Origin of the sequence: Gemmobacter nectariphilus DSM 15620 (assembly GCF_000429765.1) — a bacterium.
Classification (GTDB): Bacteria; Pseudomonadota; Alphaproteobacteria; order Rhodobacterales; family Rhodobacteraceae; genus Wagnerdoeblera; species Wagnerdoeblera nectariphila.
On sequence record NZ_AUCM01000004.1, the window covers coordinates 1 to 55,344 of the forward strand.

Consider the following 55,344-nt stretch of genomic DNA (forward strand, 5'->3'; position numbering starts at 1 on the left):
AACGGCTGGCCGAAGCCGAAATCGACCTTTCAGCAGGCACCGTCGGTGACGCCTACGACAATGCGCTGGCCGAATGCGTGATTGGCCTGTTCAAGACCGAAGTCATCAACCAGATCGGCCCTTGGAAATCGATGCGCGAAGTCGAATGGGAAACCCTGAAGTGGGTCGATTGGTATAACAACCGTCGCCTGCTCGGACCCATCGGATACATCCCGCCCGCAGAAGCAGAGGAGGCGTTCTATGCAAACCTGAACACACTCGATATGGTCGCCTAGTCATTGAACAAACCACCCTCCGGTAAACCCGGGGCGGTTCAAGATCCAGTGAAAAGGACTTCTCGGAGCGAATGGCTCTGTTGCACAAATCGGCTGGTGGTCGGAACTTCCCCATCCCCGGACAGACTTATCCTGTGACTTCCGTGATGGGCGTGCCGAGGGCGGTGAAGCCGTTCAGCACGGCGACGCGGACCTGGAACTCGGCGACCTGACGATCGAACTCGCGTGCGGACAGGCGCTGGCCCAGCAACTTAACGCAGTGCATCTTGGTCTCGGCCCGGCTTCGGCGGTGATAGCCGCTCCATCGTCGCCAGATTGTCCGCCCGACACGCTTCGATGTGCGCAGGATTTCGTTGCGTGCGACAGCCCCGGCGGTGTCGGGTTTCCAGGGCTTGGCATTCTTGCGGGGCGGAATGATGGCGACGGCCCCACGGGCGGCGATGGCATCATGGCACTTGCGGGTATCGAAGGCGCCGTCGGCGGTGACGCTGGCGATCTCCTGGTCGCGCGGGATCTGGTCGAGCAGCTCGGGCAGCATGGGCGCGTCGCCCACGTCGCTGGTCGTGAACTCGGCGGCTCGGATTTCCAGTGATTTCTCGTCGATCCCGATGTGGATCTTGCGCCAGACCCGGCGTTTGGAGTCGCCGTGCTTGCGGGCGTTCCACTCCCCTTCGCCCTCAACCTTGATGCCGGTGCTGTCGACCAGCAGGTGCAGCGGTCCATCCGATCCCCGGTAGGGGATGTTGACCTTCAGGGTCTTCTGGCGCCGTGACAGCGTGCTGAAGTCAGGCACAGCCCAGTCCAGACCGATCAGCCGCAACAGGCTTTCGACGAAGCCGGCCGTCTGTCTGAGCGCCATCCCGAACAGCACCTTCATCGTCAGGCACGTCTGGATCGCCGCATCGCTGTAGGCGGGCTGGCCGCCGCGCTTTCCGGTCGGCGTGGCTTCCCAGGTCATGGCAGGATCGAACCAGATCGTCAGCGCGCCACGGCGCTTGAGCGCCTTGTTATACTCAGGCCAGTTTCTGGTCTTGTAGGCGGGGGGTGTGGGTCTGCTCATGCTCCGCAGCTACCACCTTGGATTCACGAGATGAATCCCTCACCAGATTTGTGCAACAGAGCCAGTATCCTGTCCCGAATCCACTTTTCGGAGAACGCGGGTCGCTTTCCTTTTTCACCCTCATCAAGGCGCAGGCCTCCAAGGGGCAGGGTGAGCCCAAGGCGCTTTTCTTCGTTGACCAGCTTCAGAACTTTGCCGAAGTGGTCCATGTTTTTGTTTGCGGTGCTGGGCGAAAGATCGTCAGCTTCGATTTTCTCGATCCACCAATCCCGAAACGCACGCACATCATCGCGGGTAAGATCTTCGAGTACCTTGTCCCCGACAACTTCAACGAAGTCGCGGTTTGCTTGTCGGATCGGTGCTTCCCACTTCCGCATCTGGGCATCCGACTTGCCTAGTCGCTTGTCGCGGGCAATCTCGAAATACAACTCAAGTGCTCGGGACACCGAGATTTTCGGTTCCGGAACCTTTCCGAGCAACGCAGCGGTCTCGACCTGGTCGGGCTGGCCCGCGACTTCCGGAATCGCTTCGATGCGCGCAAGAAGATCATCAGTCGGCAGGGCCAACACCTGGTCTTGCGGCAGATATGCGAGCCCATGGCGTTGTGCGATCCGCTTTGCTGCAGTGAATCTGCGTTCTGCATCGTCGCTCATGCCGTCCTGGCGAGCTTGCCAGGCATCGATCTGTGCTTGCCACGCGGCTGCGGCCTTCTTTTCTGCAAGCGTCAGCGAGTCCGTGTGCAGCGAAATCCAGATGGACTCCCGCTTCTCCACGTCCCCGAACTGCTTCGGGACACGGCGTTTAAGCCAGTAAACGCGGTTGCGAAGCAGGGGTTTCGTAGCCTTGGACATGTGCCGAATCTGCCGGGTTTTGGTCTATCCGGCAAGGCCCTGTGGGTAGCAAAATGGATCGCAAATTTCAGGCGCCCAGAACGCAAGAAGGCCGAGCTTTTCAGCCCGACCTTCATAACCACCAGATATTCTTGAAGAATTTCGTGGTGGGCGACCCTGGAATCGAACCAGGCATGGGTCTCCCCGGCGGAGTTACAGTCCGCTGCCGCACCTTGCAGCACGTCGCCCGACGCTGGCGGGGGAATACCCAAGGTGTCGGGGGGCGTCAAGGGCGGAAAATGCGCTCCTTCGCATAAGTTGGTGCCCCTTGCGCCCGCCCCTCTGGCGGCGCATGATTCCGCCGATCAGGAGAAGTCACATGAAGAAACCCGCCTGGGTCATCGACAAGGAACGCGCCAAGGCCGCCGCCGCGCAGGAAACGGTGTGGCTTTTCGGCCTGCACGCGGTGCGCGATGCGCTGATGAACCCGGCGCGCGACAAGCTGCGGCTGCTGGTGACCAAGAATGCCGCCGACAAGCTGGCCGAGGCGATCGCGGCCAGCGGCCTTGAGCCCGAGATGCAGGATGCCCGCAAGTTCCAGGCGCCCATCGACCCCGACTCGGTTCATCAGGGCGCCGCGCTGGAAGTGCGCCCGCTGGACTGGGGCCGGCTTGAGGATGTGGCGGCAGGCGGCGAAGGCAAGCCGCTGGTCGTGCTGCTGGACCGGGTGACCGATCCGCACAATGTGGGCGCGATCCTGCGCTCGGCCGAGGTCTTCGGCGCGCGCGCGGTCATCGCGCCGCGCCATCATTCGGCGCCGGAAACCGGCGCGCTGGCCAAGACCGCCTCGGGCGCGCTAGAACGTCAGCCCTATCTGCGGGTGACGAACCTCTCCGAGGCGATGGTTGCGCTGCGCGACATGGGCTATGTGCTGCTGGGCCTGGACGGGCAGGCGGACCGCACGCTGGCCAAAGGGGTGGCCGAGGCAAATGGCCGCCCGATCGGGCTGGTGCTGGGCGCCGAAGGGCCGGGCCTGCGCGAGAAGACCCGCGAGACCTGCGATGCCCTGGTGCGCATTCCCTATGGTGGCGGCTTTGGCTCGCTCAATGTCTCGAACGCTGCGGCCGTTTCGCTTTACGAGGCGACGCGCGGGGGCTGATCACACATGCGCGACATCCCTTACATCGCCGCCTGCGATGATTATCTTTGTGAGAGGACGCGGAACCGGAACTCCGTGACCTTTCTCACTGTCCCTCGTTCCGACACTGGCGCCCGGATAACCTCCCCGGGCGCCTTTTTCTTTTGGTGAGCCCCGTGATCGACACAACCGACGACGCAACCCTGCGCCGCATCTTCTCGACCACCCGCGTGATCGCGGTCGAGGGGATCGTGCCGGATCCAGCAAAACCCAGCAACTATGTGGCCCGCTTTCTGGCCGAACGCGGCTATCAGGTCATTCCGGTGAATGCCGCCCATGCCGGCAAGGAGGTGCTGGGCCAGAAGATCCTTGCCAGCTTTGCCGAGATCCCGGCCGAGGTGAAGGTCGACATGGTCGACATCTTCCGCCGGTCGGAACATGTGCCCCCGGTGGTCGAGGCGGCGCTGGCCCATCTGCCGCATCTGCGCACCGTCTGGATGCAGGTCGGCATCACCAACGCGGCGGCTGCGGCGCTTGCGCGGGCGCGCGGCATGACGGTGGTGCAGGACCGCTGCCCCAAGATGGATATCCCCCGGCTGTTCGGCGCGCAGGGCCTTGGCGAATTCGCCGCAGAGCCACAGTTGTGAAACCTCTGGGCGCGGCGGTTGCCCCGGCGCGCCGATTGTGGCAAGAGACGAACGTAATCAACCTTTTCTGAAGGCCCCCAATGTCGGATTTCGCCGCCCGCCGCGTGATGATGGTCGACAACCAGATCCGCCCCTCGGATGTGACCAAGTATCCGGTGATCGCCGCCATGCTCGCCGTCCCGCGCGAGGCCTATGTGCCCGCTGACCGGCGCGAGGCGGCCTATGTGGGCGAAAACCTTGCCATTGGCGGCGCACGCACCATGGTCGAGCCGCGGACGCTGGCCAAGCTGCTGGACGGTCTGAACATCCAGCGCGACGAGCTGGTGCTGAATATCGGCACCGGGCTTGGCTATTCGGCCGCCGTGATCGCGCGCATGGCCGAAGCCGTCGTCGCGGTCGAGGAAGAGGGGCTGGCCGCCGAGGCGCAGGCGGCCCTTGGCGATCAGCGCGTGGACAATGTTGCGGTCATCGCGGGGGAGCTGGCTGCAGGCGCGGCCAAGCACGCGCCTTATGACGTGATTTTCATCGAGGGTGGCATCGAGGTGTTGCCCGATGCGCTGGCCGCTCAGTTGAAACAGGGGGGCCGCATCGGCTGCCTGTTCATGGAAGGCGCTCTGGGCACCGCCCGGATCGGCACGAAACTTGGTGACGGAATTGTCTGGCGCGACGCGTTCAACGCGGCGGCGCCGGTGTTGCCGGGCTTTGAACGAAAAGGCGAGTTCGCACTCTAGACGACCTCGGGCAGGGGCAAGAAGAAGGGAACGGGCAGAATGTTGGGCAGGGCAAGGCAAATGATGCTGGGGGCGGCCGTGGCCATTGTCGCTGCGATCCCGGCGCAGGCGGAGACCTTGGGCGATGCGCTTGTTGCCGCCTACAAGAACTCCAGCTTGCTGGAACAGAACCGCGCGTTGCTGCGCGCGGCAGACGAGGATGTAGCGCAGGCAGTCGCCGCGCTTCGGCCGGTTGTGGATTTCATCATTCGCGGCACCCACGTCAACAGCGAGGTGCGTCCTGCCAGCAACGGTGAAAGCCTGACGGCGGCGCTGTCGGCCTCGCTGACACTGTATGATGGCGGCGCAAGGAAGCTGGGCATTGCGGCCTCGAAAGAGACGGTTCTCGCCACGCGGCAGGGGCTGATCGGCGTCGAACACAATGTGCTTTATCGCGCTGTTCAGGCCTACATGCTGCTGCGCATGTACGAAGACGTCGTGGCTCTGCGTCAGGGCAACGTTCGGGTTCTGGTGCGCGAGCTGGAAGCCGCGCGCGACCGGTTCGAACTGGGCGAGATCACCCGCACGGACGTTGCGCTGGCCGAGGCCCGGCTGGCGGGGGCGCGGGCCGAACTGGCCGCCGCCGAAGGCGATGTGCTGGTCGGGCGCGAAACCTATGAACTTGCCGTCGGCCAGAAGCCTGGCCGGCTCAGCAATCCGCCGCGGCTGCCGGTGACGGCAAAGTCGGTCGAAGAAGCCAAGGCCATTGCCCGTGGCCAGCACTATGCCATCAAACAGCTGCAACATCAGCTGGCCGCCGCAGAGATCACCTTGCAGGCGACCAAGGCACGCATGGGGCCGTCCCTGGGGCTGAGCGCCGATGTCAGCCATACCGACACCGGCAAGATGGACCGGACGGTCACCCTGTCGCTGTCCCAGCGTCTGTATCAGGGCGGCGGGCTGTCGGCGGGGTATCGCCGGGCCTTGGCGCAGCGCGATTCCGTGCGCGCAGCGCTGCAATACAAGGTTGCCGAGGTCGAGCAGGCCGTGGGCGAGGCCTGGGCACAGCGCAGCGTCGCCCGTGCCTCGATCGAGGCGACGGATCGTCAGATCGTTGCCGCTCAGGCCGCCTATGACGGTGTGCGCGAGGAAACCAAGCTGGGGGCCCGCACCACGCTGGATCTGCTGAACGCCGAACAGGAACTTCTGGATGCGCGCGCCGGCCGGCTGACGGTCGTGACCAACGAATACATCGCCACCTATGGCTTGCTGGCCGCGATGGGCTATCTGACGGTCGAGCATCTGAAGCTGGGCATTCCGACCTATGACGTGACCGCCTATTACAACGCGGTGAAGAATGCGCCTGCGGCCTCGGCCCAGGGCAAGCGGCTGGATCGCATTTTGCAGACCTATCAGCGCAACTGAGCTGGCAGAAATCCGAACAAAGCGCCCGGTCGGTTGTGCCCGGGCGCTTTCGCGTCTAGACTCTTCGGAAAATCGGCTAGGGCAGGGCTGGCATGAGCGATCGCATGAGCAATGTCGAGATCGAGGACGTGTTATCCTCGATCCGCCGTCTGGTATCAGAGGATCTTCGCGGCGCACCTGCGGCCGACCCCGTGCGCCCAGCTGTGCCGCGGCTGGTTCTGACCCCGGCGCTGCGCGTGGATGCGCCTGTTGCCCCCGAGCCGCAGGCCGAGCCAGAGACGCTCGGCCCCGTCGGGCGCGAGGCGCTGGTGGCCCGCCTGGCAGAGCTGGAGGCCATCCTCGACGCGCAGGACCAGTCCTTCGAGGAGGACGCAGGCGAGGCGCTGGACCTGCCGGTTGCCGTGGCGCGTCTGGCCGAGGCCGCCGAGGCGCCGTTCGCCGAGGCGCCGTTCATCGACAGCTCGGACGATGAGGCACAGCCCGCCGTCGCGCCCGAGCCCGAGGAAAGCTTTGCCTGGACCGAACCCGTCGAGGCCACTGGCGAAGACGAAGTCTTGCCCGCCGCCAGCGAAGAGGCCTTTGCCACGCTGGATGCCGCGACCTTGCGTGAACTGATCCGCGACGTGCTGCGCGAAGAGCTGCAAGGCGAGATCGGCGAGCGTGTGACCCGCAATCTGCGCAAGATGATCCGCACCGAGGTCAGCCGCGCGCTGACTGCCCGAGGGGTGGTCTAGGCGCGGCAGTCGGCCACGCAAAACGCGGCCACGCAAAACGAAAACCGCGCCGTTCGCAGGCGCGGTTTTCGTTTCAGCAGGCGTCAAGCGTCAGGCGGCTTCCGCGTGATCGGCTTCCATGGCAGCGCGGCGCTCGGATTCCTCGCGCGACAGCGCAACCGAGGTGCGGATGCCCTTGGCCACGAATTCCATCAGGCCCTTGACCACACGCTCGTTGGGGTCGATCCCCGCGCAGGACAGCACCTCGCGCCCATCGCGCGAGCGGGCCCAGCGGGCGATCTGTTCGGGGCCATTCCCGTATTTCTTGTCGTCAGCGATTGCATCGTCGAGTGCGGCGAGCACAACGGCGGCAAAAAGCTTGCGTGCGCGTTGACCCTGCTCGAAGTTGAAGGCGCTTCCATCAACGAAATCAGCCATTTCGTCGTCCTTGTTCTTCCGTCGTTATGATTATGCGTATTGCGTCCGCAGACGTGAGGCCGAATATGACGTTTAAGTGGCGATTCGGTATTTCCGTTTCGGAATGCCAGTCATGCACTGGGAGCATGGCAGGCATAAACCCCTTACAGCATCTTGTCGGCGGACCCACGGTCAGCCGCCGATATATGGGATCTCGGGTAGAAATTTCAACCTTTTGTTCAAGTTTTTACCACACGCGCGCGTGACCGCCGATGCGCCGCCTTTGCGCTGGAAAATGCGGCGACTTCACGGTAGCCTTGTGGCCAAGACCCGGACACCGGGCAGAGCAGTTGGGGCGCCCCGCATGTTGCGGGGCCAGCAAGGACAGGCGGTCGGCAATGACGGAGATGGTGCACGGCACCTTGCCCCTGCGGGCAGGCGAGCCGGTTCTTCCGCGCTGGTGGCGCACGATCGACAAATGGTCGATGGCGGCGGTGCTGGCATTGTTTTCCATCGGGCTGCTGCTGGGCCTTGCGGCCAGCGTCCCCCTGGCCGAGCGCAACAACCTCGACTCGTTCCACTATGTCCAGCGCCAGCTTGCCTTTGGGCTTGCGGCCGTCGTCACCATGGTAGGTGTGTCGATGATGGATCCGCGCCAGATCCGGCGCATGGGGGTCGTGCTGTTTCTGGTCGCCTTCATCGGGCTGATGTTGCTGCCGTTCTTTGGCACCAACTACGGCAAGGGCGCGGTGCGCTGGTTCTCGCTGGGGTTCGGATCGGTTCAGCCGTCGGAATTCCTCAAGCCCGGCTTCATCATCGTCTCGGCCTGGCTGATCGCCGCGGCGCAGGACATCAACGGGCCGCCTGGCCGGGCCTGGTCGTTCGGGCTGCTGATCCTGGTCGTCTCGCTTCTGGTGCTGCAACCCGACTTCGGGCAGGCCTCGCTGGTGCTGTTCGGCTGGGGCGTGGTCTATTTCGTGTCGGGCGCGCCAATGCGCATCCTGCTGGTCGTCGCCTCGCTGGTGGTGGTCGGCGGGGCGGTGGCCTATAACAGTTCCGATCACTTTGCCGGCCGGATCAACGGCTTCCTGTCGGCCGAGATCGACCCGCGCACCCAGATCGGCTATGCGACGACCGCCATTCAGAACGGCGGCTTCTTCGGCACGGGCGTGGGCGAGGGGCAGGTGAAATGGCAGCTGCCCGATGCGCATACCGATTTCATCATCGCCGTCGCGGCCGAGGAATACGGGCTGGTTCTGGTCAGCCTGATCATCCTGCTTTACGGCACGATCGTCGTGCGCTCGCTGATGCGGCTGACCAAGGAACGCGACCCCTTCATCCGGCTGGCCGGGGCAGGGCTTGCCTGCATCTTCTCGGTTCAGGCGATGATCAACATGGGGGTGGCCGTGCGGCTGTTGCCGACCAAGGGGATGACGCTTCCCTTCGTGTCCTATGGCGGCTCGTCGGTGGTGGCGGCCGGGCTGACGGTGGGGGCGCTGTTCGCGCTGACCCGCCACCGCCCGCAAGGCGAGATCAGCAACATCCTGCTGCGGCGGGGGCGCTGAGATGACGGCGCCGCTGCTGCTGATCGCCGCCGGGGGGACCGGCGGGCACATGTTCCCGGCCCAGGCGCTGGCCGAGGCGATGGTGGCGCGCGGCTGGCGGGTCAAGCTGTCGACCGATGCACGCGGGGCGCGCTATGCGGGTGGCTTTCCGCAGCAAGTGTCGATCGAGCAGGTCAATTCGGCCACCTTCGCCCGCGGCGGGGTGCTGGCCAAGGCGCTGGTTCCCCTGCGCATCGCGGCTGGCGCGCTGGGGGCGGTGGTGTCCATGCTGCGCGACCGTCCGGCGGTGGTGGTGGGCTTTGGCGGCTATCCGTCGATCCCGGCGCTGACGGCGGCCACGCTGCTGCGCCTGCCGCGGATGATCCATGAACAGAATGGCGTTCTGGGCAAGGTCAACCGCCTGTTCGCCCCGCGGGTCGATGCGGTGGCCTGCGGCACCTGGCCGACCGATCTGCCGCAAGGGGTCAGCGGCACCCATACCGGAAACCCGGTGCGGGCTGCCGTGCTGGAACGCGCCGGCGCGGCCTATATCCCGCCCGGTGACTACCCCATGAGCCTGCTGGTCATTGGTGGCAGCCAGGGCGCGCGCATCCTGTCGGATGTGGTCCCCGAGGCCATCGCCCGCCTGCCCGAGGCCGTGCAGCGCAACCTGCGCGTCGCCCATCAGGCCCGTGCCGAGGATCTGGACCGCGTGATCGCCGCCTATGACGCCGCAGGCATCCGCGCCGAGGTGCAGCCCTTCTTCACCGACATTCCCCGCCGCCTGTCCGAGGCGCAGCTGGTGATCTCCCGGTCCGGGGCCTCGTCGGTGGCCGATATTTCGGTGATCGGGCGGCCTGCGATCCTGATCCCCTTTGCAGCAGCCACCGGCGATCACCAGACGGCAAATGCCCGCGGCCTTGTCGAGGCGCAAGCGGCCATCCTGATGCCCGAGAGTGCGGCCAGCGCCGCGGCCCTTGCCGAACAGATCGCCGCCGTGCTGACCGACCCTCAGGCGGCGCTGCGCATGGCGAACAATGCCCTTGGTGCCAGCCGCCCCGATGCGACTGACGCCCTTGTCCATCTGGTCAGCGAGCTGGCCACGAAAACGAAAGCCTGACGATGAGCCCCGCAACCAAGCTGCCGCACGAACTTGGCCCTATCCATTTTGTCGGGATCGGCGGCATCGGCATGTCGGGGATTGCCGAGGTGCTGATCACGCTGGGCTATACCGTGCAAGGATCGGACTCCAAGGCCAGCAAGATCACCGATCGGCTGGTCAGGCTGGGCGCCACCTTCTTCGAAGGGCAGGCGGCCGAGAATATCGGCAATGCGGCGGTGGTGGTGATTTCCTCGGCCATCAAGAAGGGCAACCCCGAGCTGGAGGAGGCGCGGCGCCGCAAGCTGCCGGTGGTGCGCCGGGCCGAGATGCTCGCCGAACTGATGCGGCTGAAATCCAACATCGCGATTGCCGGCACCCATGGCAAGACGACGACCACGACGATGGTGGCGACGCTCTTGGACAAGGGCGGTCTTGATCCTACGGTCATCAACGGCGGGGTGATCCACGCCTATGGATCGAACGCCCGCGCGGGGGCCGGCGAATGGATGGTCGTCGAGGCGGACGAGTCGGACGGCAGCTTCAACCGCCTGCCCGCGACCATCGCCATCGTCACCAACATCGACCCCGAGCATATGGAGCACTGGGGCAGCTTTGACGCGCTGCGCAAGGGGTTCACCGATTTCGTGTCGAACATCCCGTTCTATGGCCTTGCGGTCTGCTGCACCGATCACCCCGAGGTGCAATCGCTGGTCGGGCGCGTGACCGACCGCCGCGTCGTCACCTTTGGCTTCAATGCGCAGGCCGATGTGCGGGCCGTGGGGCTGACCTATGAAAATGGTATAGCCAGCTTCGACATTTTGCTGCAATCTGAGGGCGAAGGTTCGAGAATTGAAGGTTGTACCTTGCCGATGCCGGGGGATCACAACGTCTCGAACGCGCTGGCGGCCGTTGCCGTCGCCCGTCACCTTGGCATGAGCCGCGATGACATCCGCGAAGCGCTGGCGAATTTCGCCGGGGTCAACCGCCGCTTTACCAAGGTGGGCGAGGTGAACGGCGTCACCATCATCGACGATTATGGCCACCATCCGGTGGAAATCGCCGCCGTGCTGCGCGCGGCCCGTCAGGCGACCAAGGGCCGGGTGATCGCGGTGCATCAGCCGCACCGCTACACCCGCCTGCACAGCCTGTTCGAGGATTTCTGCACCTGCTTCAACGAGGCCGATGTCGTCGCCATCGCCGAGGTCTATGCCGCAGGCGAGGATCCGATCCCGGGCACCAGCCGGGATGATCTGGTGGCGGGGCTGATCGCCCATGGTCACCGCCATGCCCGCGCCATTCTGGACGAATCCGATCTGGTCCGCCTGGTGCGCGAACAGGCGCGGCCGGGGGACATGGTGGTCTGCCTTGGGGCAGGGACGATTTCGGCATGGGCCAATGCCTTGCCGCAACGGTTGGGGGAAACACAATCGGCCGCGTGATCGCGCGGCCGCAAGACGAGGGCAAGCCATGCTGATGACCTTGTTCGCCATGATGCTCTGGCTGGCCGCCGCGCTGGCGTGCCGGCGGCTGCCAGCCGGCCTTGCGACTGCCGCCCGTGTCGGTCTGACCGTTGCGGGCATTCCCATGCTGGGGGCGGTCACGCTGGTGCATGGCCCGTTGCCGGGCCTGGCCGGGCTGGTGATGGGAACCGCGCTTTTGCTGCTGATGCCGCTGCCAGCGGGCCCACAGGGGCGCAGCGCCCTTTAGCCGTCAGTCCTGATACCCTCCGCGCGCCGCGCGCAGGGTTTCTGACGGAGGAATGCCGAACCGCGCCCGATAGCTTTCGGAAAACCGCCCGAAATGGGCAAAGCCCCAGGCAAGGGCAGTATCGGTCACGGTTGTCTTGCCCGCCATCAGATCGGCATGGGCGGCGTCAAGGCGCCGGTCGCGCCACCAGCCAAGGGGCGTCGTGCCGCGCCACTGACGGAACGCCAGTTGCAAGGCGCGCGCCGAAATGCCTGCCGCCTCGGCCACCTCCTCGATGGTCAGCGGGCGGCGCAGATTGGCCTCGATGAAGCTTTCGGCCAGCCGCAGATGGCGCGGGCGGGGGGCTGACCGCGCCCGCCCCAGATGGGCGGCGTGGTCATGCGCGCCCGAATCCAGCAGCCCCGACATCAGCGCCGATTCCACCTGCCGCGCCATCAGCCCCTGACCCAGCGGGGCGCGGCCTGCATCGGCCTCGGTCGCCAGATACAGCGCCAGCCGCCGCACCGCGGCCCCCGCGCCGCTGGTCAGATCCAGCGGACCATCAAAGGTCAGCATCCGGTCGGCCCGCGCGCCAAGCTGGGCCGACAGATGATCCATCATCGCCTCGCGGTCGATCTGGATCAGCAGTTGCGCGCAGCCCTCGTCCCAGATCATCGTGGTCGGACGGTGGGGGTTCAGCACCGCCGCCCGCCGGGGCGAGGAATAATAGGCCGCCCCGCCGTTCGAGATCATCGCGCCCCCGGCCAGCGGGATCTGCACCAGATAGAACCGATCCAGCTCTCCGGGTGCGATCAGGGCCTTGGCGCCATATTCGATGTAGTTCAGGCTCAGCCGCTCGCCCCGCAGATGATGCTGGCGGGCATTCAACCGCGCCCCACGGCCCAGCGTCTCCAGCCGATGCGGGCAGAACACCGCCGCGACACGCTCGCGTGCCTCGTCAAGGTCGGTGGACTGGAACAGCGCGTGGGCCTGCAAGGGCCTTGGCGCCGTGGTGGTCAGCATGGCCGGTTCCCCTGTTGTGACAGCAGCGTAACACGGATGGCCGGTCTGCAAAGATACGGCAGGCAGATTTTTTCGTTTTTCGGATAATCGCTGCGGACCCCGGCTAGCGGCGCAAGGGCTGCGGCCCAAGACTGCTTGAAATTCAAACAAACAGGGAGCCGGACATGCGGGGATTGCAAGGCAAGGTGGCCATCGTGCCAGGCGGCGCGACCAAGATCGGGCAAGCGGTGGTGCGCGCCTTTGCCGAGGCGGGCGTGCGGGTGATGATCGCCGACATCAACGAAGAGGCCGGCCGCACGATGGAGGCCGAGGGCGTCGCCTTCCAGCGCTGCGACGTGCGCAGCGATGACGACATTGCCGCGCTGGTGGCCGCGACGCAGGCGAAATGGGGCCGCATCGACTTTCTGGTCAATGTCGCCTGCACCTATCTGGACAATGGCGTCGCCTCGACCCGCGCGGAATGGCTCGAGGCGCTGGATGTGAACATCGTCGGCTCGGTCATGCTGATGCAGGCGGCGCGCGCGGAACTTGCGCGCAACAAGGGCGCCATCGTCAACTTCGGCTCGATTTCCAGCCGCGTCGCGCAAACCGGACGCTGGCTTTACCCGGTGTCCAAGGCGGCGATCCTGCAATTGACGCGCAATCAGGCGATGGATCTGGCGCCCGAAGGGATCCGGGTCAACGCGGTGTCCCCCGGCTGGACCTGGTCGAACATCATGGATCAGCTGACCGGGGGCAACCGGGCGAAAACCGATGCGGTGGCGGCGCCCTTTCACCTGCTGGGCCGGGTGGGCGACCCCGAGGAAGTCGCGCAGGCCGTGCTGTTCCTGTGTTCGGACGAGGCCAGCTTCATCACCGGCACCGATATCCGCGTCGATGGCGGCTACACCGCCATGGGGCCGGAACAGGCGGTGCCCGCGATTCCGAAGCTGATGGAATAATCAAGATATAACAGGGAGATAACCATGCGGAAATTCACCATCGTTGGCGGCGGGCAATCGGGCCTGATGGTCGCCATCGGGCTTTTGAAGGCCGGCCATCAGGTGCGGGTCGTGCAAAACCGCACCGGGGCCGAGATTACGGCCGGCAAGGTGCTGTCCAGCCAGTGCATGTTCTCGAATTCGGTGCAGAACGAGCGCGATCTGGGCATCGATTTCTGGTCAGACAGCTGCCCGCCGGTCGAAGGCATCAACTTCATGGTGCCGAACCCCGAAAAGCCGGGCGAAAAGCTGATCGACTGGACCGGCAAGCTGGACCACAAGGCCTATGCCGTGGACCAGCGCGTCAAGATGCCCCGCTGGCTGGAGGAATTCCAGAAGCTGGGCGGCCAGCTGGTCATCAAGGATGCCGGCATTGCCGAGCTGGAAACCTATGCGCGCGAGGATGATCTGGTCATCGTAGCATCCGGCAAGGGCGAGATCGGCCAGCTGTTCACCCGCGACGCGACCCGCAGCCCCTATGACAAGCCGCAGCGCGCGCTGGCGCTGACCTATGTCAAGGGCATGACCCCGCGCGAGCCGCATTCGGCGGTGGAATTCAACCTGATCCCCGGCGTGGGCGAATATTTCGTCTTTCCCTCGCTGACCACGACCGGCCCTTGCGAGATCATGGTTCTGGAAGGCATCCCCGGCGGTCCGATGGATTGCTGGGCCGATGTGAAGACGCCCGAGCAGCATCTGGAAAAGTCGCTGGGGATCCTCAAGACCTTCCTGCCCTGGGAATACGAGCGGTCGAAGAATGTGGAACTGACCGACCCGAACGGCATTCTGGCCGGGCGCTTCCCGCCCACCGTGCGCCATCCGGTTGCCACGCTCCCGTCCGGGCGCAAGGTGCTGGGGCTGGGCGATGCGGTCTGCCTGAACGATCCGATCACCGGGCAGGGGTCGAACAATGCGTCCAAGGCCGCAGCGGTCTATCTGAAGTCGATCCTCGATCATGGCGATCGCGCCTATGACGAGGCCTTCATGCGCGCCACGTTCGAGCGGTTCTGGGACTATGCCCAATGGGTCGTGCGCTGGACCAACATGATGCTGCAACCGCCGCCGCCGTTCATTCTGGAGATCATGGGAACCGCCTGCGCGGTGCCCGAACTGGCGCACCGGATGGCCAATGCCTTTGACGATCCGCGCGATTTCTTCCCGTGGTTCGCCGACCCGGACGCGGCGGCGAGCTATCTGGCCGATCTGCGCAAGGCGGCCTGAGATGGGGGTTCCTGTCGATGCTGCCACCTTCCGGGCCGCCATGGCCCGGTTCCCCGGCGCGGTGACAATCGTCACCACTGCCGGCGGCGGAGAGCGGCGGGGGATCACCGCCACCGCCGTCTGTTCGGTCACCGCCGATCCGCCCAGCCTGCTTGTCTGCCTCAACAGGGCGACGGGCACCTGCGGGATGGTGGCCGAAACGGGGATGTTCAATGTCTCGCTGCTGGCTGGCGATGGCGGCGACACGGCGATGCGCTTTGCCGGGGCAGGGGGCGTGACCGGCGAGGCCAAGTTCGCATCGGGCGACTGGCGCACCGATGCGCGCGGCCTGCCGATCCTGGCCGATGCCATTGTCACCTTCTGCTGCGAGGTGACCGAACAGGTGCAGGCCGGCTCGCACAGCGTGTTCATCGGCCAGATCGTCGGGGTCCGGGTCTGCGAAGGTGCCGCGCTGGTCTATGAAAGCGCGCGTTTCCATCGGCTTCAGCCGATCTGACACCTAGCCGCGTCGCCGCGTGGCGGCGACGCGGGCCACGTCTTCATAAACCCCGGTCAGCAGCATCAGCGTGCGTGTCGCCTCGACCAGCCGATCCGCCAGACCGGGCTGCGCCTCGATGGCGGCAATCAGGATGCGTCGGCGCACGTCGCTGTAATCGTCGGTCACGCGGCGGCCTTCGTCCGTCACCTCATAGGTCACGCCGCTGCGGCCCGAGCCCTTGCGCTCGACGAGGCCCGCCGCGATCAGCTTGCGCAGCGAATACTGGATGTTCGCCACATCGTCACGGTTCATTAGCCGGGCGATTTCCTTGATCGACTTTGGCCGCTCGTTCATGCGGATGATGTGCAGCATGGCGTTTTCCGGCCCTGTCGCCGCCAGATCGCAGACGGCCGCCAGGCATTCCGACTGCCAGCGGCCGAATCCCTCGAAGGCGCGCATGATGGCGAACTCCATCTCGGCGGTTGCCGCATCGGCGCCGCCTTCGGCCAGGTGCCAGTTGAAATCGCCGCCCGACCGAGCCTTATCCTGTTGGGATTTCGAAGATTTGTCGGACATGCAGATTTCCTTCCCTTGTGCTGAGAATGGCCGCACGTCCCTGTTGACGCAATGCGATTTTACGATAGACTTTCAATCATAAAATACCACTAAACCTCCAACAGGGAACTTCGCGATGACTGTAAACCGGATGACCACCGGCGGCTTCAAGCTGGGCACCTTTTCGACCAACTGCTCGTCGGGCATGACGCCCACCCAGATCCCCGACCGCTGGGATGCCAGCTGGGACAGCAACGTCACGCTGGCCAAGATGCTGGACGAAGCCGGGATCGACTTCATGCTGCCCATCGCGCGCTGGATCGGGTATGGCGGGCCGACCGACTTTCATGGCGGCGTACTCGAGACGATGACCTGGGCTGCGGGCCTGCTGGCATCCACCAAGAACCTGACGGTGTTTGCCACCATCCACACCACCGCGAACCACCCGATCGTGATCGCCAAGCAGATCGCCACCATCGACCAGATCGGTCATGGCCGTGCCGGTCTGAACATCGTGGCGGGCTGGAACAAGCCGGAATATGACGCGATGGGCATTGCCTTCGCGGATGACCACGAAACCCGCTACGGCTATGCGCAGGAATGGTTCGATCTGATCCGCAAGGTCTGGAAATCGGAAGAGCATTTCGATTGGGACGGCACCTATTTCAAGAACATCCGCGGGCAAAAGGGCCGTCCGGCGCCGGTGCGCGGCGATGTGCCGATCATCAATGCCGCAGGCTCGCCGCAGGGGCGCGATTTCGCGACCTCGAACGCGAACTTCCTGTTCACGCCGGCCATTGATCTGGCCCGCACCAAGACCGAGATCGCCGAGCTGAAGGGCCAGGCCGCCGCCAAGGGCCGCGATGTCAACGTGCTGACCTTCAGCCACGTCGTCTGCCGCCCGACCGAGAAAGAGGCCCGCGATTACGTCCACTATGTCGTGGACGAGAATGCCGACTGGGAAGCGACCGACAACCTGATCAAGCTGCAGTTCGCCTTTGCGCTGTCCTTCCCGCATGATCTGCTGGCGCAGATGCGCTTTGGCATGGCGCTGGGCCATGGCGGCTTCCCGCTGATCGGCACGCCCGATCAGGTCGCGGCCGGCATCATCAAGCTGCACGAGGCCGGGCTGGCGGGGACCACGCTGTCCTTTGTCAACTACGTCAAGGAATTCCCCTATTTCGCCGACGAGGTTCTGCCGCGTCTGGCCAAGGCCGGCATTCGCTGACAGCACCAGGACCCGCTTGCGGAACTGGAGGGGTTTCACACCCCTCCAGACCTCCCCGTGGGGTATTTTGGGCAAGATGATGGGGCGATGGAAGGGGATCATCCTTCCCGGTCCCGTCCCCGATGGTGTGGCCGTTGAGGGCAAGATGCAAAAGGGGGCGCCTTGCGGCGCCCCTGTTTCATTGTGCTGACCGGGGTCAGACGAAGCTGCGGATCGTCTGGATCGCGCCGTCCAGCTCTTTACCCTCTTCGTCCTTGAGGGCGGCTTCGCGCAGGCGGCGGGCCCAGTCGGCTGCGTCCGAGCGGTTCGCGACCAGCGCGATCCCGTCCAGCACCCGATCGAATTTCGACAAGCCGCGGGTATGCGTGTCGGAATAGCCCTTCACCAGCCGGCGGCAGCGCAGCACCTCGACCGCAAGGTCGTAGTTCGCGGCGCGATAGGACATGGCCGTGTCCAGCCAGGCTTGCAGATGGTCCTGTTCCTGCCGGTGGCGCAGGGTGCGGCGGCGCCAGCCCTTCATTCCGCCCAGGACATAGAGCATGACATAGGCCGTCAGGCTGTCCGACCGCAGGCGGCGGCCCTTGTCGAACCAGCGGTTCAGGCGGGCCATCCTGGCCGGATCGGCCTGCCAGCGCGCGCCCATGGCGGCGGGCATCATGCCGCTGATTTCAGCGGCCTGGGGGTGGAAATATTCGGTCAGGTGCAGCAGGTTGCCATCCTTGACCTTCATCTCGCCCTTGATGCGGGCAAAGCGCGCGGCGCGGGTCTTGCGGTCGGCGACGCGGATGATGTCGTCATAGGCCAGCGCATTGGCGATATACTTTGCCGCCTCGCGCCCCAGCACCCAGCCGTTTTCCGCCTTGTCCTGGGCCACCACCTTGTCCAGCCGGTCCAGATATTCCGCGCCATAGGCAAGATCCTGGAAATCCACGACCTTTTCCAGCCCGGGCAGCGCCATTTCGGCCACGGGGCCGGGCAGGGCGGCCGCGCGGGCGGCCAGCCGGTCCCATTCGGCGCGCAGTCTGGCCGGGCCGGCAACAGTCGACTTGGCAACAGGTTTCGGGGCCGGCGCGGCCTCGGCCTGAACGCCGGCAACGGCCGCCTCGAAGCCCGCGTTGAAGGCGCGAAGGCTGGCCTCGACCCCCTTGCCGCCTGCGCGGATCGCATCTTCAAAGGCCGACCGCGGGAAAGGCAGCGCGCCCGAGGCCGCCAGCGCCCCGAACATCGAGGCCGAGATCACCGAGCCCTGCTTGACCGCGACCTGATCGAAATTCGCCGCGATGAAGCGGCGCGCGGCGATTTCGGCCGCCGCCATCACCTCTTCGGCCGAGGCGATGCCGTTGCCGGGCACCATCTTTTCGCTGACCGCCAGCGAGCGGTGGGTCGAGGCGATCAGCGTGGTGCGGTCGGGCGTGACGAAGCCGCGCAGGATGGACCGGCCGGCCTCCATCATCTCGGCGGCGATCATCACGTCGACATCGCCGGCGGCGGGCATCAGCGAAAAGATCGGCGTGCCGCCTTCGGCCGGGGCCATTTCGATGTAATAGACCGTGGCGCCCGTGCGCTGCGCGACACCGGCAACCGAGGTGGCCTGTGCCGCATAGCCGTTGGCGCGGGCCAGATCCTCGATCCAGTTGGTCAGAACGCCGCCGCCCTGACCGCCCACGGCCAGGATGGCCAGCTTGATGATGCCTTGCAGCCGGGTGTCCGGCGTCTTGTGTGCGAGGGGGGCGTTCATGCGGCCTCTCCAAAGTTCAGGCGGCGCGCGGCGCGGCGCGATTGCAGCCAGCCGATGATGCCATCGCGCCATTTGGCGATGCGGGTTTCCATGGCGCTGGGGTTGTGGACCACCCGCGCCTCATAGAACGACGGGCACAGCACGGCGGCATCCGCCACCTCGCCGCAGTTGCCGCAGCCCACGCAGGATTGGTCGATGCTGGCCACCGGATCGTCGCGCAGCGGATCGTCCAGCACCTTGAGACCCAGCGACGGGCAGCCCGACAGCCGCATGCAGGCGTGATCGCCCGTGCAGATGTCTTCGTCCACGCCAAAGCGGGGGGTTTCCACCCGGCGGCCTTCCTTGATCGCCTTGGCGGTCAGCGGCTTTTCGCGCCGCTGCTTGTTCAGCATGCATTCCGACGAGGCCACGATGACCTTGGGCCCCTTTTCCGGGGTGGTCAGCGCCTCGCGCAGCACGTTGCGCATGTGGGTCACGTCATAGGTGCGGTCGATCTGGCGCACCCATTTGATGCCAATGCCTTCCAGCGCCTTGGAAATCGGGTTGTTGGTGGCCTTGGTCGGGTTCTTGGCGCGCGAGGACATGATGTCCTGCCCGCCGGTCGCCGCCGAATAGTAGTTGTCGACCACCACTGCCACCGCATCGGCCTTGTTGAAGGCCATGTTGGTGAAAGAGGACGACAGCCCGTTGTGCCAGAAGCCGCCATCGCCCACCATGGCGATCGACCGTTTCTTGCCGCCGCCTTCGAACGCGCCGTTGCCGGCCGGGCCAAGGCCGTAGCCCATGGTCTGCCCGCCCACCTCGAACGGCGGAAGCGATCCGAACAGGTGACAGCCGATATCGCCCGCGATCTGGTGCTTGCCCAGTTCCTTCTGCACCAGCTTGATGGCGGCAAAGATCGGGCGCTCCGGGCAGCCGGTGCAGAACCCCGGCGGGCGGATCGGCACGACCTTGGTCAGGTCGGGGATCTTCGGCGCCTCTTCGTTGGGGGCGCGGACCATGGCGGGCACCATGTCAGGCGCGGCCTTTTTCAGATAGGCGGTGATGCTGTCCAGCAGAACCTGGCCGGTATATTCCCCGGCCATCGGCAGGATGCCCTTGCCTTCGACCTGCACCTTGGATCCGGCACGGTAAAGATAGGTGGTCAGCGTCTGTTCGATGAATTCGGGCTGGCCTTCCTCGATGACAAGGATCGAGTCCTTGCCCTCGCAGAACTCCAGGAACTCGTCCTTGACCAGCGGATAGGCGACATTCAGCACATAAAGCGGAATGTCGGTGTTGCCGAAGATGTCAGCCAGCCCCAGCCGTTGCAGCGCGCGGATGACGTTGTTGTACATCCCGCCTTGCAGCACAAAGCCGATCTTGGCCTGTTTCGGGCCGAAGAATTCGTTCAGGCCCTTGTCGCGGATGAACTTTTCCGCGGCCGGCCAGCGCTGGTCGATCTTTTCATGCTCGTGCACGAAGGAGAACGGCGGCAGCACCACGCGCTTGAAGTCGGACCGCGGGTTGGCCAGCGCCTCGGCCACGGTCAGGGTGGGGGCCTTGTTGTCGCGGGTTTCAAAGCTGCCGGTGACGTGGCAGGCGCGAATGCGCACGGTCAGCATGACGGGGGTGTTCGACACCTCGGACAGCTCGAACCCGTCGCCCACGGCCTTGACGATGCTGGGCAGGTTCGGGCGCGGGTCCAGCAGCCACATCTGCGATTTCATCGCAAAGGCGTGGGTGCGTTCCTGCATGATCGAGGAGCCTTCGCCGTAATCCTCGCCCACGATGATCAGCGCGCCGCCGGTGACGCCACCCGAGGCCAGGTTCGCCAGCGCGTCGGACGCCACGTTCACCCCGACCGGCCCCTTGAAGGTGATGGCGCCGCGGATCGGATAATGGACCGATGCGGCCAGCATCGCGCCGGCCGCCGCCTCGTTGGCGTTCGCCTCAAAGCGCACGCCCAGTTCGCCCAGAAGTTCCTCGGCATCGGCCAGAACGTCCATCAGGTGGCTGATCGGTGCCCCCTGATAGCCGCCGACATAGCCGACCCCGTTTTCCAGCAGCGCCTTGGTGATGGCAAGGATCCCCTCGCCGGTGAAAGTATCGCCGGCACCTTTGCGGAGGTGCTCGACTTCGGCCTTGAAACTGCGTTCCGCCATTGCTGGTCCCTGTCAGATATCGTTCTTGCGGATATTGGAAAGTATCTTTTGCAGCGTGCCCACAAAGGCGCGCCGTTCGGTTTCCGGGATGCCCCGGAACATGCGGTCATAGGCGTCGAACATCTGCGGCCACAGCGCCTCGTGCGCGGCGCGGCCGGCCTCGGTGATGCTCACGCGGGTGGCGCGGTTGTCGGACGGGTCGGGCTCGCGCCGCACCAGTCCTGCGGCGTCCAGCTGATCCAGCGCGCGCGACAGGGTGGATTGTTCGATCACCGTATAGACGGAAAGTTCGCGGATCAGCGGCGCATCCAGCACCGAGAGCGAGGCCAGCGCGCGCATCTTGGCGGTGGTCAGCCCCTGCGCGACCAGTTCCTCGCGCAAGCTGGCGTTGTAGCGCGCCATGATCCGGTTCATCAGATAGGGGGCAAAGTTCGACAGCCCGATCTCGCCAAGGCGCGGGGGCGGGCCATGAGGGGTCAGATCATCGCTCATGCGCCCAGCCCCTTGGCGGCCAGATAGCCCGATCCACCGCCGAGGCCCGGGCCGGGATGGGTCGAGGCGCCGATATGCGTCAGGCCCTTGACCGCGCTGCCCTTTGTGGTGTGTGCAAACGGGCGCCAGATGAAGAACTGGTCGATCGAACAGGCCCCGCCATAGGGATCGCCGCCGACCAGGTTGATGTTCATCGCTTCCAGATCGGCCGGGCTATAGGCGCGGCGGGCCAGCTTGATCTTGTCGAGATCCTTGATGTGACGGGCAAGGATTTCCTCGATCCGGTCGGCAAAGGCCTCGCGCGTCGCCTCGTCCCAGGTGCGGCCGGTCAATTCGTGCGCGGCATCGCCCTTGATGACACGGGGGGCGTCGGGGATTTGCAGCCACAGAATGGCCTTGCCGGCGGGCGCACGGGTCGGGTCCAGCGCCGTCGGCTGGCCCACGCAGATGGTGGGGGTTTCGGGGAACAGGCCGCGTTCGGCCTCGTTTGCCGATTTCGACACCGCGTCGATGCCGTCGGACAGGTGGATCAGCGCGACCTTTTCCAGCCCCGGGGTGGCCCATTCGGGCACGGCGTCCAGCGCATAATGCAGCTGGAAATTGCCCCGGCCATGGCGGAACGCGGCAGTGGCGGCGCGGTCTTCGGGCAAGGGGGTGCCCTCCAGCAGCCGGCCATACAGCTGCCCCGGCGCGACCGAGGCCAGGACGGATTTCGCCGCGATCTCTTCGCCGCCTGCAAGGCGCACGCCCGTCACCTTGCCATCGCGGACCAGGATGCGGTCCACATCGGCGCCGGTGCGCACCTCGCCGCCATTGGCCTCGATCAGCTTGACAAAGGCGTTGACGGCAGCGGCCGAGCCGCCTTTGACGATGGGCGCGCCAGCGGCCTCCAGGGCAAAGGCGACGACCTTGGCCATCTGGCCCGAATAGGCGCTTTCGGGCGTCAGGCCGCAATGCAGCACCCAGGGCGCCCACAGGGCTTGCACCAGCGGGCTGCGGTAGTTCATTTCCAGCCAGCCGCGCGCCGGGGCAAGGGCGGTGCCGAACCAGCCGGCAAGGCTGGACAGCCCGCGCCGACGCGCCTGGCCGAACAGCAGCTTCGCGGTTTTCCACGACCACAGATTGCCGCCCAGCAGGCTGAACAGGAAGGGCGCATCCGATTCCAGCGTGCCGACATCGCGGGCGTGCTGGTCGCCCTCGCCGGCCAGGACAGCGTTGAAAGCCCGGGTGTTTTCGGCGCGGTCGGTCGTCAGGACCAGCGCCTCGCCATCCGGCCGCAGCACGGCGGTCGGATGGGGGGTATGGCAGAACTCCAGCCCGTGCCGCGCCAGATCGGCGGCAAGTTCGGCATAGGCCGGAGAGGTGATGAACAGAACGAAGGTGGTGGCCATCACGTCATGGGTGAAGCCGGGCAGGGTGGCAGAGTCGGTTCTCAGGCAGCCGCCTGCGACGGCTTCGCGTTCCAGCACCAGCACCTTGCGCCCCTTGCGCGACAGCAGGGCCGCCGCGACAAGGGCGTTGATGCCCGACCCGATGATGACGTGATCGGCCCCCATGGCGTCAGGCCTTCGGAACCAGAGCCAGCGCGCGGATCGGCGAGCCGGTGCCTTCCTTGATCTTCAGGGGCGCTGCGATCAGGATCGCGCCCTTGGGCGGCAGCTTGTCGAGGTTGGTCAGCGAGGCCAGGCCGAAGCGGTCGTTCGCATGCAGCAGGTTATGGGCCGGGAACGGCGGGGTCATGCCGCCGGCAAGCCCGGCATCGGTGCCGATGCATTGGGTGCCCCAGCCCACGATGCCCTTTTCGATCAGATACTGGATGACCTCGGCCGTCGGCCCGGGGGTGTGCGGCCCGTTCTCGTCGGCGTTCAGATAAAGCGCCTCGTCATGGTTGCGCTTGTCCCAGTCGGACCGCATGACGACCCATTCGCCGGCCTTGATCTCGCCGTGCGCGGCCTCCCAGGCCTTCACATGGTCGATGGTCAGCAGGAAGTCGTTGTTTTCTGCTGCTTCCTTGCTGAAGTCCATCACGTTGACCGGCGCGATCAGGCGCTGCACGTCCAGCGTGTCGGTATAGCCGGCCGGATTGTCCTTGCCGGTGATCCAGTGGTGCGGCGCATCAAAGTGGGTGCCCGAATGTTCGCCCAGCTCCAGCCAGTTCCACGCCCAGAAGGGGCCGTCCTTGTCGTATTCGCTGATCTTGTGGATCTTGATCGGCGGGGTGTCCTTGGCCAGCTCCGGGGGCAGTTTCAGCAGCGGCGTATCCGGCCCCAGCGTGCCCGAGCAGTCGACCACCTCGATGCCCCCAGAAAGGATCATGGCCCCAAGGTTCTGCAAAACGGCGGCAGAAGTCATTCGTGTGTCTCCCTGAAATGGCGGGGGTATCGCCCCCGTCGGATGCGGTGAAATCATGCTGGACAGAAATGAATGCGTTTGCAAGTATATTTCTAACTTGAAGGATCGAAGCGCGATGGACACCACGTTCGATGCCATTCTGATCGGAGCAGGCCACAATGCGCTGGCCTGTGCGCTGCATCTGTCGGCCAAGGGCTGGAAGGTGGGCGTTTTCGAACAGGCCGCCCAGCCGGGTGGCGCTGTGCGTTCGGGCGAATATACCTTGCCGGGTTTCCGCCATGACTGGGCGGCCATGAACATGTCCCTGTTCGCCGGAAGCCAATTTTTCAAGGCATATGGGCCGGCCTTGATGGCGCGGGGGCTGGAACTGGCGCCGACGACGCATCCCTTTGCCTCGGTCTTTCCCGATGGGCGCTGGCTGGGGATTTCGACCGATCCGGCCCAGACCCGCGCCCGGATCGCGGCCTTTTCCGTGACAGATGCGGCGACCTGGGACAAGCTGGTTGCGGCGTTTCCGGCGGATGCGAATCACCTGTTCGCGCTGCTTGGCTCTCCGATGAAGATGCGTGCGTTTGCATCAATTTTCTGGCGCATCTGGCGCGAGCGCGGTTTGTCGGGTGCCCAGGATCTGGGCAAATTCCTGCTGTCCTCGCCGCGCGCCTGGCTGGAACAGACCTTTGCCTCTCCCCACCTGCGGGCCACCCTCGGCGCTTGGGGGCTACATCTCGATTATGCCCCGGACGTCGCGGGTGGCGCGCTTTTTCCCTATCTGGAGGGGATGGCAGGTCAGGCCTTTGGTATGGTGCTGGCCAAGGGCGGCGCGGGCCGCGTGACAGAGGCGCTGGTGGCCGAGATCGAGGCGCGGGGCGGTGTTGTGGAATGCAGCGCGCCGGTTGCGCGTATCCTGCACAGCGGCGGCACGGCAACGGGGGTGGAACTGGCCGACGGCCGCAAGCTGGTCGCACGCAAGGCGGTGATCGCGGGCGTGGCCCCCAAGGGGCTGATGCAGCTGACCGGAGGGACGGGCGATGCCGGCTTTGACGGCGCGATGCAGGGCTTTCGCCATGCGCCGGGCACGATGATGATTCACCTGGCGATGGATGCGCTGCCGCCCTGGGCCGCCGGGACCGATCTGCACCGCTTTGCCTATGTTCATCTGGCGCCCTCGCTGGACCAGATGGCGCGCACCTACAGCCAGGCGCAGGCGGGGCTGTTGCCGAACGAACCCGCGCTGGTCGTCGGGCAGGCCACGGTGGTCGATCCCTCGCGCGCGCCGGATGGCAAGCATGTGCTGTGGCTGCAAGTGCGCATGGTGCCGGGCACCATTCTTGGCGATGCGGCCGGGCAGATCGGCGCCACCGACTGGGCCGAGGCCGCCGGGCCGATGGCCGAGCGCGCGCTGGACATCCTCGACCGCTATGCGCCGGGCGTGCGGGGCCATATCCTTGGCCAGCGCATCGTCAGCCCGGCCGAGCTGGAAGCCGACAACCCGAACCTTGTCGGGGGCGATCAGATTTGCGGCAGTCACCATCTGTCGCAGCATTTCATCTACCGGCCCGTCCGTGGACATACCGACGGGTCGACCCCCATCCGCAACCTTCACCTGACCGGGGCGGCCGTCTGGCCCGGGGCAGGCACCGGGGCGGGGCCGGGCTGGCTGCTGGCGCAAAAGCTGGCAGGGGCCTGAAACAGACGACCAACCAAGAAAACCAACCAACAGGGAAACACCATGAAACTATCGCGTCGCAGCCTGCTGCAGATTTCGGCCGCCAGCATGACGCTTGCCTTTGCCCGCCCCGTGCTGGCGCAGGCGATCAACGAGCTGGTCATTGCCTATAACGTCAACCTGCCGAGCTGGGATCCGACCACCGGCCCCAGCGCGGTGAACCCGACGCTTCAGGGCCTCTATCAGGCGGTGTTCGACCAGTATTTCCACCAGAACCCCGACCTGTCGCAATCGCCGGGCCTGCTGACCGCCTATGGCTGGGCCGACGATCTCAAGTCGGTCTGGATGGAGGTGCGCGAGGGCGTCAAATGGCACGATGGCAGCCCCTTCACCGCCGAGGACGTGGCCTGGAGCCTGGAGCGTCTGGGCAAGCCGGAAACCGGCAGCCCGATCCAGTTCGTCTGGTCCAACCTGTCGAACTTCAAGGTTGAGGGCAACCGCGTGACCGCCGATGCGGCGGCCTATGATGGCACGCTGTTCAAGTGGATGTACTTCCTGACCGGCTATCCGATGCCCAAGGCCTATTACGAAAAGGTCGGCGCCGAAGGCTTCGAGGCCGCGCCCATCGGCACCGGCCCCTATATGGTCGAGAAATACGAACGCAACGCCTTTGTCCGCCTCAAGGCCTTTGCCGATTACTGGGGGCCGAAGCCGGAATTCGAGACCGTGACGATCAAGTTCGTCACCGATGCCGCCAGCCGTGTGGCCGAAGTGGAATCGGGCAACAGCCATGTCACGCTGGAAATGCCCTACGAGGAATTCGACCGGCTCAAGGCCAAGGCGGGCCTGGCCGGCGTTGCCAAGCCGGTTTCCGATATCGGCATGATCTTCTTCAACGACATCGACGTGATGAAGGACGAAAACGTCCGCCGCGCCGCGGTTCACGCGGTGGACAAGCAGACGATCATCAACCGGCTGCTGTCGGGCTATGGCGTGCCGCTGGATACGCTGCAAACGCCGGACTATGACGCCTATGATCCGTCGATCAAGGTGGAATACAACCCCGAGCTGGCCAAGGAGCTGCTGGCGAAATCGGGCTATTCGACCTCGAACCCGGTCAAGTTCAAGATCCAGACCACCAAGGGCTTCAAGCCCAAGGACTACGAGATGGTTCAGGCCATCGTCGGCCTGTGGCGCCGGGTGGGGATCGAGGCCGAGATCGAGGTGATCGAGATCGCCAAGCACTTTGAGCTGCGCGCCGCCGACCAGCTGGCCCCCGCCGCCTTTTACAACTGGGGCAACTCGATCGGCGATCCGGTTACCTCGACCGGCCATGCGATGTATGGGCCCTCGCCGAACTCGGTCTGGGACGGGCAGGATCTGATCGACATGATCAACCCGCTCTGGGGCGAGACCGACCCGGCCAAGGCCATTGCGGGCTGGAAGGCGGTGGACCGCTATATCGCCGAACATGCGCTGGTGCTGCCGCTGCTGCAATATGTCCAGCCGATCTTGCATGATGCCCGCGTTGTCGTGGTGCCGCATGCCTCGGGTGCGCTGCTGCCGCAGCTGATGAAGCGCGCCTGACAGGCCGTCGCCCGGGCGGATGGCGCCGGGGGGCTTTGCGCCCCCCGGACCCCCCGCAGGATATTTTTCGACAGATGAAGTCCGAAAGCGGTGCCTTGGCGCGCGGTTTTCGGCTTTCGAGGGGCATTTCAGGTGTTGCAAAGAACACTGATGCGGCTGGCGACCACGCTGGTCACGCTGTTTGGCGTGGCGGTGATCGTCTTCGTGGTGATCCGGGTGGTGCCCGGTGATCCGATTGCAATGATGTTGCCGCCGATGGCAACGCCAGAGGATATCCAGCGGCTCAAGGCGCTGTACGGGCTCGACAAGTCGATTGCCGAGCAGTTCTTCATCTGGCTGGGGGGCGTGCTGCATGGCGATTTCGGCACCTCGATCACCATGCGCCAGCCGGTGCTGGGGCTGGTGCTGGGCCGTCTGCCGGCCACGCTGGAGCTGTCGGTGATGGCGCTGGTCATCGCGGTGATCTGGGGCGGCGCGCTGGCGCTGGCCGGGACGCGCTGGCGCGGATCCAAGGCCGAGGCGGCGATCGACGTGGGCAACGGGATGGCGCTGTCGGTGCCCGATTTCCTGTGGGGCCTGGTGCTGATCCTGTTCTTCGGGGTTCTGTGGCCGGTCTTTCATATCTCGGGCCGGGTCTCGCCCAGTCTGGAGCTGCCGTTCACCACGAACTTCTATCTGTTCGAAAGCGTGCTGCGGCTGCGGTTCGACCTGTGGGCCGACATCGTCAGCCACATGTTCATGCCCGCGCTGGCGCTGGCCTTTCCGCTGGCGGCGATCATCGCGCAGCTGCTCAAGCAGAGCCTCAAGGAAACCATGCACCTCGATTACGTCACGCTCAGCCGCACCAAGGGCTATGGCGAGAACCATGTGATCACCCGTGAGGCGCTGCCCAATGCGATCTTGCCGACGCTGACGCTGGTGGGCGTGCAGTTCACCTTCCTGATCGGCGGCACGGTGATCATCGAGCGGCTGTTTTCCTATGAGGGGCTTGGCAACATGGCCATCGACGCGGTGATCAACCGCGATCTGCCGCTGATCCAGGGCATCGTGATCCTGTTCGCGGTCATCTTCACCGGCGTCAATCTGATCGTCGATCTGCTGTATACCGTATTGAACCCGAGGTTGCGCCATGCTTGACGGACGCGGCAAGACGCGGCGCCGCGCGGGCGCAAGGTTGTGGCTGTCGGCCGGCTGGCTGGTGCTGGCGCTGGGGGCGGCGCTGCTGGCGCCCTGGATCGCGCCGCATGATCCGCTGGCGCAGGATCTGTTCGCAGGTCGAATGCCGCCGATCTGGGTGCAGGGGGCCGACCCGCTGTATTGGCTGGGCACCGACAGTCTGGGGCGCGATGTCCTTAGCCGCATCCTGCATGGCGGGCGGGTGGCCTTTGCGGTGGCGCTGGTCGCCGGGGTGGCAACGGCCGCGCTGGGCGCGCTGCTGGGGCTGCTGGCAGGGTTCTATCGCGGCTGGGTCGATGTGCTGATCTCGCGGTTCATCGACATCTGGATGGCGTTTCCGCCGGTGCTGTTTTCCATCCTGCTGATCGCGGTGATGGGGCCGGGGCTGACCTCGATCATCATTGCCATCGTGGTGATCGACTGGACGCGCTTTGCCCGCGTCGTGCGGGCCGAGGCAATGGGGCAGGGGGCGATGGACTATGTTGCCTCGGCCCAGGTCGCCGGGCGGGGGCGGTTTTCCACCATGATCGTCGAGATCCTGCCCAATGTGCTGCCCACGATCGTCGTGCTGCTGACGCTGGAGATGGGCATCGCCGTGATCGTCGAGGCGATCCTGTCCTTTGTGAACCTGTCGATTTCCACCGACAGCCCGACCTGGGGCAGCATGATCGCCGAAGGGCGCACCTCGATCCATCAGGCGTGGTGGGTGCTGGTCTTCCCGCTGATCGCCCTGTTCCTGACCGTCCTGTCCTTTTCCCAGCTGGGCGAAGGGCTCAAGGACCGCTTTGATCCGGTGCTGAGATGAGCTTTCTGCGCGTTGAAAACCTGTGCGTCGATCTCAAGGGCTCGGGCGACCGGCTGCTGCGCGGCGTGTCGCTGAATGTGGGCGCGGGCGAGGTCATGGGGCTGGTGGGCGAAAGCGGTGCCGGCAAGTCGATGATCGGCAAGGCGATCCTGGGGATCTTGCCGCGTTCGGCCGGCGTGGTCGATGGCGTGATCGAACTGGACGGCGAGAACCTGCTGGCGCTGCCGCCCAAGGTGCGGCGCCAGCGGATCGGGGCCAAGGCCGCGCTGATCCCGCAAGATCCGCTGACCGCGCTGAACCCCAGTCGCCGGATCGCCCCGCAGATCACCGACCGGCTGGTCGATATTCTGGGCTGGGATCGCGCCCGCGCCAATGACCGCGCGCGCGAGATTCTGGCCGAGGTGCATATCGCCGACCCTGACCGTGTGCTGCGATCCTATCCGCACGAGCTGTCGGGCGGGATGCGCCAGCGCATCCTGATCGCATCGGCCTTTGCGGCCGAACCCAAGCTGATCGTGGCGGATGAACCCACCACGGCGCTGGACGTGACGGTGCAAAAACAGATCCTGCGGCTGATCCGCGACATGCAGGCCCGGCATGGCACGGCGCTGTTGTTCGTCACCCACGATCTGGGGGTGGTGGCCAAGATCTGCCAGAAGATGACCGTGTTGTATGGTGGTCTGGTGGTGGAACAGACCGATGTGCATGGCTTCTTCCGGGCGCCGGCGCATCCCTACAGCCGGGCGCTGCTGGCCGCGACGCCCCGGCACGATGATCCCGCCGCCAGCCTCAACCCGGTGCCGGATGACATCATCCAGGCGGTTCGGGCCGAGGTGGCCGCAGCAGACAGGAACTGGCGCAATGGCTGACATCTATGACGTTCAGGGCCTGCGGCTGTCGCTGGCCGACATGGCGCGAAAACCGCTGTTCGGCGCGGCGCCCCGGCACGAGATCCTCAAGGGCCTGACCTTCCGCATCGCGCGCGGCGAAATCGTCGGCATCGTCGGCGGTTCGGGGTCTGGCAAGTCGACGCTGGGCCGGGCGCTGCTGCGGCTGCTCGAACCCTCGGAGGGGCGGGTGCTGTTCGAAGGCACCGACATCACCCATCTGCCGGAAAGCGCGCTGCGCCCCTATCGGCGGCGGATCCAGATGATCTTTCAAGATCCGATGTCGTCCTTGAACCCGCGCCACCGCGTCGGGCAGATCATCGCCGCGCCGCTGATGCTGCACGGGGTGGAAGGCCCGCGCGAGGCCGCCTTGCGGGCGCTCGACGAGGTCGGCCTGCCGCGCGGCTTTGCGGCGCGCTATCCGCACGAGCTGTCGGGCGGGCAACGGCAGCGGGTCGGCATCGCCCGTGCCATCGCGCTGCGCCCCGATTTCATCCTGGCAGATGAAATCGTCTCGGGCCTCGATGTGTCCAGCCAGGCGCAGGTGCTGGCGATCCTCAAGGACCGGGTGCGCGATCTGGGGCTGACGCTGGCCTTCATCAGCCACGATCTGTCGGTGATCCGGCGGCTCTGTGACCGGGTGATCGTGCTCTATCAGGGCCAGATCGTCGAGGATGGCCCCTGCGATCGGGTCTTTGCCGATCCGCAGGCCGACTATACCCGCGAGCTGCTGGCGGCGATCCCGGACCCCGACCCGGACAGCGACTGGTTCTAGCACCGGCTGCCGGTCGCTGACACGGCGGCCGGCCCCTTTCGCCCCCTCGGGGGTGACTTGGCCGTCAGGCCAGGAGGGGGCCGAGGCCCCCTCTGCCCAGGGGCACGCTGGCCATGACACCGATGCGGTTTCGGGCCGGAATCGTCTGGCCACGGCCTGGTTTGGCGCTATGGTTCCCGCCATGGACCAGACCGACCGCACCTTTCTGACCGCCCTCTTCGACGCCGCCGTCGCTGCCGCAAACCCGATGCAGGCGCTTGCCGCACATCTGCCGGAACGGCCCAAGGGGCGCACGGTCGTCGTGGGCGCCGGCAAGGGCGCGGCCCAGCTTGCCGCCGCCTTCGAGACGCTCTGGGATGGCCCCCTCTCGGGCGTGGTCGTCACCCGTTATGGCTATGGCTGCCCGACCCGATCCATTCGCGTGCTCGAAGCCGCGCATCCGGTGCCCGATGCGGCCGGGCTGGCGGCCTCGGCTGCGCTGATGCAGGCGGTGCAAGGACTTGGCCCCGACGATCTGGTCGTGGCGCTGGTCTGCGGTGGCGGCTCGGCGCTGCTCCCGATGCCGCCCGGCAATCTGACGCTCGAGGACGAGGCAGCGCTGAACCGCGCGCTGCTCGCCTCGGGCGCGCCGATCTCGGTGATGAACGCGATCCGCAAGCAGGTCTCGGGCATCAAGGGCGGGCGGCTGGCGCGGGCCGCGGCCCCGGCGCGGGTCGCAACGCTGGTGGTCTCGGACGTGCCGGGCGACGATCCGGCCCAAGTGGCGTCAGGCCCCACGGTCCCCGATGCGACCAGCCGCGCGATGGCCCGTCGTCTGGTGGCCAACTGGCGCATCCAGCTTCCCCCCAGGATCGCCGAATGGCTGGCGGGCGATGCTGGCCCGGCGCCGGATCCGGCCGACCCGGTCTTTGTGCGGCATACCGTTCAGGTCATCGCCTCGGCCCGCCTGTCGCTCGAGGCCGCCGCCGCACGGGCCCAAGGCCTTGGCATCCCCGCCGCGATCCTCTCGGATGCCATCGAGGGCGAGGCGCGCGAGGTCGCCCGCGTCCATGCCGCCATCGCGCGCGAGGTTGCCAGCCGCAACCGCCCCTTTGCCCGCCCCGTGGTGATCCTGTCGGGCGGCGAAACCACCGTCACCTTGCGCGGCACAGGCAAGGGCGGGCGGAACAGCGAATTCCTGCTCGCGCTGGCCCTGGCGGCCGAGGGCACGCCCTTTGCGGCGCTGGCAGCAGATACCGACGGGATCGACGGATCGGAACAGAACGCTGGCGCCTTTGCGACCGGCACCAGCATGGCCCGCCTGCGCGCCACGGGCCGCGACCCGGCGGCACTGCTGGCGAACAACGATGCTTGGACGGCCTTTGATGCCCTGGGCGATCTGTTCGCGCCCGGACCCACCGGCACCAATGTCAACGACTTCCGGGCCATCCTGATCCGCTGAGCAGGGCGCGACCGGCTGCCCCTTCATCTGTCCAAAAATATCCCGGGGGTGCGGGGGCTGGCCCCCGCTTCCAAGGCTCGTCACAGGGCTCAGACGTTCAGCAACAGATGCTCCCGCTCCCAAGGGCTGATGACCTGCTGGAACTCCTTGTATTCGTGCCGCTTGACCGAGGCATAAAGCGCGACGAAATCCGGCCCCAGCACCTCGACCAGCGCCTCGTCCTCTTCCAGCAGGTCGATGGCATCGGACAGGTTCAGCGGCAGCTCGTCCTCGCCCATATAGGCGTTGACGGTGCATTCCGGGCGCGGCATCTGCGCCTCTTTCAGCCCCAGATAGCCGCAGGCCAGGCTGGCGGCGATTCCAAGATAGGGGTTGCAATCCATGCCCGCCAGGCGGTTTTCCACGCGCCGCGCCTCGGGGCCGGAAATCGGCACGCGCAAGCCGGTGGTGCGGTTGTCGCGGCCCCATTCCAGATTGATGGGCGCCGCGAAATCCGGGACATAGCGGCGGTAGCTGTTCACATAGGGCGCCAGCAGCGCCACCCCGGCCGGCAGGTGCCGCTGCATCCCTGAGATGAAATGCATGAAGGCAGGCGTCTCGCGCCCCTGTTCGTCGGAAAAGATGTTCCGGCCCGTCGCAATATCCACCACCGAATGGTGGATATGCATGGCGCTGCCAGGCTCGCCCTCGATGGGTTTGGCCATGAAGGTGGCGAAACAGTCATGGCGCAAGGCGGCCTCGCGGATCATCCGCTTGAAATAGAAGATATGGTCGGCCAGATCGACCGGATTGCCATGCGCGAGGTTGATTTCCACCTGACCCGCGCCGCCTTCCTGCAAGATGCCGTCGATCTCGAGGCCCATGGCCTCGGCGAAATCGTAGATGTCGTCGATCACCTTGCCGTATTCGTCGACCGCGCTCATGGAATAGGCCTGTTTGGCGGCGGCGCGGCGGCCGGATCGGCCCATCGGCGGCATGACCGGCATGTTGGGGTCAAGGTTCGGCGCGACGAAGAAGAATTCCATCTCGGGCGCAACCACCGGGCGCCAGCCTTCGGCCGCATAGAGCGCCAGCACACGCTTGAGCACATTGCGCGGGGCGGTCGGCACCGGATCGCCGCGCTGGTCCAGCGCGTCATGGATGATCTGCAGCGTGATGTCGGCGGTCCAGGGTGCGGCGGTCGCCGTGGTGAAATCGGGAACCAGCGTCATGTCCGGTTCCTTGTATTCATCCTCGCCCTTGGGCGCATCGGCCCATTCGCCGGTGATCGTCTGGAGGAAGATCGAGGTCGGCAGGAAGAAGCTTTTCTGATGCTCGAACTTGAAGGCGGGCATCGCCTTGCCGCGGGCGACACCGGCGATGTCGGGGACGATGCATTCCACCTCGTCGAGGCGGCGGCCCGACAGATAGTCGCGGGCGGCTTCGGGCAGTTTTTCGGTCCATCCACTGGACATGGGGTCACCTGTTCTGACTGCGCGGCGCCTTGAAGAAGGCGGCGATGCGCGCGGCAATGGTCTTGTCGTCAAGCGGCTCGTCAAGGCGGGTGCGGGCGTCTTGCAGCAGCGCCTCTGGCACGATGCCGGGGCCGCGCTTTTCCATCAGCCCCTGCAGGAAGCTGCTGGAGAATTCGGGGTGCGCCTGCACGGTAAAGGCGCGATCATCATAGACCAGCGCGGCATTGGTGCAAAAGGGACTGGTTGCCGCCACCTGGGCGCCAGGCGGGGCCTTGGTCACCTGATCCTGGTGCCAGGCGTTCAGGCGGACCTTCTGGCCGCCGAAATCGTAGTCCTGCGGGCCGACCGACCAGCCGCCGGCGAATTTCTCCACCGTGCCGCCAAGGGCCTGGGCGATGATCTGGTGGCCAAAGCAGATGCCCACCATCGGCACATGTTCGGCGTAGGCCTTGCGGATGAACTCTTCGAGTGGGCGGATGAAGGGGTGATCCTCATAGGCGCCATGGCGCGAGCCGGTCAGCAGCCAGCCGTCGCAGTCATGCACATCGGCAGGGAACTGCATGTCGACGACCGCATAGTCGCGGAAGGTGAAGCCCTGATCCGCGAGCAGCTTGCGGAACATGTCAGGATAGGTGCCGGACTGCGCGACCAGGGATTCGGGCGCGTGGCCGGTTTGCAAGATGCCGATCAGCATGGAACTCTCGGATGACCAATGCCCCATGGTAGACCCGGGGACGGGGGGCGGGCAAGGGGGGCTCCCGCACCCCTTCACCGGCCCTGACGGGCCGGCAAAGGGCCTTGGGCCGGGCGCCGCTGGCGCGGCGTGCGCTTTTGACATGGCGCCGGGTCTGGTGGTTGGTGGCGGATGCCTCCGGCGGGGGTATTTGGGGAAGGTGATGGGGGGCGCCGGTCCTGGCGGTTGGCGCAGCCCGCCATGGCTGTGCCGGGGATTTCCCGCAGCGGGGCAAGCGGGTAGAACTGGCAGCAGACTGGGGGAGCTGTTGATGAACCTGCTTTATGCCAATGACCGCCGCGGGGAATATCCGCCTTCGTGGTATGCGGCGACGGCCGTCGGAGCGGCGGAGCGTCCACCATTGCGCGGCACGGTGCGGGCCGATGTCTGCGTGGTGGGGGCAGGCTATACCGGCCTTTCGGCGGCGCTGCATCTGGCGCAGCGCGGCTTGCGCGTTGTCGTGCTGGAGGCGCATCGCGCGGGCTGGGGGGCCTCGGGGCGCAATGGCGGGCAGGTGGGGTCGGGCCAGCGGCTGGATCAGGACTGGATCGAGGCGCGGCTGGGGCGCGAGGATGCGCGCCATCTGTGGCAGATTGCCGAGGAGGCCAAGGCGCTGGTCAGGCGGCTGGCAGCCGACATGCCGGGCACCGACTGGCGCCCGGGCGTGGCGCATGCCTTCCTGCATCCGTCCGAGGTCGAGGCGGCGCGGCGCTATGCCGACCGTCTGGCGCGGGACTATGGCTATGAGCAGATCGTGCCGCTGGACGGGAGCGAGACGGCGGAACTTCTGGGCACGCGGGCCTATGTCGGGGGCGAGCTGGACCAGGGCGCAGCACATGTGCATCCGCTGAACCTTGCGCTGGGGCTGGCGGTGGCGGCCGAGGCGGCGGGCGCCACCATTCTGGAGCGGACCGAGGTTCTGGCGCTGGAGCCGGGCCAGCCCGCGACGGTTCGGGCGCAGACCGGGCAGGTGGTGGCCGACCATGTGATCCTGGGCTGCAACGGCTATCTGGGCCGGCTGGAGCCGCAGGTCGCGGCGCGGGTGATGCCGATCAACAATTTCATCGTGGCGACCGAGCCGCTGGGGGCGGATGCGCCATTGTCGCAGCCGGTGGCGGTGGCCGATTCGCGCTTTGTGGTCAATTACTGGCGCCAGACCCCGGATGGCCGGCTGTTGTTCGGGGGCGGCGAAAGCTATGGTTGGCGCTTTCCCGATATCGTGGCAACGGTGCGCAAGCCGATGCTGAAGGTCTATCCGCAGTTGGCCGAGGCGCGGATCGACCATGCCTGGGGCGGGACGCTGGCCATTTCACCGACGCGCAACCCCTGTTTCCTGCGGCCGCAGCCGAATGTGCTGTCTGCCTCGGGCTATTCGGGGCATGGCGTGGCGCTGGCCACGATGGCCGGACAGATCATGGCCGAGGCGATCATCGGGCAGACGGCGCGGTTCGACGTGATGGCCCGCCTGCCCACGCCGCGTTTTCCGGGAGGCACCTTGCTGCGCCATCCGGTGCTGGTGCTGGCCATGACCTGGTTCGCCTTGCGCGATCGGCTGGGCATCTGACCGCCTGCATGCAAGGCAGTGCTGGAAAATCCCCGGCTCAACGTATATCGCTTCACCCGAAGGGCCATATGGCCGCCGAGCAGGAATGCACCATGTCCGCCGATCTCGTGCCGCAGGCGCCGAACCTTTATGACGCCGAACCGATTCCCGCCGCCGCGATGGCGGATATCGAGCGTCTGCTCGCCTCGGGCGATCTGTTCCGCTACACGGCCCCCGAAGGCGCCCCGGTGGCGCGGCTGGAGGCGGAATTCGCCGAGTTGATGGGGGTGCGCTATGCGCTGGCGGTCTCGTCCTGTTCGGCGGCGCTGTTCCTGGCGCTGAAGGCACTGGACCTGCCGCGCGGGGCGAGGGTGCTGGTGCCGGCCTTCACCTTCGCGGCGGTCCCCTCGGCGGTCCTGCATGCGGACTGCACGCCGGTGCTGGTCGAGGTGGATGACAGCCTGCGCATCGACATGGCGGATTTCGAGGCGAAACTCGACGGCGCGGCGGCGGTGATGATCAGCCACATGCGCGGCCATACCTCGGACATGGATGCGATCATGGCACTGTGCGAGCCGCGCGGCATTCCGGTGATCGAGGATGCGGCGCATTCGCTGGGCACTACCTGGCATGGCCGCAACATCGGAACCATCGGCAAGATCGGCGCCTTCAGCTTTCAGTCCTACAAGCTGGTGAATGCGGGCGAAGGCGGGATGTTCATCACCGACGATCCCGAAATCGCGGCGCGGGCGGTGATCATGTCAGGCGCCTACGAATATAACTGGAAAAAGCATCCGGGGCTGCAGAACAGCTATCATCACTGGCAAAACCGCCTGCCGCTTTACAACATGCGGATGCAGAACCTGTCGGCCGCGGTGATCCGCCCGCAGTTGCCCGAGGTGGCGCGGCGCGTCCAGCAAGGCCGCACGAACCATGACCGCATGGCCGAACGGTTGAACGCGACCGGGCATTTCGCCGTGCCGTCCGCCCTGCCGCCCGAAGAGCGAGCACCGGATTCCATCCAGTTCCGCCTGACGGGGGAATGGTCCGACGATCAGGCCCGCAAGTTCGAGGCCGCCTCGAAGCGGCGCGGGGCCGCAGCGCATGTCTTTGGCCTGTCGCCTGACAATGCCCGCGCGTTCTGGAACTGGCAGTTTCTGGGCGAGACGCCGGATCTGCCCAAGACACGGGCCATGCTGATGCGCACCTGCGATCTGCGGTTGCCGGCCCGCCTGACCGCCACCGAGATCGACTTTCTGGCCGAGGCGCTGATCGCGGCGGCCGACGAGGCGCGGGCGGCCTGACCGGGCGCTCCCGCAGGGCGGTGCCGCGCAGGCGCGGCCCTTCCTTTGGGCCGGGCGCCGCTGGCGCGGCGGGGCAATATGGCCCGGCGTCACCTTGTGCGGCTGCCGTCGGTTGCCTCCGGCGGGGGTGTTTGGGGAAGGTGAAACATGGGCAAGTGACGGCCCTTGGGGATGCTGCCAAAGCGTCTTGTCAGGGGGGGGCGCCATGGCCATGCCGCGAAGCGATCCCGCAGGCATCTTTCGCCTTGATCCAAATATCCTCGGGGGTGAATTGGCCGTCAGGCCAAGAGGGGGCAGAAAGCCCCCTCTTCCCCGGTCAAGCCAGCCGATGGCCGGATCAAAGCTTGGACAGCTTTGCCTGAAGCGCGGCGAGCTGTTTCTTGATGTCGGCCAATTCTTCCTTGGCGCTGCCTTCCTCGCCCTCGTCGCGTTCGGGGCCAGAGCTGCCAGGGCGCCAGCCGCCCATCATCTTCATGAACGCCTCTTGCTGGCGCTGCATCGCCTCGAAGCCGGGCATGGCCGACATCGGGTTCTGGAAGGCGCCCATGTTCTCGAACATCTTCGACTGACCTTCGCGCAGCATCTCGAAGCTGGCGGCAAGGAACTGCGGCACCACGCTTTGCACTTCGGTCGTGTAGCTGCGCACCAGGTCGGTCAGCACGTTGATCGGCAGGACCGAGTCGCCCTTGGATTCATGTTCCGCGATGATCTGCAGCAGGTATTGCCGCGTCAGGTCGTCACCCGATTTCAGATCGACGATGCTGACCTCGCGCCCTGCACGGATGAAACCGGCAATATCTTCCAGCGTGACATAGTCGCTGGTTTCGGTGTTGTAGAGCCGACGGCTCGCATAGCGCTTGATCAAGAGCGGCTTGTCGGTATCGGCCATGGGCTCCCTCCCCGTTTTTCATATATGTGCCGAGCCTATGCCGCTGCAGAAAAAATGCAAGCGTATGCAGCAATGACAAAGGCGGGCCTGAAAGGCCCGCCTTGCGTCCGGTCCTGCCCCCGCTTGGGAGGGGAGGGGAGGAATGGGGGAGAACCGGACAGGTTCGCCCCGCCTTATTTCGCGGCGGCGGTCGCTTTCTTGGCGGCCGTGGTCACGTCGGCGGTGGCTTTTTTCACCGCGGCGGTCGCATCTTCCTGGATGTCCTTGCCGGCGGCCAGCATTAGTTCGACGGTTTCCATCTGAACTTTCTTGGCGACTTCGGCGAAGGCGGCCATGTTCTCGGCAGCCATTTCAGCAGCCGACGAGGCGAAATCGGACGCGGCCTTGCCGTAATCGGCGGCTTCGGTCTTGGCCTTGGTCATCTCGCTCATCTTGGCGATGGTGTCCTTGGTCCACTTGGCGGTGATTTCGGTCGACTTTTCGGCCGCTTCCAGAGCGACTTTCGACATTTTCTCGGCCAGGGCGGCCTGGGTCTTGAAGGCTTCCTGGAAAGCGCCGGTGTCAACCGGGAACGAAGCCAGCATGTCCTGGAAGGTCTTTGTGAAATCGTTGGTCTTGGCCATCTGAGCAACTCCTTGCTGCGGTCAGGGGGTGTAATCGGTGTGTCGCTGTTCTGCGCTGACACACCATATACATGCTGCAGCGCAGCATTGCAAGAGTTTCGATGCTGCGTTGCAGAAGATTTACCTTGCGGAAACCTTTTGGCCCTTGGGCCGAAATCCCAAGTAATCCTGAAGGGATGGTCGATGCTGCAATGCAGCAATCAAGGCCGCCCACAGGTTCACGGCCGCATCTTCACCGACGGATCCAGGGCTGAAAGACTGACGGCCGGGCCGGGGCCCAGCCATCGGATCTCAGGCCGAGTCGCGCAGCACATAGGTGCCGGGCGCGGGGCACAGGGCGGGGTAGCCCTCGACGCTGCCCGGAACGCGGGCGGCGACCATGGTGCCCGACCGCTTGGCCAACCACTGGCCCCAGCGCGGCCACCAGGATCCCTTGGTATAGGTCGCCCCCTTCAGCCATTCGTCAGGGGTCAGGCCGGACATCGGGGCATCGTTGGTGTAATGACCATACTTGTCCTTGCCCGGCGGGTTGATGATCCCCGCGATATGGCCCGACTCGGACATGATGAAGGTCTTGTCCTTGGACCCGAAGCGGCGCAGCCCGTTGAAGCTGGCCTTCCAGGCGGCGATGTGGTCGGTCTCGCAGCCGATGGCACAGATCGGCAGTTTGATGTCGGCAGGCGAGACCGCCATCCCGTCCACCTGATAGGTGCCCTTGGCAAAGCGGTCCTCCTGGCACAGCCAGCGCAGATATTCGATGGCCATGCGCGAGGGCAGGTTCGTGCTGTCGCCGTTCCAGAACAGAAGGTCAAAGGCGGGCGGCCGTTCCCCCATCATGTAGCTGCGAATGGCCGGCTGATAGATCAGATCGTTCGATCGCAGAAAGCTGAAGGTGCGCGCCATGATCTGCGAGGCAAGGATGCCCTTGGCCTTGCAATCGCGTTCGATCCCGTCGACGAAATCATCGGTCAGGAAGGGCGCGAATTCGCCCTGGTCCGAGAAATCCGACAGCATGGTGAAGAAGGTCGCCGACTTGATCGAGGGATCGCCGCGCTTGGCCATCATCGCCAGCGTCAGGCTGAGCGTGGTGCCCGCGATGCAATAGCCGACGACGTTGATCTTGTCCTCGGCGGTGATCGCCTTCACCGCGTCGATCGCCTCCAGGTAACCTTCGCGGATATAGTCATCCATGCCGAAGTCGGCATACGAGGCATCGGGGTTCTTCCAGCTGACCACGAACAGCGTGAAGCCCTGATCGACGATCCACTTGATCAGGCTGTTCTGCGGCTTGAGATCCATGATGTAGAACTTGTTGATCCAGGGCGGAAAGATCAGCAAGGGCGTGCGGTGGACCTTGTCGGTGGTCGGCGTGAACTGGATCAGCTCGAGGATCCGGTTGCGGAACACCACCTGTCCGGGCGTTGCGCCGATATTGTCGCCCACCCGGAACGCTTCGGGGTCGGACAGCGTGACCAGCATCTCGCCATTGTTGGCCTCGATGTCGCGGACAAGGTTTTCCAGCCCGCGCACCAGCGATTCGCCTTCGGTTGCCACCGCCTTTTCCAGCGCATCGGGGTTGGTGCCAAGGAAGTTGGTCGGCGACATCATGTCGGTGATCTGGCGGGTGAAGTATTCCACCCGGTGCCGGTCGTTGGGGTTCAGCGTCTCGATGGCGGCAACGGCATCCTTCAGCGCCTGGGCGTTGGTCAGGTATTGCTGCTTGAGGAAGTTGAAATAGGGGTGGGTGTCCCAAAGGGGGTTGGCGAACCGGCGATCCTTGGGGCCCGGATCGGGGGGGGCGGACAGCTTGCCCTGGGTCAGCACATGCTGCGCCTCGACGTAGTGTTTCAGCGTCTTGCCCCACCAGGCAACCTGCTGTTCGACCACCTTGGCGGGGTTCTTCATGGTATCGTGCATCCAGGCGGCGGCCGTCTGCATGTAAAGTTCCGGGTCCGGCCCGTCGAGCGCTGGGTCGCTGGACGACTTCCGCGCGAGCGCCGCAATCAGACGTTGAGACAGCTGTTCGATCCGCTGCAGATTGGTCTGCATCCTTTCGGACAGGGCTGCGGGTACGCACTCGTCAGTTGCCATGTGAACTTTTCCCCCCTATTTTGCCTGTGCAGCATAGCGTCGCCTGACTGGGGGGGAAGCGACGGAGATGCCGGGGCTCCTCCCCCGCGCAAGGAGACAACATGAAGTATATGCACACGTATGACTTGATGGAAGCCACTCGAAACACCAACGAGTGGCTTGGTGCGACTGCGCGCGCCTTCGCGTCCTACCCGGTGTGGGGTCTGGCGCCGAGCCCGATGTTCAAGATGCTGTCGGCCTGGGGCCGCGTCACCGAACGCAGCTTTGCCCGCATGGTCATCAAGCCCGACTGGGGCATCCGCTCGATCGTGGGCGACGATGGCCGCGACCACCTGGTCGAGGTGGAAACCGTGGTGCCGCGCCCGTTCGGCGACCTGATCCACTTCAAGGTGCTGGGCCAGGCGCCGCGCACCCGCAAGGTTCTGATCGTCGCGCCGATGTCCGGCCATTATGCGACCCTTGTTCGCTCTACGGTTGTATCGCTACTGCCTGACTGTGACGTCTATGTGACCGACTGGAACAATGCCCGCGATATTCCCGTGTCGGCCGGCAAGTTTGATATCGAGGATTATACCCTCTATCTGGTCGACTTCCTGCGCCATCTTGGCCCGGACACCCATGTTGTCGCGATCTGCCAGCCGGCGCCGCTGACCCTGGCCGCGACCGCCTATCTGGCGGCCGAAGACCCCGACGCCCAGCCGCGCAGCCTGATCCTGATCGGCGGGCCGATCGACCCGGATGCGGCGGATACCGAGGTGACCGACTTTGGCCGCCGCGTGACGATGGGCCAGCTGGAACATCTGGCCATCCAGCGCGTCGGGTTCAAATATGCCGGCGCCGGGCGTCTGGTCTATCCGGGTCTGTTGCAGCTGGCCGGGTTCATCTCGATGAACCTCGAGACCCATTCCAAGGCGTTTCAGGAAAAGATCCTTGCCGCCTCCAAGGGTGAGGACAGCGAGCACGACAAGCACAACGTCTTCTATGACGAATATCTTGCAGTCATGGACATGACGGCGGAATTCTACCTCTCGACGGTCGAGCGGATTTTCAAGAACCTTGAAATCGCCCGCAACGAATTCGTCGTCGATGGCAAGAAGGTGGATATCGGGGCGATCACCTCGGTCGCGGTGATGACGGTGGAAGGCGCGAATGACGACATCTCCGCCCCTGGCCAATGCGTTGCGGCGCTGAACCTGTGCACCGGACTGCCGGCCGAGAAAAAGGCCCAGCATCTGGAGCCGGGCGCAGGCCACTATGGCATCTTTGCCGGCAAGAGCTGGCGCAACAACATCCGCCCGCTGGTGCTGAACTTCATCGACGCCAATTCCGGCGTGCCGAAAAAGGGCGCCAAGCTGCAGGCGGTGTAAGCCGGTTCTGACAATGTGCAAGGGGGCGGGGGCTTTCCCCGCCCTTTTCGTTTGCGCCTTTGGCTGGCGGCGGATGCCTCCGGCGGGGATATTTGGATCAAGGCGAAATGGGGGTCAAAGCCCGCCTGCCCAGCGGAGGATCCGGTCTGCCGCTGCCTTGGTCATGCCGGGCGAGCGGATATCGCCCGCGATCACATGTGCCTCGAAATCCATGCCGGGGCGCAGGGGCCAGGCCTCGCGTTCAACCGGGCCGCCCCAGTGCGCGGCCATGGCATCGGTGGCGGCGGGACTGACGACCATATCGTCGGACGAGGTCAGGACCAGCAGCGGGACCGTGACCTGGCCGGGATCGGCCGCGCGCGCGGCGCGCATGGCCTTGGTCATGGGAAACAGCGCGGCTGTCGGATAGCGCAGCGCCCAATAGCGGGCGTGATCGGGGTTGCGGGCGGGCCATTCCTGTTCTGCCCCGATCAGCGCGGGGACAAAGCGATCGGCCCCTGGCAGGTCCAGCACCCAGTTGTTGAGCATCGAGGCCAGCCGCAGGTTGGGCGAGATCATCGCGACACCCGCCACCTTGTCCGCCGCCGGCATCGCGGCGCGCAGCTCGGGCGTTGCCAGCCCGGCCAGCACGACCGAGGCGCCGGTCGAGGTGGCAATCACCACCACCCGGTCCCCGATCCGCGCACCGATGGCCAGTGCCTCGGCCAGATCGGTCATCCAGTCATCGGCGCTTGCCTCGGCCATCGCGGCGCCGGGGCGGCCGTGCCCGGCCAGACGGGTGAAATAGAGATTGGCCCCAAGCGCCTCGGCCACCATGTCGGGGACAGGGCGGATTTCCTCGGAACTGGCGGAAAAGCCGTGGATATAGATGACCGACAGCGGGGTCCGAACGCCCGGTGCGCCCTGCCAGATCACCCGCTTCTGCGTGCCGGGCACGATATCGGTGAAGACCGATTCCCGCGCGGCCAGCCAGCCATCCAGATCGGCGGGCAGCGCGGCTGCGTCGAAGCTGGGCGGCGTGATATGGCTGTCACGCGGCCAGACCCACAGCGCCGCCGCGATCAGCGCGATAACCAGCAGCGCCCGTCCAAGCCATTTGCCGAATGTCCGCATGTCAGCCCCCGATCCGGTCCAGAATGCCCGCGATCGACGCCTCGATCAACGCAAGGCAATCAGGGGTCGAGAATCGGTGATCGGCGCCCTTGACCAGCGTCAGGCGGATATCCTCGCCCTGCGCATGATCCAAAAGGCGCAGCGCGACCGATGGCGGCACGTCCACATCTTCTGTGCCCTGCAGCAGCCGCACGGGGAAAGGCAGGGGCAGGGGGCCGCGCAGCACCAGCCGGTTTCGCCCGTCCTCGATCAGTCGCTGTGTGATCACATAGGGATCGTCGGAATATTCGGATGGCAGTTCCACCCGGCCGGTCGTGGCCATCTCGGATCTCTGCGCATTGGTGAACCCGGCCCACATGCTGTCCTCGGTGAAATCCGGCGCAGCGGCGATGCCGACAAAGCCGGCCACCCGCTCTGGCAGCGCCTTGATGGTCAAGAGCGAGATCCAGCCGCCCATCGACGAGCCGACCAGCACCTGCGGCCCTTCGGTCAGTGCCGAAATCGCGGCGATGGCGTCTTCGGCCCAGTCCCCGATGCAGCCGTCCAGAAAGTCGCCCGAGCTTTGGCCATGCCCCGAATAGTCAAAGCGCAGAAAGGCGCGCCCGGTCCGTTCGGCCCAGTCCTGCAGATGCACCGCCTTGGTCCCGGTCATGTCCGACTTGAAGCCGCCCAGAAACACCACCCCCGGCCCCGCGCCTTTGGTGCGGTGATAGGCGATCTTGCGGCCTTGCGCTGTGGTCAGAAATTCGGGCATCGGCCTCTCCTTCGCAAATCGCGCCGACCCTAGCAGCCGCGCCTCGCCGCTTCCAGCGCATCACCTTCCGAAAATACCCCGGGGGGTGAATGCGCGGCACGCGCAGAGGGGGGCAGGGCCCCCCTTTTCTTCCAGATCAGCCGATGCTGCGCGCCAGAACCCGGCTGATCGTGGTCAAGGGCTGACCCGACTGCGCCTGCCACTCATCAAAGGCCCGCTGAACCGCTGCCCGTGCCTTGGCCGAGGTGGGCGGGCCGTCGATCACCCCTTCGGCCACCAGCCGTTTCACCACATCCTGCGACAGGATATAGCCATCGCGCCCCATGAAACGCAGCACGTAGGGGCCGGTCGACCCGCCCAGCCGGCTGCCCTGTTTCGCCAGCCAGGCAACCAGACCGGCGAAATCGCTGGCTGGCCAGTCGGCCACCTTGCGCCCGAAACTGCCATGCTCCTCCGCCACGCGCCGGATGAAGGCCGCATTGTCGCGGATCGCCGCGATCTTGGGGGCTGACCGGATCACCCGCGGATCGGCGACCAGCGCATCGAACCAAGCATCATCCATCATCGACACCCGGCCGATGTCAAAGCCGTGGAACGCCTCTTCGATGCCGGGCCATTTGGCCTCGACCACCTTCCAGCTGATCCCGGCCTGAAAGATGCAGCGCGCCATCGTGGACAGCCAGCGATCATCGGGGATCGCGGCCAGCGCATCGGCGCCCAGCGGCACGGGAATATCGTCCAGCACCGCGCCAAACCCGCCCTTGCGTTCGGCGGCCATCGCCAGAATCTCGTCGTAGCTGCGCATCCATTCCCCCCGGCTGTGGCCAGAGTGCCAAAGCCGCCGCGCCCGATCAAGAACAATCCGTAAACATCGACCATCCGCCTTGACCTTGTCCGCCCCCGCGCGCAGAAGGGCGCCACCATATACCCGCAACCGGGCGTTCCGTGGGCGCCAAACCGACGAGGAGACGGCCGATGAGCCAGATTTCCCTGACATTTCCCGATGGCAAGATCCGTGACTATGCGGCCGGCGTGACCCCGGCCGAGGTCGCGGCCTCCATCGCCCCCTCGCTGGCCAAGGCCGCGATTTCCGCGCAGGTCAACGGCAAGCACTGGGATCTGGCCTGGCCGATCCTGTCAGATGCCACCGTCTCGATCAACACGATCAAGGACGAGGGCCCGGCGCTGGAACTGATCCGCCATGACCTCGCCCATATCATGGCCCGCGCCGTGCAGGAGATCTGGCCCGACGTCAAGGTCACGATCGGCCCGGTGCGCGATTACGGCTGGTTCTACGATTTCGACCGCGCCGAACCCTTTACCCCCGAGGATCTGGGCCAGATCGAAGCGCGGATGAAGCAGATCATCAACGCGCGCGAGCCTGTCAAAACCGAACTCTGGGACCGCGAGCGCACGCGCAAATACTATGAACAGCGCGGCGAGCCTTTCAAAATCGAACTTCTCGACCGGATCCCCGAGGGCGAGGACATCCGCATGTACTGGCACGGCGACTGGCAGGATCTGTGCCGGGGCCCGCACCTGCAACATACCGGCCAGGTGCCGGCGGATGCGTTCAAGCTGACCCATGTGGCCGGCGCCTACTGGCTGGGCGATGCCTCGCGCCCGATGCTGCAACGCATCTACGGCATTGCCTTCCGCAACCGCGACGATCTCAAGGCCCACATGACCATGCTCGAGGAGGCCGCCAAGCGCGACCACCGCAAGCTGGGCCGCGAGATGAACCTGTTCCACATGCAGGAAGAGGCGCCCGGCCAGGTGTTCTGGCACCCGAACGGCTGGACGATCTATACCCAGTTGCAAGACTACATGCGCCGCCAGCAGCGCCGTGGCGGCTATGTCGAGGTGAACACCCCCCAGGTCGTGAACCGCAAGCTGTGGGAGGCCTCGGGCCACTGGGCGAACTACCAGGAAAACATGTTCATCGTCGAGGTCGACGAAGATCATGCCCGCGAAAAGACGGTCAACGCGCTCAAGCCGATGAACTGCCCTTGCCATGTGCAGATCTTCAATGTCGGGCTGAAATCCTATCGCGACCTGCCGCTGCGCATGGCCGAATTCGGGTCTTGCGCGCGCTATGAACCCTCGGGCGCGCTGCATGGCATCATGCGGGTGCGCGGCTTTACGCAAGACGATGCGCATATCTTCTGCACCGAGAACCAGATCGAGGCCGAGGCGAAGAAATTCATCGAATTCCTTGCCGCGATCTATGCCGATCTCGGGTTCGATCAGTGGCGGATCAAGCTGTCGACCCGCCCCGAAAAGCGCATCGGCACCGAGGAAAGCTGGGACTATGCCGAAGGCGCGCTGGCCAGCGCCGTGACCGCCGCAGGCTATGCCTACGAGATTTTCCCCGGCGAAGGTGCGTTCTACGGGCCCAAGCTGGAATTCGTGCTGCGCGATGCCATCGGGCGCGATTGGCAATGTGGCACCTTCCAGGTCGACCCCAACCTGCCCGAGCGGCTGGATGCGCATTACATCGGCGAAGATGGCATGAAGCACCGCCCGATCATGCTGCACCGCGCCTGCCTTGGCTCGTTCGAGCGCTTCATCGGCATCCTGATCGAGAACCACGCCGGCAAGCTGCCGTTCTGGCTGGCGCCGCGTCAGGTCGTGGTTGCCTCGATCGTCTCGGACGCCGACGACTATGTGGCCGAGGTGGTGACGGCGCTGACCCTGGCCGGGGTGCGGGCCGAAGCCGACATGCGCAACGAAAAGATCAACTACAAGGTGCGCGAACATTCGGTGGCCAAGGTTCCGGTCATCCTGGCCATCGGCATGAACGAGGTGAACGAGCGCACCGTCTCGGTCCGTCGTCTGGGAGACACGCGCACCCAGACCATGACGCTGGACGAAGCGGTTGCGGAGTTCGCGGCCGCCGCGCTGGCGCCTGACCAGCGATAAGCCGCTGGAAAAGCCAAAGGATTGGGCAAGGCGGCAGGTTCCGTCTTGCCCATGTTAACGCACGCTTGATTTTTTGCGGCGTTCGGTCATGCTCGGGACGTGACGTCAGACTTTCTGCCCGCCGCTGCCTTGGCAGCACGCGGTTTACCGGAAGACTTGCCGCACGCCCTCGCGGCATGTCGCCCCGGGGGAACGCGACTTGGGAGAGACGGAATGCCGACCGGCACCGTGAAATGGTTCAACTCCACGAAGGGTTACGGCTTCATTGCGCCCGATGATGGTGGCAAGGACGTGTTCGTTCATATTTCGGCGGTCGAACGCGCTGGACTGAAGGGTCTGAACGACAATCAGAAAATCGCTTACGAACTGCTGAATGGCCGTGACGGCCGTGCTTCGGCAGGGGATCTTCGGCTGCTCTAAGCGCCGGGGACTGGCTGGCGAACGGCCCGGCGCGCGATCAGCGCACCGGGTCCATCCTTGCATCGGGCAAGGTGCAATCGCGGATCACATCCGCCCCGCAGCGACGCGGAGTCAGATCGCGCGTCAGGCAGACGCGCACCTCGTGAATCGCGCGCTTCTGGCAGGTGACCGTGACCATATCGCGGGTCATGGCCGGGTTTGCCTCAAGAAAGGCATCTTCGATCACCTTGGCGGGCAGGGTGACAGGCTTGTCCAGCTTGCCGAAGATCTCGGGCAGCTTGACCTTGCCAAGCGCGCGGGCGCTGGTCAGGAAATAGTCTTGCGCCGACAGGCCCGAACAACGCCCGTGCTTTTGCCATTGGTGCCAGGCCAGCCCTGACGATCCCATGAACCGGCCCATCGCGGCGGTTTCGGCGCGGGTGGGGTCACGCTCGGGGGTGCGGCACCAGCTGGGCCAGCCCTTTTCATATTGCGGCCACAGCCCATGCAGCCCCCAGCCGATCCGGGCGCCGGTCCGGCAGCGGTCGTCCTGGCGTGCGTCGCCCTCGTCAGCGCACCAGTTCGGGGTCCAGCTCAGCGACAGGACGTAATAGTCGAACTTGCCCGCCTGATCCGCCAGGGCAGGCATCGACAGGCAAAGGCTGGCCAGCAAGGCGGTCAGGACACGCATTTTCTCTTTCCTCTGGCCGGCGCAACGCGTATATGGATCGCCAATTCCCCGAAAACGAGGATCGGCGGACCCCAGGGTGCGCAGCCGTTTTCCCGGCCCGGGAGAGATTTGTAAAGGAGAGATCCGATGACAAAGCCGCTGATGGCGCGGGCGACCGCTGTCTGGCTGGTGGACAACACCACGCTGACCTTCAAGCAGGTCGCAGATTTCTGCGGCATGCACGAGCTGGAAGTGCAGGGCATCGCCGATGGCGATGTGGCGGGGGGCGTCAAGGGATTTGATCCGGTGGCGAACAACCAGCTGGACCAGATCGAGATCCAGAAGGGCGAGAAAGACCCGCTCTACAAGCTGAAGCTCAAGTTCAATGCCGCGGCCGTGGGCGAGGAAAAGCGCCGTGGCCCGCGCTATACCCCGCTGTCCAAGCGTCAGGACCGTCCTGCCGCCATTCTGTGGCTGGTCAAGTTCCACCCGGAACTGTCGGATGGCCAGATCTCCAAGCTGGTTGGCACCACCAAGCCGACCATCCAGCAGATCCGCGAACGCACCCACTGGAACATCGCCAATATCGCGCCGGTCGATCCGGTGGCGCTGGGTCTGTGCCGGCAGTCGGAACTGGATGCGGCCGTGCAGGTCGCCGTCAAGAAGAAGGCCGCCGAAGGCAGCGTCATGTCCGACGACGAACGCCGCAAGCTGGTGTCGACCCAGACCTCGCTGGGCATGGCGCCGGATGCGCGCATTCCCGATGCGATTGCCGGGTTCAGCCTGTCGCCCAAGGAAGAAAAGCCGGCGGATTATTCCGATGCCGACAGCTTCTTCAACCTGCCGCAGGGTGATGACGACGACGAGGATGATGACGATCAGCTGGTCCGCTGACCGTTGCAGGCCGCCCTTCGGGGCGGCCTTTTGCTATCAGCCCTTGCCCATCGCCTCGACCCAGTCCTTGACCGCCGTGCGCCGCGCGCGGGCGACCGGGATGACGGTGCCGTCGGTCAGCTCCAGCGTCCAGCCCTCGCGCGCGCGGTTCAGGCTGCTGACCGCTGTGGCTGCGACCCAATGCGAGCGGTGAACCCGCAGCCCAAGCGCATCGGGCAATTGCGCCTCGATATCCGAGATGCGCCCGCGCAGCATCTGACGGCCCTGGACGGTCTGGATATGCACATAATGTTCTTCGGCGGACACCAGCCGCAAATCGTTCAAGGCAACGGGCCGGCCCAGCAGCGAGACCACCTTTTCATCGGTCGCAGGTGGCGTGACGGGCAGGGCAGCTTCGGGCGTATCGATTGGCGCCGCCTTCGGCTCTAGCCGTGCGAGGAACCGCGGCATCAGATAGGTGACCATCAGAAGTTCACCCAGCATCGAGCAGATCAGCGAAAAGGCCATGACGATCAGCTGAATCTCCAGCATGGGATCCGATCGCTCCAGCCCGATCAGAATCCCCAGCTCTGGGGACAGCAGACCGCAGGCGATGGCGCTGACGACATGGGCAATCCAGCTGCGGGCCAGCGTGAACTTGCGGCCAAGCGCGATCAGGACCAGCAGATAGATTGCGAAAGTGCCGGGAAAGACCAGTCCCCAGAACACCACCTGGTTCGCCAGCGGCAGGGCGGCCAGCGCCGGGAACGGCTTGAGAAACACCAGCGCCAGCCACAGCAGGACCATGGCGGTTGCCGCATGTCGCTGCCGGTGAAAGCCGAGCAGTTCATGCAACGTGAACTGCACACGGCTGCCGTTCACGAAGGAAATCTGCATCCGGCGCAATGGCTCTGGCCCGGATTCGCCATTTCTGTCAGGAAGATAGGCGGAAGCCGTGGCTGTTTGCGTGTCGGTGTCTCTGGTTCTGTCCAGCCCGGTTTCCACCGCATCCCCCGTCGAAGTCCTGATTGCCAGACTAATCGTCTGGCGGCCGAGGGCAAGATGCGTGCGCGCGTTTGCCCGGCCTAGAACCGGCGGCGGGCCCGCAAGGCGGCGGTGATCGTGCCCTCGTCCAGATAATCCAGCTCTCCGCCCACTGGCACGCCCTGTGCCAGCGACGAGATCGGAACGCCGGTCGGGGCCAGCGCATCGGCCAGATAATGCGCGGTGGTCTGGCCATCGACCGTCGCCGGCAAGGCCAGGATCACTTCGACCGCCTGCGTTCCGGTCACCCGGGCGATCAGGTCGGGGATGCGCAGATCCTCGGGGCCGATGGCATCCAGCGGCGACAGGGTGCCGCCCAGCACATGATAGCGGCCCCGAAAGGCACCGGATTGTTCCAGCGCCCACAGGTCGGCCACATCCTCGACCACGCAGATCTCGCCGGTTGCCCGGTCAGGGTTGGCGCAGATCTCGCAGGTCTCGTGGCTGGTCAGGTTGCCGCAGATCGCGCAATCGCGGGTGGTGGCGGCGGTGCGGGCCATCGCCTCGGCCAGCGGGGCCATCAGCAGATCGCGCTTCTTGAGGAGGTGCAGCACCGCACGGCGGGCCGAGCGCGGGCCAAGGCCCGGCAGCCGCGCCATCAGCGCGATCAGCGTTTCAATATCGCCCTGCGGGCCGGCCATAGTCAGACCGGCAGGTTCATGCCGGGCGGCAGGCCCAGCGATTCTGCCAGCCGCTGCGTTTCACGCTGCGCCGCATCTTGTGCGCGGGCCTGCGCATCGCGGATCGCGGCCAGGATCAGATCCTCGACCACTTCCTTTTCCGAGGCGACAAGGATCGTGGAGTCGATGTCCAGCGACTTCACCTCGCCCTTGGCGCTGGCCGTCACCTTGACCAGCCCCGCGCCGGATTCGCCGGTGACGGTCAGGTTGGCCAGATCTTCCTGCATCCGGCCCAGCTTTTCCTGCATCTCCTGCGCGGCCTTCATCATCTTGGCCATGTCGCCAAGGCCGCCAAGACCTTTGAGCATGTGATCTCTCCCTTGGGTGTCTCGTGTCACAGATAGGGGGCGGGACCGGGGCGCAACAAGGGTCAGTCCTCCTCGAAGGGGTCCCACTCGTCCTCGACCTCGGGCAGCGCCTCGGCGGCGGCCTGTTCGGCCAGTGCGGCGGCCGAGCGAATCTCGGTGATGCGCGCGCCGGGAAAGGCGGCAAGCACGGCCTGAACCAGCGGGTTGGTCGCCTCTTGCTCGGCCTTGGCGGCGGTGAAATCGGCGTCCTTTTCCTCGGCCAGGGTCGGGCCGCCGCCCTGACCCACGACCGAGATGCCCCAGCGCTGGCCGGTCCACAGTTGCAGACGCTGGGCAAGGCGGGCGGCAAGGTCTGTCGCGGCCTGCGGGGTCGGTTCAAACTCGATGCGGCCGGGGGCAAAGCGGACCGGGCGGATATGGCTTTCGACCTCGACCAGCAGCTTGAGGTCGCGCTTTTCGCGGATCAGCTCGGCCAGCGCCGTCATGGTGGTGGGCAGAACCCCCGGCGCCTGCGCCAGTGCCACGGTGGCGCCGCTGGCCTGCACCATCGTGCGCCCAGCAGGTGCCATCGCCCGTGCCCCGCCCCCCGAAGGCGCGGCAGCCGCCCTGGCAATTCCGCCGGGCTGGTCGCGCAGCGCCGCCAGCTCGCGCATCAGGCTGCCGGGGTCGGGCAGGTCGGCCACATGGGTCAGCCGGATCACCGCCATTTCGGCGGCCATCATCGCGTTGGGCGCCAGCGCCACTTCCTCGAGCGCCTTGAGCAGCATCTGCCACATCCGCGTCAGCGCCCGCATCGGCAGGCGGCTGGCCAGTTCCAGCCCGCGCGCGCGTTCCTCGGGCGGGACGGTCGGGTCTTCGGCGGCTTCGGGGGTGACTTGCAGCACCGAAAGCCAATGGGTGATTTCCGCCAGATCGCGCAGCACGGCCATGGGGTCGGCGCCATCGGCATATTGGCTGCCAAGTTCGTTCAGGGCCCCGGCCGCATCGCCGCGCATGATCGCCTCGAACAGATCCAGCACGCGGCCCCGGTCGGCCAGCCCCAGCATGGCACGCACCTGATCGGCGCCGGTTTCGCCCGCGCCGTGCGAGATCGCCTGATCCAGCAGCGAGGTGGCATCGCGGGCCGATCCTTCGGCCGCCCGGGTGATCAGCGACAGCGCGGCATCGGTGATTTGCGCGCCCTCGGCCGCGGCGATCTTGCGCAAAAGGCCGATCATCACCTCGGGCTCGATCCGGCGCAGGTCGAACCGCTGGCAGCGCGACAGCACCGTCACCGGCACCTTGCGGATTTCCGTGGTGGCGAAGATGAACTTCACATGCGGCGGCGGTTCCTCCAGCGTCTTGAGCAGCGCGTTGAACGCGCTGGTTGAGAGCATGTGAACCTCGTCGATGATATAGACCTTGTAGCGCGCCGAGGCCGCCCGGTAGTGGACCGAGTCGATGATCTCGCGGATGTCATTGACGCCCGTGCGGCTGGCGGCGTCCATTTCCATCACGTCGACGTGGCGCCCCTCGATGATCGCCTTGCAATGTTCGCATTCGCCGCAAGGTTCGGTCGTCGGTCCGCCCTGGCCATCGGGGCCGATGCAGTTCAGCCCCTTGGCGATGATCCGCGCCGTGGTGGTTTTGCCGGTGCCGCGAATGCCGGTCATGATGAAGGCCTGCGCGATCCGTCCCGCCGCGAAGGCATTCTTCAGCGTGCGGACCATGGCGTCCTGGCCGACCAGATCGGCAAAGGTTTCCGGCCGGTATTTGCGGGCCAGCACCTGATAGCGGGGGGTCTCGGTCATCGGGCCTTCCGGGATTCGTATCTGGCGAACCCTAGGGCGTAGGGGGCCGGGGGTCCAGTCCGCTCAGGTCAGACCGGCCGGGCCAAAGGGCAATCGCCATTCGCCGGTTTCCAGAAAGCGGTGCAGCCCGTCGGCATGGGGCGCGATGTCCAGACCCTGCGCTGCCAGCCAGTCATCGTCGAAATAGGTGTCGCTGTAGCGGGTGCCACTATCGCAGATGATCGTCACCAGCGATCCGGCGCGGCCCTGCTGCATCATTTCCGCGGCAATGCAGCACAGGCCCAGAAAATTCGTCCCGGTCGAGGCGCCGACCCGGCGGAAGATCATGTCCGACAGCACCCGCGCCGCCGCGATCGAGGCCGCATCGGGCAGGCGGATCATGTGATCGACCACCGAAGGCAGGAACGAGGGTTCGACCCGCGGCCGCCCGATCCCTTCGATCCGCGATCCGGTCGGCTTGGTGATGCAACGATCCCCCGACTGGTAGCAGTCGTAAAAGGCCGAGTTTTCCACATCGACCACGCAGAGCTGGGTGCACAGGTTGCGATAGCGGATATAGCGCCCCAGCGTGGCCGAGGTGCCGCCCGTCCCGGCGCTCATCACCACCCAGTCGGGGATGGGGTGCAGCTCTTGCTCCATCTGGGTGAAGATGCTTTCGGCAATGTTGTTGTTGCCGCGCCAGTCGGTCGCCCGTTCGGCATAGGTGAACTGGTCAAGGTAATGCCCGCCGGTTTGTGTCGCGATCGCCTCGGCCGCGCCATAGACGTCGCAGGCGCGGTCAACGAAATGGCAGCGCCCGCCGAAGCGTTCGATCTCGGCCACCTTCTGGCGCGAGGTGCTGCGGGGCATCACCGCCACGAAGGGCAGGCCCAGCAGACGGGCAAAATAGGCCTCGGAGACAGCGGTAGACCCCGACGAGGCCTCGACCAGCGTGGTCTGCGGGCCGATGAAGCCGTTGCAGATGCCATAGAGCACCAGCGAGCGGGCAAGGCGGTGTTTCAGACTGCCGGTCGGATGGGTGCTTTCGTCCTTGAGATAGACGTCGATGCCGCGCAGGCCGGGGAACACCGGCTTGACCAGATGGGTATCTGCCGACCGGCGCGCATCGCCCTGAAGCTGCGCGATGGCGGCCCGTGCCCAGGCACGGTTGGCGCAATCGGGGCGGGGCAGGGTGGGCGTGGCAGTCGGGCGGCTGTGCAGGGTCATCGCGGTCCTTTCCGGCATCCCATTGGCCTAGCACTTCCGCGATCAGCAGATTTCACATATCTTTCCCCGTTACGGGGATTTCTCTGCAAGGTTTGATCGAAGAATGTCGCACAAGCTGGATCATATCGACCGCCGCATCCTGAACGCGCTGCAACGCGACGCCTCGCGCTCGCAGCGCGATCTGGCGGATGAGGTGGGGCTGTCGCAAAACGCCCTGTGGCGCCGGCTGAAGGCGCTGGAGGCGGCGGGCGTCGTGCAGGGCTATACCGCCCGCGTGGCGCCCGAGGCGGTCGGGGCCTCGCTTGCCGTCTTCGTCATGCTGCGCACGCGGCGCCATTCGGCCGACTGGCTGCGCCAGTTCCGCGCCCATGTCGAGGCGATCCCCCAGGTGATCGGGTTCTACCGCATCAGCGGCGACTACGATTATCTGCTGAAGATCGCGGCGGGGGACATGGCGTCCTATGACAGCGTCTACCAGCGCCTGATCCAGATGGAGGGGCTGGAAACCGTCACCTCGTATTTCGCGATGGAATCAATCTTCGACGGGCGGCCGCTGCCACTGTAGGCCGGTAAAACATTCGCATTCTGCACATCTTTTGCGCGACAGCGTTCTGTCAGGGCCGTCCAGGGGTGGACGGCTTTTTCTTTTCTGCCGCCGATTGCAGGAAAAGCTAGACATAATGTGAATGACTGATGCAGCTTGATGCGCAGAATGAATGATATGGCCAGGATTCGGCTTTCAATCAGGGAGCGCCCCATGGACATGCCGCCAGACAGCCGCGACGGGTTCGACCTGTTGCCCAAGGCCCGCAGCGACATTGCACAGATGAGCCGCAAGGCGCGGGACTCGGTCCTGAGCCCTGCTGATCCGGGGGGCTGGTCCATCGACTGGCGCCATGCCGTTGCGGCGCGCATCTGCCGTCTGCATGGCATCGGCGGGCTGGACGCGGGCTATCTGGCCAAGGTGGCCGATCCTGCCATTGCCGGGCTGGCCGACCCGACCCACAAGGGGCGCGATGCGGCCGAGACGGTCGTTCTGGCCTTCATGGACCGCGTGGCCACCACCCCGCGCGAGATTGTCGCGGGCGACATTACCGCGCTGACCGCCGCAGGCGTGGCCGAGCCCGATGTGGTCCGGCTGTGCGAGATGGCGGCGTTCCTCGCCTATCAATGCCGCGTTGCCGCCGGGCTGGCGCTGATTGCAGGGGGTGCGCAATGAGCCGGGTCATCCACAAGTTCACCCGCACCGTGCCGCATTGGCAGCCCCGGATCACCCCGGTCCGGCTGGACGCGGCAACGCCCCAGCAGCTGGAGGCGCTGAAGGTCACGCCCTCGAACACCAAGGTGTCGGATTATGTGCTGGTGCTGGCACATGATCCCGAAAGCCTGAATGCCCGCTCTCCGCTGTTCAATGCGGTGATGTATGGCAAGGACGGGCTGGACCGCGCAGGGCGCGAGATCGGGGCGATCGGCGCGTCCATCGTCA

At 65.5% G+C, this 55,344-nt stretch carries 54 protein-coding genes and 1 tRNA gene (1 of these 55 only partly in view); 30 read left to right on the plus strand and 25 right to left on the minus strand.

Annotation, left to right across the window (positions count from 1 at the left end; translation table 11 throughout):
- Positions 1-275, plus strand: a 275-nt coding sequence (locus G481_RS0103050) for an integrase core domain-containing protein (protein ID WP_028028697.1), incomplete at its 5' end; no start/stop codon positions are given.
- A 127-nt stretch (positions 276-402) separates the two neighbouring features.
- Here the strand turns inward: G481_RS0103050 and G481_RS0103055 are convergent.
- From G481_RS0103055 to G481_RS0103065, 3 genes are all read right to left on the minus strand, one after another.
- Positions 403-1,335 (minus strand): IS5 family transposase, encoded by a 933-nt coding sequence (locus G481_RS0103055; protein WP_028028698.1) that lies wholly within the window; start codon positions 1,333-1,335, stop codon positions 403-405.
- 23 nt (positions 1,336-1,358) lie between these two features.
- Complete coding sequence (locus G481_RS22690) at positions 1,359-2,186, minus strand: DUF6538 domain-containing protein (RefSeq protein ID WP_051294274.1); 828 nt, start codon at positions 2,184-2,186, stop codon at positions 1,359-1,361.
- Positions 2,187-2,330: 144 nt separating this feature from the next.
- Positions 2,331-2,414 (minus strand) — tRNA-Tyr (locus G481_RS0103065).
- Between the two features lie 130 nt (positions 2,415-2,544).
- Here G481_RS0103065 and rlmB point away from each other — a divergent pair.
- The 5 genes from rlmB to G481_RS0103090 all read left to right on the plus strand — a co-directional run bounded on the left by rlmB (position 2,545) and on the right by G481_RS0103090 (position 6,819).
- A complete protein-coding gene (rlmB, locus tag G481_RS0103070; RefSeq protein WP_154664514.1) occupies positions 2,545-3,324 on the plus strand; it encodes a 23S rRNA (guanosine(2251)-2'-O)-methyltransferase RlmB in 780 nt (259 codons plus the stop codon).
- A gap of 155 nt (positions 3,325-3,479) precedes the next feature.
- Positions 3,480-3,950, plus strand: a complete 471-nt coding sequence (locus tag G481_RS0103075; RefSeq protein ID WP_028028700.1) for a CoA-binding protein — start codon at positions 3,480-3,482, stop codon at positions 3,948-3,950.
- Between the two features lie 80 nt (positions 3,951-4,030).
- A complete protein-coding gene (locus G481_RS0103080) occupies positions 4,031-4,681 on the plus strand; it encodes a protein-L-isoaspartate O-methyltransferase family protein (protein WP_028028701.1) in 651 nt (216 codons plus the stop codon).
- A gap of 78 nt (positions 4,682-4,759) precedes the next feature.
- Positions 4,760-6,085 carry a TolC family outer membrane protein gene (locus tag G481_RS0103085; protein ID WP_342666555.1) on the plus strand — a complete coding sequence of 442 codons (1,326 nt, stop codon included), beginning with the start codon at positions 4,760-4,762 and terminating at the stop codon, positions 6,083-6,085.
- Between the two features lie 92 nt (positions 6,086-6,177).
- The gene (locus tag G481_RS0103090) at positions 6,178-6,819 is read left to right on the plus strand and encodes a hypothetical protein (RefSeq protein ID WP_154664515.1); all 642 of its coding nucleotides are present in this window, start codon (positions 6,178-6,180) and stop codon (positions 6,817-6,819) included.
- Positions 6,820-6,909: 90 nt separating this feature from the next.
- On the opposite strand, the gene G481_RS0103095 is transcribed toward G481_RS0103090, so the two are convergent.
- Positions 6,910-7,236 (minus strand): DUF6280 family protein, encoded by a 327-nt coding sequence (locus G481_RS0103095; RefSeq protein WP_028028704.1) that lies wholly within the window; start codon positions 7,234-7,236, stop codon positions 6,910-6,912.
- Positions 7,237-7,613: 377 nt separating this feature from the next.
- On the opposite strand from G481_RS0103095, the gene G481_RS0103100 reads away from it, so the two are divergent.
- From G481_RS0103100 to G481_RS22695, 4 genes are read left to right on the plus strand one after another with little or no spacing between them, the layout of a single operon-like run.
- Positions 7,614-8,780 carry a peptidoglycan glycosyltransferase FtsW gene (locus G481_RS0103100; protein ID WP_028028705.1) on the plus strand — a complete coding sequence of 389 codons (1,167 nt, stop codon included), beginning with the start codon at positions 7,614-7,616 and terminating at the stop codon, positions 8,778-8,780.
- A gap of 1 nt (position 8,781) precedes the next feature.
- Entirely contained in the window at positions 8,782-9,879 is a 1,098-nt protein-coding gene (locus tag G481_RS0103105) for a UDP-N-acetylglucosamine--N-acetylmuramyl-(pentapeptide) pyrophosphoryl-undecaprenol N-acetylglucosamine transferase (protein WP_028028706.1), read from the plus strand.
- A gap of 2 nt (positions 9,880-9,881) precedes the next feature.
- A complete protein-coding gene (gene murC, locus G481_RS0103110; RefSeq protein WP_028028707.1) occupies positions 9,882-11,300 on the plus strand; it encodes a UDP-N-acetylmuramate--L-alanine ligase in 1,419 nt (472 codons plus the stop codon).
- 28 nt (positions 11,301-11,328) lie between these two features.
- A complete protein-coding gene (locus tag G481_RS22695) occupies positions 11,329-11,568 on the plus strand; it encodes a hypothetical protein (RefSeq protein WP_035025016.1) in 240 nt (79 codons plus the stop codon).
- 3 nt (positions 11,569-11,571) lie between these two features.
- Here the strand turns inward: G481_RS22695 and G481_RS0103120 are convergent, their stop codons facing one another.
- A complete protein-coding gene (locus tag G481_RS0103120) occupies positions 11,572-12,570 on the minus strand; it encodes an AraC family transcriptional regulator (RefSeq protein WP_028028708.1) in 999 nt (332 codons plus the stop codon).
- 164 nt (positions 12,571-12,734) lie between these two features.
- On the opposite strand from G481_RS0103120, the gene G481_RS0103125 reads away from it, so the two are divergent.
- From G481_RS0103125 to G481_RS22700, 3 genes are read left to right on the plus strand one after another with little or no spacing between them, the layout of a single operon-like run.
- The gene (locus G481_RS0103125; protein ID WP_028028709.1) at positions 12,735-13,511 is read left to right on the plus strand and encodes an SDR family oxidoreductase; all 777 of its coding nucleotides are present in this window, start codon (positions 12,735-12,737) and stop codon (positions 13,509-13,511) included.
- A gap of 24 nt (positions 13,512-13,535) precedes the next feature.
- Positions 13,536-14,771 (plus strand): styrene monooxygenase/indole monooxygenase family protein, encoded by a 1,236-nt coding sequence (locus tag G481_RS0103130; protein WP_028028710.1) that lies wholly within the window; start codon positions 13,536-13,538, stop codon positions 14,769-14,771.
- A 1-nt stretch (position 14,772) separates the two neighbouring features.
- Positions 14,773-15,267 carry a flavin reductase family protein gene (locus tag G481_RS22700; protein WP_035025018.1) on the plus strand — a complete coding sequence of 165 codons (495 nt, stop codon included), beginning with the start codon at positions 14,773-14,775 and terminating at the stop codon, positions 15,265-15,267.
- Between the two features lie 3 nt (positions 15,268-15,270).
- Here G481_RS22700 and G481_RS0103140 read toward each other — a convergent pair whose 3' ends face one another.
- Positions 15,271-15,825, minus strand: a complete 555-nt coding sequence (locus G481_RS0103140) for a winged helix DNA-binding protein (protein WP_028028711.1) — start codon at positions 15,823-15,825, stop codon at positions 15,271-15,273.
- 115 nt (positions 15,826-15,940) lie between these two features.
- Here G481_RS0103140 and G481_RS0103145 point away from each other — a divergent pair, with 115 nt between their 5' ends.
- A complete protein-coding gene (locus tag G481_RS0103145) occupies positions 15,941-17,032 on the plus strand; it encodes an LLM class flavin-dependent oxidoreductase (RefSeq protein WP_028028712.1) in 1,092 nt (363 codons plus the stop codon).
- Positions 17,033-17,228: 196 nt separating this feature from the next.
- Here G481_RS0103145 and G481_RS0103150 read toward each other — a convergent pair whose 3' ends face one another.
- From G481_RS0103150 to G481_RS0103170, 5 genes are read right to left on the minus strand one after another with little or no spacing between them, the layout of a single operon-like run.
- Positions 17,229-18,770 (minus strand): indolepyruvate oxidoreductase subunit beta family protein, encoded by a 1,542-nt coding sequence (locus tag G481_RS0103150; RefSeq protein ID WP_028028713.1) that lies wholly within the window; start codon positions 18,768-18,770, stop codon positions 17,229-17,231.
- Positions 18,767-20,914, minus strand: coding sequence for a thiamine pyrophosphate-dependent enzyme (locus tag G481_RS0103155; protein WP_028028714.1), 2,148 nt, complete (start codon positions 20,912-20,914; stop codon positions 18,767-18,769). The genes G481_RS0103150 and G481_RS0103155 overlap by 4 nt, the downstream gene beginning before the upstream one ends.
- A 12-nt stretch (positions 20,915-20,926) precedes the next feature.
- A complete protein-coding gene (locus G481_RS0103160) occupies positions 20,927-21,406 on the minus strand; it encodes a MarR family winged helix-turn-helix transcriptional regulator (RefSeq protein WP_028028715.1) in 480 nt (159 codons plus the stop codon).
- Entirely contained in the window at positions 21,403-22,962 is a 1,560-nt protein-coding gene (locus G481_RS0103165; RefSeq protein ID WP_028028716.1) for a phytoene desaturase family protein, read from the minus strand. Before G481_RS0103165 ends, G481_RS0103160 begins: the two co-directional genes overlap by 4 nt.
- Before the next feature lie 4 nt (positions 22,963-22,966).
- Positions 22,967-23,758 carry a cyclase family protein gene (locus tag G481_RS0103170; RefSeq protein ID WP_028028717.1) on the minus strand — a complete coding sequence of 264 codons (792 nt, stop codon included), beginning with the start codon at positions 23,756-23,758 and terminating at the stop codon, positions 22,967-22,969.
- A gap of 115 nt (positions 23,759-23,873) precedes the next feature.
- On the opposite strand from G481_RS0103170, the gene G481_RS0103175 reads away from it, so the two are divergent.
- The 7 genes from G481_RS0103175 to G481_RS0103205 all read left to right on the plus strand — a co-directional run bounded on the left by G481_RS0103175 (position 23,874) and on the right by G481_RS0103205 (position 32,095).
- Positions 23,874-25,445 carry a phytoene desaturase family protein gene (locus G481_RS0103175; protein WP_028028718.1) on the plus strand — a complete coding sequence of 524 codons (1,572 nt, stop codon included), beginning with the start codon at positions 23,874-23,876 and terminating at the stop codon, positions 25,443-25,445.
- A 42-nt stretch (positions 25,446-25,487) separates the two neighbouring features.
- Positions 25,488-27,011: an ABC transporter substrate-binding protein gene (locus G481_RS0103180; protein WP_028028719.1), complete on the plus strand. Its 1,524-nt coding sequence runs from the start codon at positions 25,488-25,490 to the stop codon at positions 27,009-27,011.
- 150 nt (positions 27,012-27,161) lie between these two features.
- Positions 27,162-28,148, plus strand: a complete 987-nt coding sequence (locus G481_RS0103185; protein WP_028028720.1) for an ABC transporter permease — start codon at positions 27,162-27,164, stop codon at positions 28,146-28,148.
- Positions 28,141-28,992: an ABC transporter permease gene (locus G481_RS0103190; protein WP_028028721.1), complete on the plus strand. Its 852-nt coding sequence runs from the start codon at positions 28,141-28,143 to the stop codon at positions 28,990-28,992. The genes G481_RS0103185 and G481_RS0103190 overlap by 8 nt, the downstream gene beginning before the upstream one ends.
- Positions 28,989-29,861, plus strand: a complete 873-nt coding sequence (locus G481_RS0103195; protein ID WP_028028722.1) for an ABC transporter ATP-binding protein — start codon at positions 28,989-28,991, stop codon at positions 29,859-29,861. Before G481_RS0103190 ends, G481_RS0103195 begins: the two co-directional genes overlap by 4 nt.
- Positions 29,854-30,654, plus strand: a complete 801-nt coding sequence (locus G481_RS0103200) for an ATP-binding cassette domain-containing protein (RefSeq protein ID WP_028028723.1) — start codon at positions 29,854-29,856, stop codon at positions 30,652-30,654. Before G481_RS0103195 ends, G481_RS0103200 begins: the two co-directional genes overlap by 8 nt.
- 181 nt (positions 30,655-30,835) lie before the next feature.
- On the plus strand, positions 30,836-32,095 hold the full coding sequence (locus G481_RS0103205) for a glycerate kinase type-2 family protein (RefSeq protein WP_028028724.1): 1,260 nt from the start codon (positions 30,836-30,838) through the stop codon (positions 32,093-32,095).
- Between the two features lie 89 nt (positions 32,096-32,184).
- On the opposite strand, the gene G481_RS0103210 is transcribed toward G481_RS0103205, so the two are convergent.
- Positions 32,185-33,549, minus strand: coding sequence for a glutamine synthetase family protein (locus G481_RS0103210; protein WP_028028725.1), 1,365 nt, complete (start codon positions 33,547-33,549; stop codon positions 32,185-32,187).
- A gap of 4 nt (positions 33,550-33,553) precedes the next feature.
- Positions 33,554-34,243 (minus strand): type 1 glutamine amidotransferase, encoded by a 690-nt coding sequence (locus tag G481_RS0103215; protein ID WP_028028726.1) that lies wholly within the window; start codon positions 34,241-34,243, stop codon positions 33,554-33,556.
- A gap of 310 nt (positions 34,244-34,553) precedes the next feature.
- On the opposite strand from G481_RS0103215, the gene G481_RS0103220 reads away from it, so the two are divergent.
- Both G481_RS0103220 and G481_RS0103225 read left to right on the plus strand, forming a co-directional pair.
- Positions 34,554-35,846, plus strand: coding sequence for an NAD(P)/FAD-dependent oxidoreductase (locus G481_RS0103220; protein WP_028028727.1), 1,293 nt, complete (start codon positions 34,554-34,556; stop codon positions 35,844-35,846).
- A gap of 92 nt (positions 35,847-35,938) precedes the next feature.
- Positions 35,939-37,129 (plus strand): DegT/DnrJ/EryC1/StrS family aminotransferase, encoded by a 1,191-nt coding sequence (locus G481_RS0103225; protein WP_028028728.1) that lies wholly within the window; start codon positions 35,939-35,941, stop codon positions 37,127-37,129.
- 337 nt (positions 37,130-37,466) lie between these two features.
- On the opposite strand, the gene phaR is transcribed toward G481_RS0103225, so the two are convergent.
- From phaR to phaC, 3 genes are all read right to left on the minus strand, one after another.
- Entirely contained in the window at positions 37,467-38,018 is a 552-nt protein-coding gene (gene phaR / locus G481_RS0103230; RefSeq protein ID WP_028028729.1) for a polyhydroxyalkanoate synthesis repressor PhaR, read from the minus strand.
- A 173-nt stretch (positions 38,019-38,191) separates the two neighbouring features.
- Positions 38,192-38,641, minus strand: coding sequence for a hypothetical protein (locus tag G481_RS0103235; protein WP_028028730.1), 450 nt, complete (start codon positions 38,639-38,641; stop codon positions 38,192-38,194).
- A 291-nt stretch (positions 38,642-38,932) separates the two neighbouring features.
- Positions 38,933-40,732 carry a class I poly(R)-hydroxyalkanoic acid synthase gene (gene phaC / locus G481_RS0103240; protein ID WP_028028731.1) on the minus strand — a complete coding sequence of 600 codons (1,800 nt, stop codon included), beginning with the start codon at positions 40,730-40,732 and terminating at the stop codon, positions 38,933-38,935.
- 101 nt (positions 40,733-40,833) lie between these two features.
- On the opposite strand from phaC, the gene phaZ reads away from it, so the two are divergent.
- Positions 40,834-42,099 carry a polyhydroxyalkanoate depolymerase gene (gene phaZ, locus G481_RS0103245; RefSeq protein ID WP_028028732.1) on the plus strand — a complete coding sequence of 422 codons (1,266 nt, stop codon included), beginning with the start codon at positions 40,834-40,836 and terminating at the stop codon, positions 42,097-42,099.
- Between the two features lie 114 nt (positions 42,100-42,213).
- On the opposite strand, the gene G481_RS0103250 is transcribed toward phaZ, so the two are convergent.
- The 3 genes from G481_RS0103250 to G481_RS0103260 all read right to left on the minus strand — a co-directional run bounded on the left by G481_RS0103250 (position 42,214) and on the right by G481_RS0103260 (position 44,771).
- A complete protein-coding gene (locus G481_RS0103250) occupies positions 42,214-43,212 on the minus strand; it encodes an alpha/beta hydrolase (protein WP_028028733.1) in 999 nt (332 codons plus the stop codon).
- 1 nt (position 43,213) lies between these two features.
- Positions 43,214-43,966 (minus strand): alpha/beta hydrolase, encoded by a 753-nt coding sequence (locus G481_RS0103255; protein ID WP_028028734.1) that lies wholly within the window; start codon positions 43,964-43,966, stop codon positions 43,214-43,216.
- A gap of 136 nt (positions 43,967-44,102) precedes the next feature.
- Positions 44,103-44,771, minus strand: coding sequence for a DNA-3-methyladenine glycosylase I (locus tag G481_RS0103260; RefSeq protein WP_028028735.1), 669 nt, complete (start codon positions 44,769-44,771; stop codon positions 44,103-44,105).
- A gap of 170 nt (positions 44,772-44,941) precedes the next feature.
- On the opposite strand from G481_RS0103260, the gene thrS reads away from it, so the two are divergent.
- Positions 44,942-46,888: a threonine--tRNA ligase gene (thrS, locus tag G481_RS0103265; protein ID WP_028028736.1), complete on the plus strand. Its 1,947-nt coding sequence runs from the start codon at positions 44,942-44,944 to the stop codon at positions 46,886-46,888.
- Positions 46,889-47,101: 213 nt separating this feature from the next.
- Complete coding sequence (locus G481_RS0103270; RefSeq protein ID WP_028028737.1) at positions 47,102-47,308, plus strand: cold-shock protein; 207 nt, start codon at positions 47,102-47,104, stop codon at positions 47,306-47,308.
- Between the two features lie 37 nt (positions 47,309-47,345).
- Here the strand turns inward: G481_RS0103270 and G481_RS0103275 are convergent, their stop codons facing one another.
- Entirely contained in the window at positions 47,346-47,978 is a 633-nt protein-coding gene (locus G481_RS0103275) for a ribonuclease T2 family protein (RefSeq protein ID WP_028028738.1), read from the minus strand.
- Positions 47,979-48,104: 126 nt separating this feature from the next.
- Between G481_RS0103275 and G481_RS0103280 the strand changes: the two genes are divergently transcribed.
- Positions 48,105-48,851 (plus strand): DUF1013 domain-containing protein, encoded by a 747-nt coding sequence (locus G481_RS0103280; RefSeq protein ID WP_028028739.1) that lies wholly within the window; start codon positions 48,105-48,107, stop codon positions 48,849-48,851.
- A 36-nt stretch (positions 48,852-48,887) separates the two neighbouring features.
- Here the strand turns inward: G481_RS0103280 and G481_RS0103285 are convergent, their stop codons facing one another.
- The 5 genes from G481_RS0103285 to G481_RS0103305 form a co-directional block, all read right to left on the minus strand.
- Positions 48,888-49,727, minus strand: coding sequence for a LytTR family DNA-binding domain-containing protein (locus G481_RS0103285; RefSeq protein ID WP_028028740.1), 840 nt, complete (start codon positions 49,725-49,727; stop codon positions 48,888-48,890).
- Between the two features lie 188 nt (positions 49,728-49,915).
- Positions 49,916-50,515: a recombination mediator RecR gene (gene recR, locus G481_RS0103290; protein WP_028028741.1), complete on the minus strand. Its 600-nt coding sequence runs from the start codon at positions 50,513-50,515 to the stop codon at positions 49,916-49,918.
- A gap of 2 nt (positions 50,516-50,517) precedes the next feature.
- Complete coding sequence (locus G481_RS0103295; protein ID WP_028028742.1) at positions 50,518-50,862, minus strand: YbaB/EbfC family nucleoid-associated protein; 345 nt, start codon at positions 50,860-50,862, stop codon at positions 50,518-50,520.
- Between the two features lie 62 nt (positions 50,863-50,924).
- Positions 50,925-52,652: a DNA polymerase III subunit gamma/tau gene (locus G481_RS0103300; protein ID WP_028028743.1), complete on the minus strand. Its 1,728-nt coding sequence runs from the start codon at positions 52,650-52,652 to the stop codon at positions 50,925-50,927.
- A 63-nt stretch (positions 52,653-52,715) separates the two neighbouring features.
- Complete coding sequence (locus G481_RS0103305; RefSeq protein ID WP_051294275.1) at positions 52,716-53,858, minus strand: PLP-dependent cysteine synthase family protein; 1,143 nt, start codon at positions 53,856-53,858, stop codon at positions 52,716-52,718.
- Between the two features lie 103 nt (positions 53,859-53,961).
- On the opposite strand from G481_RS0103305, the gene G481_RS0103310 reads away from it, so the two are divergent.
- The 3 genes from G481_RS0103310 to G481_RS0103320 form a co-directional block, all read left to right on the plus strand.
- Positions 53,962-54,423: an Lrp/AsnC family transcriptional regulator gene (locus tag G481_RS0103310; RefSeq protein ID WP_028028745.1), complete on the plus strand. Its 462-nt coding sequence runs from the start codon at positions 53,962-53,964 to the stop codon at positions 54,421-54,423.
- 192 nt (positions 54,424-54,615) lie between these two features.
- On the plus strand, positions 54,616-55,077 hold the full coding sequence (locus tag G481_RS0103315; RefSeq protein WP_051294276.1) for a carboxymuconolactone decarboxylase family protein: 462 nt from the start codon (positions 54,616-54,618) through the stop codon (positions 55,075-55,077).
- On the plus strand, positions 55,074-55,344 hold the 5' portion of the coding sequence (locus G481_RS0103320; RefSeq protein WP_028028747.1) for a peroxidase-related enzyme. It continues 311 nt past the right edge of the window; 271 of the gene's 582 nt are visible here — the first part of the coding sequence; the start codon lies at positions 55,074-55,076; its stop codon lies off the right edge, out of view. Before G481_RS0103315 ends, G481_RS0103320 begins: the two co-directional genes overlap by 4 nt.

Excerpts from the sequence above, each read along its gene's own strand:
- G481_RS0103210 (WP_028028725.1), bottom strand. The coding sequence starts at position 33,549 with ATGTCCAGTGGATGGACCGAAAAACTGCCCGAAGCCGCCCGCGACTAT.
- G481_RS0103270 (WP_028028737.1), top strand. The coding sequence starts at position 47,102 with ATGCCGACCGGCACCGTGAAATGGTTCAACTCCACGAAGGGTTACGGC.
- G481_RS0103200 (WP_028028723.1), top strand. The coding sequence starts at position 29,854 with ATGGCTGACATCTATGACGTTCAGGGCCTGCGGCTGTCGCTGGCCGAC.
- rlmB (WP_154664514.1), top strand. The coding sequence starts at position 2,545 with ATGAAGAAACCCGCCTGGGTCATCGACAAGGAACGCGCCAAGGCCGCC.
- G481_RS0103235 (WP_028028730.1), bottom strand. The coding sequence starts at position 38,641 with ATGGCCAAGACCAACGATTTCACAAAGACCTTCCAGGACATGCTGGCT.
- G481_RS0103130 (WP_028028710.1), top strand. The coding sequence starts at position 13,536 with ATGCGGAAATTCACCATCGTTGGCGGCGGGCAATCGGGCCTGATGGTC.
- G481_RS0103160 (WP_028028715.1), bottom strand. The coding sequence starts at position 21,406 with ATGAGCGATGATCTGACCCCTCATGGCCCGCCCCCGCGCCTTGGCGAG.
- G481_RS0103305 (WP_051294275.1), bottom strand. The coding sequence starts at position 53,858 with ATGACCCTGCACAGCCGCCCGACTGCCACGCCCACCCTGCCCCGCCCC.
- G481_RS0103145 (WP_028028712.1), top strand. The coding sequence starts at position 15,941 with ATGACTGTAAACCGGATGACCACCGGCGGCTTCAAGCTGGGCACCTTT.
- G481_RS0103055 (WP_028028698.1), bottom strand. The coding sequence starts at position 1,335 with ATGAGCAGACCCACACCCCCCGCCTACAAGACCAGAAACTGGCCTGAG.
- G481_RS22695 (WP_035025016.1), top strand. The coding sequence starts at position 11,329 with ATGCTGATGACCTTGTTCGCCATGATGCTCTGGCTGGCCGCCGCGCTG.
- recR (WP_028028741.1), bottom strand. The coding sequence starts at position 50,515 with ATGGCCGGCCCGCAGGGCGATATTGAAACGCTGATCGCGCTGATGGCG.
- G481_RS0103280 (WP_028028739.1), top strand. The coding sequence starts at position 48,105 with ATGACAAAGCCGCTGATGGCGCGGGCGACCGCTGTCTGGCTGGTGGAC.
- G481_RS0103095 (WP_028028704.1), bottom strand. The coding sequence starts at position 7,236 with ATGGCTGATTTCGTTGATGGAAGCGCCTTCAACTTCGAGCAGGGTCAA.
- G481_RS0103120 (WP_028028708.1), bottom strand. The coding sequence starts at position 12,570 with ATGCTGACCACCACGGCGCCAAGGCCCTTGCAGGCCCACGCGCTGTTC.
- G481_RS0103300 (WP_028028743.1), bottom strand. The coding sequence starts at position 52,652 with ATGACCGAGACCCCCCGCTATCAGGTGCTGGCCCGCAAATACCGGCCG.
- G481_RS0103260 (WP_028028735.1), bottom strand. The coding sequence starts at position 44,771 with ATGCGCAGCTACGACGAGATTCTGGCGATGGCCGCCGAACGCAAGGGC.
- phaZ (WP_028028732.1), top strand. The coding sequence starts at position 40,834 with ATGAAGTATATGCACACGTATGACTTGATGGAAGCCACTCGAAACACC.
- G481_RS0103155 (WP_028028714.1), bottom strand. The coding sequence starts at position 20,914 with ATGGCGGAACGCAGTTTCAAGGCCGAAGTCGAGCACCTCCGCAAAGGT.
- G481_RS0103180 (WP_028028719.1), top strand. The coding sequence starts at position 25,488 with ATGAAACTATCGCGTCGCAGCCTGCTGCAGATTTCGGCCGCCAGCATG.
- murC (WP_028028707.1), top strand. The coding sequence starts at position 9,882 with ATGAGCCCCGCAACCAAGCTGCCGCACGAACTTGGCCCTATCCATTTT.
- G481_RS0103225 (WP_028028728.1), top strand. The coding sequence starts at position 35,939 with ATGTCCGCCGATCTCGTGCCGCAGGCGCCGAACCTTTATGACGCCGAA.
- G481_RS0103185 (WP_028028720.1), top strand. The coding sequence starts at position 27,162 with ATGCGGCTGGCGACCACGCTGGTCACGCTGTTTGGCGTGGCGGTGATC.
- G481_RS0103165 (WP_028028716.1), bottom strand. The coding sequence starts at position 22,962 with ATGGGGGCCGATCACGTCATCATCGGGTCGGGCATCAACGCCCTTGTC.
- phaR (WP_028028729.1), bottom strand. The coding sequence starts at position 38,018 with ATGGCCGATACCGACAAGCCGCTCTTGATCAAGCGCTATGCGAGCCGT.
- G481_RS0103080 (WP_028028701.1), top strand. The coding sequence starts at position 4,031 with ATGTCGGATTTCGCCGCCCGCCGCGTGATGATGGTCGACAACCAGATC.
- G481_RS0103195 (WP_028028722.1), top strand. The coding sequence starts at position 28,989 with ATGAGCTTTCTGCGCGTTGAAAACCTGTGCGTCGATCTCAAGGGCTCG.
- G481_RS0103255 (WP_028028734.1), bottom strand. The coding sequence starts at position 43,966 with ATGCCCGAATTTCTGACCACAGCGCAAGGCCGCAAGATCGCCTATCAC.
- G481_RS0103150 (WP_028028713.1), bottom strand. The coding sequence starts at position 18,770 with ATGAACGCCCCCCTCGCACACAAGACGCCGGACACCCGGCTGCAAGGC.
- G481_RS0103190 (WP_028028721.1), top strand. The coding sequence starts at position 28,141 with ATGCTTGACGGACGCGGCAAGACGCGGCGCCGCGCGGGCGCAAGGTTG.
- G481_RS0103220 (WP_028028727.1), top strand. The coding sequence starts at position 34,554 with ATGAACCTGCTTTATGCCAATGACCGCCGCGGGGAATATCCGCCTTCG.
- G481_RS22700 (WP_035025018.1), top strand. The coding sequence starts at position 14,773 with ATGGGGGTTCCTGTCGATGCTGCCACCTTCCGGGCCGCCATGGCCCGG.
- G481_RS0103140 (WP_028028711.1), bottom strand. The coding sequence starts at position 15,825 with ATGTCCGACAAATCTTCGAAATCCCAACAGGATAAGGCTCGGTCGGGC.
- G481_RS0103170 (WP_028028717.1), bottom strand. The coding sequence starts at position 23,758 with ATGACTTCTGCCGCCGTTTTGCAGAACCTTGGGGCCATGATCCTTTCT.
- G481_RS0103105 (WP_028028706.1), top strand. The coding sequence starts at position 8,782 with ATGACGGCGCCGCTGCTGCTGATCGCCGCCGGGGGGACCGGCGGGCAC.
- G481_RS0103275 (WP_028028738.1), bottom strand. The coding sequence starts at position 47,978 with ATGCGTGTCCTGACCGCCTTGCTGGCCAGCCTTTGCCTGTCGATGCCT.
- G481_RS0103250 (WP_028028733.1), bottom strand. The coding sequence starts at position 43,212 with ATGCGGACATTCGGCAAATGGCTTGGACGGGCGCTGCTGGTTATCGCG.
- G481_RS0103315 (WP_051294276.1), top strand. The coding sequence starts at position 54,616 with ATGGACATGCCGCCAGACAGCCGCGACGGGTTCGACCTGTTGCCCAAG.
- G481_RS0103175 (WP_028028718.1), top strand. The coding sequence starts at position 23,874 with ATGGACACCACGTTCGATGCCATTCTGATCGGAGCAGGCCACAATGCG.
- G481_RS0103125 (WP_028028709.1), top strand. The coding sequence starts at position 12,735 with ATGCGGGGATTGCAAGGCAAGGTGGCCATCGTGCCAGGCGGCGCGACC.
- G481_RS0103100 (WP_028028705.1), top strand. The coding sequence starts at position 7,614 with ATGACGGAGATGGTGCACGGCACCTTGCCCCTGCGGGCAGGCGAGCCG.
- G481_RS0103285 (WP_028028740.1), bottom strand. The coding sequence starts at position 49,727 with ATGCAGATTTCCTTCGTGAACGGCAGCCGTGTGCAGTTCACGTTGCAT.
- phaC (WP_028028731.1), bottom strand. The coding sequence starts at position 40,732 with ATGGCAACTGACGAGTGCGTACCCGCAGCCCTGTCCGAAAGGATGCAG.
- G481_RS0103310 (WP_028028745.1), top strand. The coding sequence starts at position 53,962 with ATGTCGCACAAGCTGGATCATATCGACCGCCGCATCCTGAACGCGCTG.
- G481_RS0103215 (WP_028028726.1), bottom strand. The coding sequence starts at position 34,243 with ATGCTGATCGGCATCTTGCAAACCGGCCACGCGCCCGAATCCCTGGTC.
- G481_RS0103090 (WP_154664515.1), top strand. The coding sequence starts at position 6,178 with ATGAGCGATCGCATGAGCAATGTCGAGATCGAGGACGTGTTATCCTCG.
- G481_RS0103205 (WP_028028724.1), top strand. The coding sequence starts at position 30,836 with ATGGACCAGACCGACCGCACCTTTCTGACCGCCCTCTTCGACGCCGCC.
- G481_RS0103295 (WP_028028742.1), bottom strand. The coding sequence starts at position 50,862 with ATGCTCAAAGGTCTTGGCGGCCTTGGCGACATGGCCAAGATGATGAAG.
- G481_RS22690 (WP_051294274.1), bottom strand. The coding sequence starts at position 2,186 with ATGTCCAAGGCTACGAAACCCCTGCTTCGCAACCGCGTTTACTGGCTT.
- thrS (WP_028028736.1), top strand. The coding sequence starts at position 44,942 with ATGAGCCAGATTTCCCTGACATTTCCCGATGGCAAGATCCGTGACTAT.